This window comes from Methanomassiliicoccales archaeon (assembly GCA_038740345.1).
Taxonomy (GTDB): domain Archaea; phylum Thermoplasmatota; class Thermoplasmata; order Methanomassiliicoccales; family UBA472; genus JAJRAN01.
This window is the reverse complement of record JAVYMA010000015.1, coordinates 1-47,784: the sequence shown is the minus strand read 5'-3', so window position 1 is coordinate 47,784 and position 47,784 is coordinate 1. Positions and strand designations below refer to the sequence as shown.

The 47,784-nt window shown below is 48.0% G+C and carries 45 protein-coding genes and 2 tRNA genes; 29 read left to right on the top strand and 18 right to left on the bottom strand.

Annotated elements, in window-relative coordinates:
- The 3 genes from QW520_06295 to QW520_06285 all read left to right on the top strand — a co-directional run.
- The coding region (locus tag QW520_06295) for a cation diffusion facilitator family transporter (GenBank protein ID MEM0449414.1) at nucleotides 1–501 on the top strand (501 nt) is incomplete at its 5' end.
- Between the two features lie 267 nt (nucleotides 502–768).
- Nucleotides 769–1,422, top strand: a complete 654-nt coding sequence (locus tag QW520_06290) for an adenylate kinase (GenBank protein ID MEM0449413.1) — start codon at nucleotides 769–771, stop codon at nucleotides 1,420–1,422.
- Nucleotides 1,423–1,494: 72 nt separating this feature from the next.
- A tRNA-Gln gene (locus QW520_06285) sits at nucleotides 1,495–1,570 on the top strand.
- A 15-nt stretch (nucleotides 1,571–1,585) separates the two neighbouring features.
- On the opposite strand, the gene QW520_06280 is transcribed toward QW520_06285, so the two are convergent.
- A complete protein-coding gene (locus QW520_06280; protein MEM0449412.1) occupies nucleotides 1,586–2,158 on the bottom strand; it encodes a TrkA C-terminal domain-containing protein in 573 nt (190 codons plus the stop codon).
- Entirely contained in the window at nucleotides 2,159–2,800 is a 642-nt protein-coding gene (locus tag QW520_06275) for a TrkA C-terminal domain-containing protein (protein MEM0449411.1), read from the bottom strand.
- A gap of 260 nt (nucleotides 2,801–3,060) precedes the next feature.
- Between QW520_06275 and QW520_06270 the strand changes: the two genes are divergently transcribed.
- From QW520_06270 to QW520_06250, 5 genes are all read left to right on the top strand, one after another.
- Nucleotides 3,061–4,290, top strand: coding sequence for a magnesium transporter (locus tag QW520_06270; GenBank protein ID MEM0449410.1), 1,230 nt, complete (start codon nucleotides 3,061–3,063; stop codon nucleotides 4,288–4,290).
- A 94-nt stretch (nucleotides 4,291–4,384) separates the two neighbouring features.
- Nucleotides 4,385–5,542, top strand: a complete 1,158-nt coding sequence (locus QW520_06265; protein ID MEM0449409.1) for a formate--phosphoribosylaminoimidazolecarboxamide ligase family protein — start codon at nucleotides 4,385–4,387, stop codon at nucleotides 5,540–5,542.
- A gap of 190 nt (nucleotides 5,543–5,732) precedes the next feature.
- Nucleotides 5,733–8,687, top strand: coding sequence for a PKD domain-containing protein (locus QW520_06260; GenBank protein ID MEM0449408.1), 2,955 nt, complete (start codon nucleotides 5,733–5,735; stop codon nucleotides 8,685–8,687).
- Between the two features lie 245 nt (nucleotides 8,688–8,932).
- Nucleotides 8,933–11,323 (top strand): methyl-accepting chemotaxis protein, encoded by a 2,391-nt coding sequence (locus QW520_06255; GenBank protein MEM0449407.1) that lies wholly within the window; start codon nucleotides 8,933–8,935, stop codon nucleotides 11,321–11,323.
- Between the two features lie 57 nt (nucleotides 11,324–11,380).
- A complete protein-coding gene (locus tag QW520_06250) occupies nucleotides 11,381–12,145 on the top strand; it encodes a biotin/lipoate A/B protein ligase family protein (protein ID MEM0449406.1) in 765 nt (254 codons plus the stop codon).
- Here the strand turns inward: QW520_06250 and QW520_06245 are convergent.
- From QW520_06245 to prf1, 3 genes are read right to left on the bottom strand one after another with little or no spacing between them, the layout of a single operon-like run.
- Entirely contained in the window at nucleotides 12,138–12,629 is a 492-nt protein-coding gene (locus tag QW520_06245) for a GNAT family N-acetyltransferase (GenBank protein MEM0449405.1), read from the bottom strand. The genes QW520_06250 and QW520_06245 overlap by 8 nt on opposite strands.
- Entirely contained in the window at nucleotides 12,630–14,342 is a 1,713-nt protein-coding gene (gene argS / locus QW520_06240) for an arginine--tRNA ligase (GenBank protein ID MEM0449404.1), read from the bottom strand.
- A 3-nt stretch (nucleotides 14,343–14,345) separates the two neighbouring features.
- On the bottom strand, nucleotides 14,346–15,590 hold the full coding sequence (gene prf1 / locus QW520_06235; protein ID MEM0449403.1) for a peptide chain release factor aRF-1: 1,245 nt from the start codon (nucleotides 15,588–15,590) through the stop codon (nucleotides 14,346–14,348).
- A gap of 70 nt (nucleotides 15,591–15,660) precedes the next feature.
- Here prf1 and pyrH point away from each other — a divergent pair, with 70 nt between their 5' ends.
- Both pyrH and QW520_06225 read left to right on the top strand, forming a co-directional pair.
- Nucleotides 15,661–16,344: a UMP kinase gene (gene pyrH, locus QW520_06230; protein MEM0449402.1), complete on the top strand. Its 684-nt coding sequence runs from the start codon at nucleotides 15,661–15,663 to the stop codon at nucleotides 16,342–16,344.
- Nucleotides 16,341–17,105, top strand: coding sequence for a zinc ribbon domain-containing protein (locus QW520_06225; GenBank protein ID MEM0449401.1), 765 nt, complete (start codon nucleotides 16,341–16,343; stop codon nucleotides 17,103–17,105). Before pyrH ends, QW520_06225 begins: the two co-directional genes overlap by 4 nt.
- On the opposite strand, the gene QW520_06220 is transcribed toward QW520_06225, so the two are convergent.
- Nucleotides 17,100–17,933: a D-aminoacyl-tRNA deacylase gene (locus QW520_06220; GenBank protein ID MEM0449400.1), complete on the bottom strand. Its 834-nt coding sequence runs from the start codon at nucleotides 17,931–17,933 to the stop codon at nucleotides 17,100–17,102. The two genes, QW520_06225 and QW520_06220, sit on opposite strands and share 6 nt — an antisense overlap.
- A gap of 104 nt (nucleotides 17,934–18,037) precedes the next feature.
- Here QW520_06220 and QW520_06215 point away from each other — a divergent pair, with 104 nt between their 5' ends.
- Nucleotides 18,038–18,589: a hypothetical protein gene (locus tag QW520_06215; GenBank protein MEM0449399.1), complete on the top strand. Its 552-nt coding sequence runs from the start codon at nucleotides 18,038–18,040 to the stop codon at nucleotides 18,587–18,589.
- Between the two features lie 132 nt (nucleotides 18,590–18,721).
- Nucleotides 18,722–20,008 (top strand): hypothetical protein, encoded by a 1,287-nt coding sequence (locus QW520_06210; protein ID MEM0449398.1) that lies wholly within the window; start codon nucleotides 18,722–18,724, stop codon nucleotides 20,006–20,008.
- Between the two features lie 319 nt (nucleotides 20,009–20,327).
- On the opposite strand, the gene QW520_06205 is transcribed toward QW520_06210, so the two are convergent.
- The 3 genes from QW520_06205 to QW520_06195 all read right to left on the bottom strand — a co-directional run bounded on the left by QW520_06205 (nucleotide 20,328) and on the right by QW520_06195 (nucleotide 24,656).
- Nucleotides 20,328–21,851, bottom strand: a complete 1,524-nt coding sequence (locus QW520_06205) for a phenylalanine--tRNA ligase subunit alpha (GenBank protein ID MEM0449397.1) — start codon at nucleotides 21,849–21,851, stop codon at nucleotides 20,328–20,330.
- A 303-nt stretch (nucleotides 21,852–22,154) separates the two neighbouring features.
- Nucleotides 22,155–23,273: a tryptophan--tRNA ligase gene (locus tag QW520_06200; GenBank protein MEM0449396.1), complete on the bottom strand. Its 1,119-nt coding sequence runs from the start codon at nucleotides 23,271–23,273 to the stop codon at nucleotides 22,155–22,157.
- A 432-nt stretch (nucleotides 23,274–23,705) separates the two neighbouring features.
- A complete protein-coding gene (locus QW520_06195) occupies nucleotides 23,706–24,656 on the bottom strand; it encodes a TerC family protein (GenBank protein ID MEM0449395.1) in 951 nt (316 codons plus the stop codon).
- Between the two features lie 228 nt (nucleotides 24,657–24,884).
- On the opposite strand from QW520_06195, the gene QW520_06190 reads away from it, so the two are divergent.
- From QW520_06190 to QW520_06175, 4 genes are all read left to right on the top strand, one after another.
- Entirely contained in the window at nucleotides 24,885–25,670 is a 786-nt protein-coding gene (locus QW520_06190) for a ThiF family adenylyltransferase (GenBank protein MEM0449394.1), read from the top strand.
- A 94-nt stretch (nucleotides 25,671–25,764) separates the two neighbouring features.
- On the top strand, nucleotides 25,765–26,004 hold the full coding sequence (locus QW520_06185; GenBank protein MEM0449393.1) for a hypothetical protein: 240 nt from the start codon (nucleotides 25,765–25,767) through the stop codon (nucleotides 26,002–26,004).
- Between the two features lie 3 nt (nucleotides 26,005–26,007).
- Nucleotides 26,008–26,517, top strand: a complete 510-nt coding sequence (locus tag QW520_06180) for a ubiquitin-conjugating enzyme E2 (protein ID MEM0449392.1) — start codon at nucleotides 26,008–26,010, stop codon at nucleotides 26,515–26,517.
- Nucleotides 26,514–27,176, top strand: a complete 663-nt coding sequence (locus QW520_06175) for a Mov34/MPN/PAD-1 family protein (protein ID MEM0449391.1) — start codon at nucleotides 26,514–26,516, stop codon at nucleotides 27,174–27,176. The genes QW520_06180 and QW520_06175 overlap by 4 nt, the downstream gene beginning before the upstream one ends.
- Here QW520_06175 and hxlB read toward each other — a convergent pair.
- A complete protein-coding gene (gene hxlB, locus QW520_06170) occupies nucleotides 27,173–27,712 on the bottom strand; it encodes a 6-phospho-3-hexuloisomerase (GenBank protein MEM0449390.1) in 540 nt (179 codons plus the stop codon). The genes QW520_06175 and hxlB overlap by 4 nt on opposite strands.
- A complete protein-coding gene (locus QW520_06165) occupies nucleotides 27,712–28,935 on the bottom strand; it encodes a TIM barrel protein (GenBank protein ID MEM0449389.1) in 1,224 nt (407 codons plus the stop codon). Before QW520_06165 ends, hxlB begins: the two co-directional genes overlap by 1 nt.
- 230 nt (nucleotides 28,936–29,165) lie before the next feature.
- Here QW520_06165 and QW520_06160 point away from each other — a divergent pair, with 230 nt between their 5' ends.
- The 5 genes from QW520_06160 (at nucleotide 29,166) to QW520_06140 (ending at nucleotide 30,660) form a co-directional block, all read left to right on the top strand.
- Nucleotides 29,166–29,528 (top strand): 50S ribosomal protein L18e, encoded by a 363-nt coding sequence (locus QW520_06160; protein MEM0449388.1) that lies wholly within the window; start codon nucleotides 29,166–29,168, stop codon nucleotides 29,526–29,528.
- Between the two features lie 5 nt (nucleotides 29,529–29,533).
- Nucleotides 29,534–29,953 carry a 50S ribosomal protein L13 gene (locus QW520_06155; protein MEM0449387.1) on the top strand — a complete coding sequence of 140 codons (420 nt, stop codon included), beginning with the start codon at nucleotides 29,534–29,536 and terminating at the stop codon, nucleotides 29,951–29,953.
- 4 nt (nucleotides 29,954–29,957) lie between these two features.
- On the top strand, nucleotides 29,958–30,359 hold the full coding sequence (locus QW520_06150; protein MEM0449386.1) for a 30S ribosomal protein S9: 402 nt from the start codon (nucleotides 29,958–29,960) through the stop codon (nucleotides 30,357–30,359).
- A gap of 4 nt (nucleotides 30,360–30,363) precedes the next feature.
- The gene (locus tag QW520_06145; protein MEM0449385.1) at nucleotides 30,364–30,555 is read left to right on the top strand and encodes a DNA-directed RNA polymerase subunit N; all 192 of its coding nucleotides are present in this window, start codon (nucleotides 30,364–30,366) and stop codon (nucleotides 30,553–30,555) included.
- Nucleotides 30,556–30,584: 29 nt separating this feature from the next.
- Nucleotides 30,585–30,660, top strand: a tRNA-Pro gene (locus QW520_06140).
- 111 nt (nucleotides 30,661–30,771) lie between these two features.
- On the opposite strand, the gene QW520_06135 is transcribed toward QW520_06140, so the two are convergent.
- On the bottom strand, nucleotides 30,772–31,623 hold the full coding sequence (locus QW520_06135; GenBank protein ID MEM0449384.1) for a sulfurtransferase: 852 nt from the start codon (nucleotides 31,621–31,623) through the stop codon (nucleotides 30,772–30,774).
- 96 nt (nucleotides 31,624–31,719) lie between these two features.
- On the opposite strand from QW520_06135, the gene QW520_06130 reads away from it, so the two are divergent.
- Nucleotides 31,720–32,427 carry a 4Fe-4S binding protein gene (locus QW520_06130; GenBank protein MEM0449383.1) on the top strand — a complete coding sequence of 236 codons (708 nt, stop codon included), beginning with the start codon at nucleotides 31,720–31,722 and terminating at the stop codon, nucleotides 32,425–32,427.
- 176 nt (nucleotides 32,428–32,603) lie between these two features.
- On the top strand, nucleotides 32,604–34,337 hold the full coding sequence (locus QW520_06125; GenBank protein MEM0449382.1) for a Vps62-related protein: 1,734 nt from the start codon (nucleotides 32,604–32,606) through the stop codon (nucleotides 34,335–34,337).
- Nucleotides 34,338–35,123: 786 nt separating this feature from the next.
- Here the strand turns inward: QW520_06125 and QW520_06120 are convergent.
- The gene (locus tag QW520_06120) at nucleotides 35,124–35,540 is read right to left on the bottom strand and encodes a hypothetical protein (GenBank protein MEM0449381.1); all 417 of its coding nucleotides are present in this window, start codon (nucleotides 35,538–35,540) and stop codon (nucleotides 35,124–35,126) included.
- 212 nt (nucleotides 35,541–35,752) lie between these two features.
- On the opposite strand from QW520_06120, the gene QW520_06115 reads away from it, so the two are divergent.
- Nucleotides 35,753–36,343, top strand: coding sequence for a biotin transporter BioY (locus QW520_06115; protein MEM0449380.1), 591 nt, complete (start codon nucleotides 35,753–35,755; stop codon nucleotides 36,341–36,343).
- A gap of 235 nt (nucleotides 36,344–36,578) precedes the next feature.
- On the opposite strand, the gene folP is transcribed toward QW520_06115, so the two are convergent.
- From folP to larA, 3 genes are read right to left on the bottom strand one after another with little or no spacing between them, the layout of a single operon-like run.
- The gene (gene folP / locus QW520_06110; GenBank protein MEM0449379.1) at nucleotides 36,579–37,751 is read right to left on the bottom strand and encodes a dihydropteroate synthase; all 1,173 of its coding nucleotides are present in this window, start codon (nucleotides 37,749–37,751) and stop codon (nucleotides 36,579–36,581) included.
- Nucleotides 37,748–38,863, bottom strand: coding sequence for a (Fe-S)-binding protein (locus QW520_06105; GenBank protein MEM0449378.1), 1,116 nt, complete (start codon nucleotides 38,861–38,863; stop codon nucleotides 37,748–37,750). The genes folP and QW520_06105 overlap by 4 nt, the downstream gene beginning before the upstream one ends.
- Nucleotides 38,864–38,866: 3 nt before the next feature.
- Nucleotides 38,867–40,105: a nickel-dependent lactate racemase gene (gene larA, locus QW520_06100; protein MEM0449377.1), complete on the bottom strand. Its 1,239-nt coding sequence runs from the start codon at nucleotides 40,103–40,105 to the stop codon at nucleotides 38,867–38,869.
- 140 nt (nucleotides 40,106–40,245) lie between these two features.
- Here larA and thiL point away from each other — a divergent pair, with 140 nt between their 5' ends.
- Both thiL and amrS read left to right on the top strand, forming a co-directional pair.
- Entirely contained in the window at nucleotides 40,246–41,229 is a 984-nt protein-coding gene (thiL, locus tag QW520_06095; protein ID MEM0449376.1) for a thiamine-phosphate kinase, read from the top strand.
- Entirely contained in the window at nucleotides 41,201–42,223 is a 1,023-nt protein-coding gene (amrS, locus tag QW520_06090; GenBank protein MEM0449375.1) for an AmmeMemoRadiSam system radical SAM enzyme, read from the top strand. The genes thiL and amrS overlap by 29 nt, the downstream gene beginning before the upstream one ends.
- Nucleotides 42,224–42,225: 2 nt before the next feature.
- On the opposite strand, the gene QW520_06085 is transcribed toward amrS, so the two are convergent.
- Nucleotides 42,226–43,110 carry an A24 family peptidase C-terminal domain-containing protein gene (locus tag QW520_06085; GenBank protein ID MEM0449374.1) on the bottom strand — a complete coding sequence of 295 codons (885 nt, stop codon included), beginning with the start codon at nucleotides 43,108–43,110 and terminating at the stop codon, nucleotides 42,226–42,228.
- A gap of 134 nt (nucleotides 43,111–43,244) precedes the next feature.
- On the opposite strand from QW520_06085, the gene QW520_06080 reads away from it, so the two are divergent.
- Entirely contained in the window at nucleotides 43,245–44,789 is a 1,545-nt protein-coding gene (locus QW520_06080; protein MEM0449373.1) for a mechanosensitive ion channel, read from the top strand.
- A 4-nt stretch (nucleotides 44,790–44,793) separates the two neighbouring features.
- Here the strand turns inward: QW520_06080 and QW520_06075 are convergent, their stop codons facing one another.
- Complete coding sequence (locus QW520_06075; GenBank protein ID MEM0449372.1) at nucleotides 44,794–45,834, bottom strand: radical SAM protein; 1,041 nt, start codon at nucleotides 45,832–45,834, stop codon at nucleotides 44,794–44,796.
- Nucleotides 45,835–45,938: 104 nt separating this feature from the next.
- Here QW520_06075 and QW520_06070 point away from each other — a divergent pair, with 104 nt between their 5' ends.
- Both QW520_06070 and QW520_06065 read left to right on the top strand, forming a co-directional pair.
- The gene (locus tag QW520_06070) at nucleotides 45,939–46,439 is read left to right on the top strand and encodes a nitroreductase family protein (GenBank protein MEM0449371.1); all 501 of its coding nucleotides are present in this window, start codon (nucleotides 45,939–45,941) and stop codon (nucleotides 46,437–46,439) included.
- Between the two features lie 98 nt (nucleotides 46,440–46,537).
- A partial coding sequence (locus tag QW520_06065) for an MFS transporter (protein MEM0449370.1) occupies nucleotides 46,538–47,784 on the top strand: 1,247 nt, incomplete at its 3' end.

The following is a 47,784-nucleotide window of genomic DNA, read 5'->3' as shown; positions in this document are numbered from 1 at the left end:
GTAATCCTCTCTTTTGTATTAATTACGGAGGCGCGTAAAAGCGGCTCCATAGCTCTGGAAGGGGATGCTAAGCACCTGATTTCCGATGTTCTTTCATCTCTTGGCGTAGTAGTCGGTCTATTCCTTGCAACATTGACGGGATGGTATGTCTTGGATCCGATATTGGCCATTGTTATGGCGGTGATCATTGCAAGAATGGGAATAAATGTCATAATCAAATCCTCCAGAGATTTAATGGACCAATCGAGCCCCGAATCCGAGCAGAAAATAAGAGAGGAATTGGATGGAATGGATGGATTCATAGAATACCATGACATCAAAACGAGAAAGAGTGGAAATCGCGTTTATGCTGAGTTGCATCTTTGCGTCTCGGGGGATATGTCTGTAAGGAGCTCACATGACTTGGCAGAAGCGATTGAGAGCAAATTGAAAAAGGCGGTTCCGGGACTAGTAGTCACAATTCACATAGAAACTGAAGAGCAGTGTGCAAAGGCGCATTAATTTATTTTTCCGTCTGCACCGCTTTTCACATATCTAGTTCGCATGTGCATTCTTTATTTTAAAACTTTAAACTCCAATTTGTCAGATAACTTCTCGCGTCATGCTCTTTAATTATCGAAAGCATTTATCTTCACTCTCAATATTAAAAAAATAGGTGATTTATATTTTGTAATTTATGATCTTCAATATCACGATGTTTTCAACTAACATTTATTGAATTAAATGATAGCCGATTTTGAACCGCGTTTATTAATAAAAGATAATTAGATGGAGGCCATACAGGGTTCCATGGATAAGACTATAGTTCTTCTAGGCCCTCCTGGTTCAGGCAAAGGGACTCAGACTGAAAAGTTGTGTTCCGAACTCAAACTCACAAAAATTTCTACTGGTGACTTATTGAGGGAAGCGGTAAGGAACAATACTCCTCTTGGGATTCAGGCAAAGACTTACATGGACGCTGGGAAACTTGTGCCCAATGATTTAGTCATAGCCTTGGTCAAGGAAAAGATGGCAAATGTGAGGGGGGGAGTAATCCTTGATGGATTCCCTCGAAGCTTGGAACAAGCAGAAATGCTCGATAGAATTGCAAAGGTTGACATTGTTGTGGACATACAGGTAAACGAAGAGAATCTTGTCAAGAGATTAACGTTAAGAAGGACCTGTAAATCCTGTAATGCCGTTTACCATCTCGAGTTCAACCCACCAAAAAATAAAGACGTGTGCGACAAATGTGGAGGAGAGTTGTTCCAAAGATCCGACGATACGGAGAAGACCGTTCGTGAACGATTAAGAGTCTACAAAGAGCAAACTCTGCCATTAACTGATTATTATTTCAAAAAAGGAATTTTATATAAGGTTGATGGAGAGGGCGATATAAACACTGTTTACAATCGCATTCTTCAGGCCATAAAAAAATCTTGATGCTTAAAGATGGACAAAGAAAATAAGTGTCAGCAAAGGTTAATTATGGGAAATTTTGTAGGGGAGTGGCGCAGCCCCGTGGTGTAGCGGTCAATCATGCGGGACTCTGGATCCTGCGACGGCAGTTCGAATCTGCCCGGGGCTACCATTATTTCTTTGATTCTCAAGTCAATTTTGCTTTGCCTGACATGAGATCCTTGAAATATTCCTCCCCTTCTCTAGGGCCTCGTGCTATGAGGGTGTCACCTGCCAAAACCGTTGTATTCTTGTCTGGACCATAAATATATTTACGTTCCCTTTTAATGGCCACCACCCACATCCCAGAATTGCTCGCTAACCTAGTTTCTCCTAAAGTCTTATCAGCCAGATCACTCGACTCGCTAACTTGACCTGTAGTTATAATAACATCTGATTCCTGAATGCTTAATTTAATGACAGGATGTAATGGTAACCCTTTCATGACGACATCAGCTATGCCTTTAGCTGCTGAGCATATATTCTCTAACGACTCTACCAAACGGATTGTCACGAATGATTTTGAAATATCACCATCAACGAGCACTTTCCTTATCGCTTCTTGCTGCACCGTTGCTGTCAATTCATCCACATAATTTTTCAGGGAGCAAACCTCGCATGCGATATCCTTATTATCGAAAAGAAGAGAGGAGTATGCAAGATCTACCATGAGTTCTGAGGTATCCTTGACCTCAAGAAGCATTTTCTCAAGTTCGTCCAACTAACCTTCCTCCTTCTTGGAATATTGAGGCCAAAGCTTCTCACCTAATGCATACGATTTGAGCACTTCATACCCGTTTTCGGTCCCGCGGACGATCAACAAATCTCCTGCTTTTAGTTTGGTCGTCCCATCAGGATCATACAACCAGCGCTTTCCCCTTCTCAGCGCAATTACCCTCATACCCGTCTCCGCTTCCACAGCCAAATCTCCTATGGAGCGGTTAACCATGTCCGATTTATCAGCCAATATGATAGATCTGATCTTCTCTTCTGCTTCTTTTAAAACAATAGGTAGGAAAGGCCTCTTATCGCTATCATATTTCAGAAGCATGACTATGTCCCTGGCAGCGTTGGAAATCGCTTCAGCCGCGGAGGCCACTTGCAGCAAACCTGCTAGCTGCTCTGCATCCCTTCTGGTTCTTGCCGAAAGCATGGCTTTGATGCGGATATGGTACAGAAGCGTATCCATTCTTTTTTCTAAATGGTGCACCTCTTCTGCCATATCTTCACTATCGAATACCAATGAGGCATAGGCTAAGTCGACTATCACCTCAGACGTGTCCTTCATCTCAGTTAGGATCTCACGAACAGTTCGTGGAACCTTCTCCCTGCTGTCATCGATATTCAGAGAGGTTTCTACCATTATTCGTCCACCTTTGGCGAATGCCTTTTCTTAATGTCTTTATTGTGGCCTTTCGCCATTTGCTGCCGTCCGCCTGCTTTAAAGCCAAAACGGACAAGTCACAATATTAGGATGTGTCTATTTATTTTATCGTTTTTCCCCTTACCTTAGTTTGCCTTGATTTTATCTTGCCTTCCAAATAATCTCAATTAAAACACAGGCTTATTCACCTCTCTTGCGTTCACCATAAATAATATCATTCTTTATCCCACACGATGATTGTGACACGGTTGGTGCCAGTTCGAAATTTTTTCGCGCGCAACCGTAGGGTTTTCACACTCGGGTTCTCAGCCTTGATGATTTCTTCTACAGGCGATTTACTAGCTGGCGCGACCTTGGGGAGCATGAATCAAACCTTGAGCCAAATCGCTGGCCTCATGATCCTTATTCCCGCTGCCATAGGAATGAGGGGCAATATTTTCGGAGCCTTAGGGAGCAGGCTAGGCACAGCGATGAACTTAGGGATTTTCGAACTTTCTTTTAGAAAAGGTAGCCTGCTAAGGCAGAACTTTGATGCTTCAATGCTACTTACGATTATAATCTCATTCCTGATGGGCGTCTTGGCATCAGGCATAGCAGGAATTTTAGGTGTTGAGATTGGTGGCGTGCAAGTTTTAGTTTTTATTTCGGTTTTAGGAGGATTTTTAGCAGGCATCATCCTGGTTTTCATCAACATCCTGGTGGCCACGATCGGTTTCAGGAGAGGCTGGGACATCGACAACATCTCGGCTCCGATAATCACCGCTGCAGGTGATGTCGTAACACTTCCTATGCTTTTCTTAGCTGCCATCCTTATCCGCGATGAAATTCTTCCCATGCTGGTTATTGATGTATTCGCTATATGCTTGCTCTTGCTCACATGCTATTTGACGTGGAGAGTCTTTCGCATGCCACGTAATGAGACCAAGAGAATAGTGCTCGTTTCCGTGCCGGTACTGGTCTTGTGCACCTTACTTGACATTGGAGCAGGTCTCACTATTGACCATGAATTAGAGACCCTTGTGGCCTCTGCCGCGCTGCTGGTTATGATACCCCCATTCCTGGAGGACGCCAACGCATTAGGGGGGATACTGACCTCCAGGCTTGCGTCACTACTTCACATGGGTCTGTTAGAGCCGCGACGAATCCCAGGAAAATTGGCTCTCGAGAATTTTATCATAATTTACATCTTTGCTCTTTGGGTATTCACCTTAGTCGGCGTGACGGCATACGTTGTGGCCGTGCTATTAGGCTTAGGAGCCCCTAGCCTAATTTCCATGGTGAGCATCTCTCTAATTGCTGGCTTATTAACTGTGACTTTTCTCAATATAATATCCTATTATGTTGCTATCTACACTTTCAGATTTAATCTGGACCCTGACGATCATTCAATTCCTATAACATCATCTTCCATCGACTTCGTCGGTGCTGTGTTTTTCATATTATGTGTTATTTTGCTTGGGGGGATTTAACATCAAGTGAATGCTTTAGCATGATGGTCAGACATGGCTTTGGCTTATGAAAGATTTTAACCCCTATTCACGATTCCCAAGCTGGAGTACGGCCATGATTACCACGGATATGATCCACGCTAAACTCGAAAAATACAGCCCTAAGGAAATTATGATAGGAGTGTTAGCATCCCACTCCGCCCTAGATGTATGCGATGGCGCAGTGGAGGAGGGTTTTCGTACTTTGGCTTTATGCCAGCAAGGACGAGAGAAGACCTATTCCAATTATTTCAGAGCGTTTAGGGATAAGAATGGCATGATTCTGCGGGGTATCGTCGACGAGGTGGTGTTGCTCAAGAAATTCAAGGAAGCGGTGTCAAAGAATATTCAGGATCTGCTCCTTTCCAAAAACGTGCTTTTTGTGCCAAATAGGTCCTTCACGTCATATTGCGGTATAGATGCAGTGGAGGATGAGTTCCTCGTCCCCTTGGTAGGCTCAAGGAATATGCTACGAAGCGAGGACCGGGGTGGTCCGAGAGACTATTATTGGCTTCTAGAAAAGGCCGAACTCCCATATCCCAAGAGGATAGAGAGGCCAGAAAACATCGATAGACTCACCATTATCAAATTGCATCATAAAGTCAAAAAGCTGGAGAGGGGTTTCTTTACGGCCGCAAGTTACGAAGAGTACCAACGCAAGTCCTCCAAGTTGATTGCTGATGGTGTGATTGATGAGGATAGCCTTTTGAATGCTAGAATGGAGGAATATATTATTGGTCCAGTTTTCAACCTAGACTTCTTCTATTCTCCCTTGGAAGAAAAGGGCTCGAAAATAGAGCTATTAGGAATCGATTGGAGATTTGAGACCTCTCTGGATGGACATGTTAGGCTTCCAGCTGAACAACAACTTACACTCAATGAGAGGCAGAGGGTACCTGAGTATACGGTTTGCGGGCACAACTCTGCCACATTGCGAGAAAGCTTGTTAGAAAACGCTTTCGAATTGGCGGAAAGGTATGTTAAGGCATCACAAGAGTATTTTGCTCCTGGAATTATAGGGCCCTTCTGCCTGCAGACATGCGTGGATAAGGATCTTAATTTCTACATATACGATGTCGCGCCCAGGATAGGAGGCGGTACGAATGTTCACATGAGCATGGGCCATGCTTATGGAAATGCCTTATGGAGAAGGCCAATGAGCACTGGTCGCAGACTTGCAATGGAGATTCGAAGAGGTATCGAGGAGGAAAGATTGGAGGAAATTGTAACTTAAAAATGAAGTTTCCGTGATTTGTAATAGTTCTTGAAGGTAAGGCAAAAGTAGGTTTCTCCATACCTTTCTCAAAGGTATAGCCAGTATATTACTGGGTCACAACAATCTTTATTAAGGTCCAAGTGATTCGGCTTTTCCAATCCTATAACTGGGGACCTCAAGCATTTAGCAGCAATGAGGGAGGGTATTGATGCAATATACGAAAGGTAAACAATTGGCAACGGGCATGTTGGTAGCACTTCTGTTGCTGTCAGGAATAATGATTTTCCCGAGCGCAACGGTCGAGGCTTCAAGTACTGCCCCCATCTCATTGAACGTGGTCGATAACACGAACGCCCCTGTCGCAGGTGCTACCGCCACGCTCACGGAGACCCACACTTCAAAGATGTATTCCACTTCTAGTGACGCCGGCGGTCTGGCCACATTCTCCCCACCACCCGGCTACTACATCCTGAGGATCTCCAAGAGCGGGTACTATGATCTAGAGTACTCGACGGTGGTAAAATATGATGGTATAAACGCCGTACAACTTGGTCTCATCCAGATAAACAAGCTACCCACAACCGTGGGAACCTTGACAGTAACTGTGACGTCAGGAGGTAGCCCAGTGAGCGGCGTTACCCTAAAGACCATCGACTTAAATTCCCCGACCAAAATGGAAAAGATCTATAGTTTTAGTGGCTCTACCTCGCAAATAGTTCACACAAGCACGTATCGTCTTGTGACTAGCGCCAATGGATTCGAGACTGATGTGCGAGACGTCACAGTTTCAAGTGGCGTTACTGTTAATGTGAACGTGGTTCTAAACCCATCGGTAACTGTGACGGGTTATGTCTATAAGAATAATGTACCTGCCTCTGGGGTGACTGCAGTCTTAGTTTCCTCCAACCCATCTTTGCCGGTGGAAAAGAGGATAATCACAGGTCGAGTGACATCCAACTATTTTGTCATAGATGGCTTCGCTGATTCCAACCCATTTTATCTGATGGTTGATGCAACGGATGCGCAAGCGAGCATGCAGTCCATTACCCTGATCACTTCTCAAACAGTCACAATTAACCTAGTCTCCCAAGGAGCACAAGTAGATTCGAATGGAATCGTATTTGCTTCCAATGATTGGAATAATTTCAATCTTTATCGCAATCTCACCATGGACTTCGATGCCTCTTGGCCTAACATCCCATATAGTTACCTTCCGAACTTGCGTATGCAGATTGATTTCGCATTTGGGGACGGTAATGGTGTTGTGAGCGCAACAGAGTATAACGCTTTCATTAACAGAGTTCGGTCGTTTGGCCCACTAAACGTGACCTCGGATTTCATGGTTAGAGTTAATGGTACAAAGTACACTGTACAGACAGATTTCGTTTCAGCGGCCTTCACAGGAATATCAGGGTCATCCGTTACGTCTACAGCCCAATATTCGGCTGCTTTTGTGAGCTCCTATAGAAGTCAGGCCAATATCCTCAATGGCGGTTCGACGTACACTGTTACAGCTTACGCTAGGTACGACACCAATTCTCTCAACAACATTGTCTACCTTACTTGGCCCAGAGGAAACGAGATGACTGCAAACACCACCTCTACAGGTAGTGCAGTAGTAACTGGCTATCTTTCGGTAACAATCGACCCCACTGTACGGACCACCGGCACCCATGAGGTAGTCACCATGACCATACAACGCTCTGTGGCCCCCATTGCCACTGCTGGAATAGACGTTTCCTCAGATTGGGCCTATGCCGTGACTTCTGGGACGAGCGTGTTATATTATATAGTTAATTCACAAAAGCCGATCGTGTTCACGGCCAATGGTTCCTCGGACCCCAACGGGAATCCCTTGAAATTCACATGGAACTTCGGAAACGGTGTAGTGCAAGGCCCCATTTCCTCCTATTGGACAACTTATACTTATGGGGCTGCGCACTTCAACCTCACGGTGACTTTGACAGTCACTGATGTCGCTGGGTTGACCGCCGTCAAGAGCTTCTATGTTAAGAGCGATGGTATCAATCCTACGCCCGACTTCAAGGTAAAGGATCACACCCTTAGCTTGCAAGCCCCGAATCTGATTGTTAAGCAGAATGAGGCCTTAATTTTCAATGGAGCCACTTCTTATGACCACATCGCGTCTACAGCTTCTAACGATGTTGGCATCATAAAGAGATGGGAGTACATATGGGGAGACGGCAACAAGACCGTGGTGGGCATGGGAGAGAATCAGAACGTGACCAAGACCTATGCTCGAGCCGGCACATTCACTATGGTGCTGAATGTCACGGATGTGGCCGGTAGGGTCTCAACTAAGAGCATCATCGTCCTGGTGAAGGATACAGTGCCGCCCGTGGTCTCATTCACAATCGAGCTTAATGGAAATAGTGTGACCACAGCTCAAGAGAATCAGACGTTGGTCTTCAATGGCAACGCTACTTATGATGCCAACGACTCTTTTGACAAATTGAGCTTCTCTTGGACCTTCGGGGACTCGAATGTGGCGACTGGACCATGGGTCAGACATGCGTTCTCAGCGATCAAGACCTTCACCGTGAAATTGGAGGTCACAGACCAAGCAGGCAACAAAGCCAACCTCACGAAGTCCATCGTCATCACCTCTTCTCCCCGACCCGATCTAAGGATCGTTTCCATGATTTTCGATCCTAACCCCATGACCGAAGGTTCCGCGGGTACGATAAAGGTGAATTTGACCAACGTCGGGAGCTCTAATGCGTTGGCACCAAAGGTGGAGTTCTTCATCCTCTCCTCCAGTGGATCGAAGAGCAAGATCGGAGAGTCATCTAACATGAGGGTGAATGACGTAACTAACAGTACCCTCATGCCAGGCAAATTCGGTCTCATCTACTTCAGCTGGACGCCCTCGGCAAAAGGTAACTTCACCATAGTGGCGACTGCTTCCGTGGACAACGAAATTGTCACCACGGACAACTCATACACTGCTGCGATCACGGTCAACGAAGCCGCCTGGAAGGCCATAGCCTTGTACGGCGGTATATTCGCAGCTATAGTGGTGGTCATCCTGCTCTATTTCTACCGAAAACGCTTGCCCAAGCTAGGTGGAAAGAAGGAGAAGCAGAAGGAGGAGACCAAAAAGCAGCCGGCCACTAATGAGGAGAAGAAAGGAAAGAAGTGAGCCGTGCTGCCAAAACCTTTCAAACCATTTTTCCATTTTCACCATTTATTTCGCTTTTCTAGTACATTTATGGATTTTCAGTATCAAATTCGATAGAATCTTATGTTACTGGCCTGAAGGAATTTGATATCAATCATGATAATCGAGGCATTCATATTTATTAGCTAAATTGCCAAGTCCTTAACTCAGTTAACATCAATATGCGACATGCCTTGGAATCAGCCCAGAGATAGAAGGTGAGAACCTTGGAAAGTAAGATTGCCGTCAGCGAGGAATTCTGTAAAGCACTAGAGGCTCTTCCTGCCCCTGTTATGGTCATGGACAAGGAGCTCCATATCAGTTATTTGAACGCAAGCTGCTTGAAACTTTTGAAAGCTAGGAAAGAGGATGTGCTCGGTAAGAGATGCGCCGACCTCATTCGTACACCAGCATGCGATACTGAAAAATGCTTAGCCAAGAGATGTATGAGAGAAGGTAAGGAATTCACGGGAGATTCTATCGCCAAGCTTACTTGGGGAGAAGTCCCTGTTAGGGCTACAGGAGCGGTTATAAAAGACCCAAATGGCGAGATAATAGGCTATGTCGAGCATATTATGGATATTTCCAAAGAGGTAGAGATAGCTAAGGAGATAAGTAGGCTGACGGAGGAGAGCAATAAGGGAAATTTCTCGGCTCGGGCTGACGAATCTAAATTCAGCGGCAATTATGCCTCGATAGTCCAGGCTTTTAACAAGACCATGGATGCGGTAGTGGATAAAATTTTCTGGTACGAGCAGATCTTGGATGCCATCCCATTCCCTATCTCAGTCACGGACCTGAACATGAACACGACATTCATAAACAATGCTTCGGAAAAGGTCCTCAAACGCTCCAGAGCTGATATGGTGGGAAAGCATTGCTCTGAGTGGAGGGGGCCGATATGCGGCACCAAGGAGTGCGGAATAGTAAAGATGAGAGAGGCTGGCATCCCGCGTACATATACCAATAGAGGTGGGAAGCACACTCAGATAGATGTCGCGTATATAAAGAACGCCAAGGGTGAGCCTATTGGCCATATAGAGGTTCTTCAAGATGTGACAGCACAGCAGCGCGTCGCCCTGTACCAGAAGAAGGAGGTGGAGAGGGTGGCGCACAACCTGAATCTTCTGGCCCAAGGCGTCTTGGACCTAGATGTGAAGGTGGAGGAGGCTGATGAATATACCAAAGAAACGAAGGAGAACTTCCAGAGGATCAATTCCTCAATTTCCCAGGTCAAGGAAGCTCTGGTAAGACTAACAAAAGACATGCGCATGCTCACCGACGCTGCCAAAGAAGGCGCCCTATCGACCAGAGCAGACGCCAACAGACATGAGGGTGAATATCGCGCCATCGTGCAGGGTGTGAATGATACTCTAGATGCGGTCATCAAGCCTATAGAGGAAGCCATGCGTGTCGCTCAAGCGTATGCAGAGGGAGACATGACCGCTCGCGTTTCTATCGAGACGAAAGGAGATCTCCTGCGCTTCTCCCAATCCTTGGACATGATAGGCGAGTCCTTGACCGAGCTGTTAAAGGAGGTCAATCGCTCGGTGGACCTAGTGCAATCTACAGCGCAGGACCTCGCCTCTTCGGCTGAAGAGATGAATGCCTCTACTGAGCAGGTATCTAGTGCCATTCAGCAGATATCCAAGGGGGCGCAGAGCCAGGCCGCGGCGGTAGATGAGACCGCTAAGGTCATGGCCGAGATATCCACCGCCTCCGAGAAAGTCGTGAGCAACGCTTCCTCTGCTTCTGAGAGCGCCAAGCGATCCTCAGATTCGGCACGAAGGGGGAGGGCGACGGTAGAGACTACTGTCAAGAAAATGCGCGAAGTGGAGAAAGTGGTGCAAGAGTCTGCTTCGGTCATAGAGGGTCTGGGGAGGAGATCTGAGGAGATCGGCGAGATAGTGGATGTAATCACCAATATCTCTGACCAGACCAACATGTTGGCTCTGAACGCGGCCATCGAAGCGGCCAGAGCCGGAGAGCAGGGACGAGGGTTCGCCGTGGTGGCCGAGGAAGTGAAGAATCTAGCAGAGGATTCGCGCGAGGCCGCCGAGCGCATCGCCAAGATGATCAAGGAAGTGCAGGCCGAGACTGCTAAGGCAGTGGAGAGCATGAAGAGAGGAACCCGAGAGACCTCTGAAGGGCTTCAGATGGTGGATGCTACAGGAAAGGCCTTTGAGGAAATCGCGGTACTGGCTTCCAAAGTAGATGAATTGCTGTCTGGGCTCATGAGCATGATGATGCAGCAAAAGGAGGGCACGCAGCGCGCAGCCAAAGCTGTGGATGGGATAGCCTCTATAGCTGAGGAGACAGCCTCCGCCTCAGAGGAAAGCGCCTCCTCCACGGAGCAGTTGACAGCCAGTATGGAGGATCTCACGGCCCGGGCTCAGACTCTAGCCGAGCTCGCCTCAAAACTGAAAGAGATGTCTTCTCGCTTCAACATAGGATTGGAAGAGACCGAAAGTCCAGGCCTTTCAGCCCAAGCAAAAGAGGGCAAGCAGAAGAATGCTTTCAAAACCACACAAAAGGCAGGGGGAAAGGGCGAAAAGCTCAAGGTTCCTACCAAGGTGAAGGAGGCCCTCAGCAAACGTGGTATAGTGGTCGAATCGTAGGTAGGCAGAGCGAAAGCGGCAAAAAGATATTAATTGCCTGACGCCGTGCCTCATCGTATGATCTGGAGGTTGGTAGATTCCGATCTCTGCGATCCGTGGCGCTCCGTGGCCTGCGATGAGGCCATGCTCATGGCGCGTCAGCGTAGGTTGGTACCCAATACTCTGCATCTATACCGTCGCGATCGCCCTACCGTCTCGCTAGGATATTTCGAGCGAGCTGAAGAGGTCCTGGACATGGAGGCCGTGCGACAGCATGACGTTCAGGTGGTACGCCGCGCCTCTGGTGGGAGCGCAATTTACACCGATCAAGGTCAAATAATATATGCGGTGGTGCTTGATGAGGAGTCGGTGCCACATTCTCCTAACGAGACGTTCGCTTTAGTCTGTAGTGGAGTGATAAGAGGGTTGGAGAGATTAGGCGTAAAGGCTGAGTTCAAACCTATCAACGACATCCTTGTCAACAAGCGTAAAATATCTGGAAGCGCTCAATTGCGCAGGGCTGGGGTGGTCCTTCAGCATGGGACTTTATTGGTATCAACAGATTTGGATGTGATGTTCAAGGTGCTTCGGATGCGCAAGAAAGGTCGCTCCAAGGATTCCATTACCACGTTGGAGAGAGAGCTAGGAGAGATTCCACCACTGGATAAGGTAAAGACAGCCTTGATTCAGGGATTCTCAGAGGTGTTCAAGGTGAACATCCTAAGGGGAGTCCTGACTCATTTCGAGGAACGTATGATAAAAGAGCTGGTGAGCTCCAAATATAACAACAGAGATTATACTCTTGCTCCCCCTCTCTCTCCATCTTGCAACGATGTCATTTGAAGGTGTCAAGGTCCAAGAATGCTATCCTACGCGCATCCAAGAAGAAGCCCAGCTTCTTGTGCAGCATCAAGGAAACGGCATTCTCAGGCATTATAGCGCTCTGCACAGCCTTGGCGCCCTGCTTCTTGGCCTCCAAGGATACTTTCCTAAGCAATTGATAACCTATGCCCTGGCGCCTATGGGAGGGATGGACCCCGATGCTCTCAATCCAAACAGATAGGGGAATGTTTGACATATGCTGCACCTTTTGGGCGAAGATGAAGCCAACTATCTGATCGTCCTCTTTGGCCACGTAACTGAGGCCGGACTCCAGGTACAGCTTGAAGGCTTGGTCGTTAGTCGCTCCCAGCTGTTCCACGAATTCCGGACTTAGCTCTTCCCACTTGCGCTTCAGGATCGATTCCATGTATTCCTTTATGATGAAGAGCTCGAGCGCTCTCACGCGCCCTTTGTCCTCTTTCTTGAGCTTGACGATCTGTGCCATTTACATCTCCTCCGGGGCCGCGATCCCTAACGTGTCCAAAGCGCTGCGGAGTACCCACATCGTGGCCTCGACCAGGGTAAGCCTGGCAGCTTGATTTTCCCCAGAGCGCAGCACGGGCACGTATGCATAGAACTGGTTAAAAGCGGCGGCCACTTCCTGCGCATATGCTGGTAGCAAGTGTACCCTCCTCTTTAACGCACAGTCCCTCACGACCGAGGGGTATTGTGCGAGGATGCGAATAAGCTTTATTTCGTAGGGCTGTGTCAGACGAGATGGTTCAAGGACAGGTTGGTAATCCTCGGCTTTTTTCATTATAGAACAACAGCGAGCATGCGCATATTGAACGAAGGGCGCAGAATTGCCTTCGAAGTTCAAAGCCTCTTCCCACTTGAAAACAATTTGCTTCTCTGGCTGAACACGCACCATATTGAAGCGCAGTGCCCCTCTTCCAATCCATCTGGCGATCTCTCTCATCCTCTGCTCACTGAGATCCGTCCTACGCTTCCTCACCTCTTCATATGCGCGCTCCTCGGCCTCATCTATCAGATCGTCCAGATATACCACCAAGCCTTTCCTGGTCGACATTCTTCCCTCAGGCAAGGAGACAAAGGCATAGAATAGGCATTCTGGCACTCTCTTCTCTCCTAATATCTTCAATGCCGCGGCCAGTTGCTGTTGCCCCAGTTTCTGGTCCTCTCCTAGCACATTGATTACCACATCAGCGCGCTTGAATTTGTCTAGGTGATATGCCATGTCCCTGGTGGTATAGAGTGTGGTTCCGTCTGAACGGGTGAAGAAGAACTTGGTGCTCTTACCATGGATGCCAAATTCGCTCAGATCTAAGTATAGAGCTCCGCCTTCCTCGTGGCAGTAGGGAGTGGCTTTGAGCCTCTCCACCACTCTCCTGGCCTCACCGTTGATTATGAACTGCGATTCCCAAGTATAGTTATCTATGTGAACGCCCACGAGCGCTAAGCTTTGCTTAATGCCGGAGAGCATCCTTTCAGCCGTCTCCCGGACCATCGAGATCGTCGCTGGGTCGCCCGCCTCGAAAGCCCTGGTCATGGCTGCGATCTCCTCTTGGACCCTCGGGTCCGTCTCCATGAGTTTGTTAGCCTGGCGATAATAGCCGACGAGTATATGATCGTCCTTATCGCGCTCCGGCTTCTCCTGATCGGAGACCGCGTTCCGCACACCCCAGCAGAGCAGCACTACCTGCTTCCCTACGTCATTCACAAGGTATTCCGTGGTGACTTCATAACCTGTTTTTCTCAAGCATCGGGCTAAAGTATCTCCAATGAAAGGATTTCTTGCCCTTCCTACATGAATCGGGCCTGTGGGGTTGACGGAGGTATGCTCCAGAAGAACTTTTATGTGCTTGGGCTCTCCCCGACCATATGCTTCCTTCTCCCGCAAAATGGTCTCAAGGGTGATGCGGGCCAGAGCCAGACTTTCTAGCCTAAAGTTGAGATACCCTTTCTCGGCCCATGCTTTTTCTATTAGAGCTGATTTTGGAAGATTCAAGGATAGCTCTTCAGCTATGACAACGGGTGCTTTCTTGAGAGTTTTGGCTAGAGTGAAACAAGGGAAGGCGAAATCGGCTATACTGGTATCAGGAGTTTCAACAGGTAAATCGAGAGGCGCGCCTACGCGGCGAAGGGCTTGCTTAAGGCATCTGTCAACCTCTTCTCGAAAAGGCTGCAAGGGGTCCATCGATCATCCTCCTGGGCGATACCTCAAGAGAGCAGCGATGCCGCCAAACGCTTTTAGTAGCATTTCTCCCTCTTCAGAATCTTCGGAAATCAATTCCACTTTGGACCCCATCTTCTCCGCTATATCGAAGAAATCATCGACCAGGTCTATCCCTTCATCAAATATGACCACTGCACCGCAGCTGGGACAGCGTTGATCTTGAGGGGGCTTTTCCGACGTAACTTTGTCCTTCCAACCGCAGCTGGGACACTCCAGCGTATAGCGCTTCTTCCTAAGAGCTTCAGAGATGAGTACAGTGGAAACAGCTCCCATCATCACCGCTTCCCTTACCTGATCCTCTCCGTAGGTGGCCAAACCGCCGTCAGATTTTCGAATCTCCTCTAAAAGCTTCGAGATGAGTTTCTTCTCCCTCATGAGATCCAAATCGGTTAGCTTTTCCTTAGCCCTCTCCACCAATTCCTTGAGACCATATTCATCGGTATAACCAGTGTCGAATGTGTCTAAAACCCTCTTCTGCAGCTCATGATGCAAATATCCCTGCTCCACGAAGTAGTTCTTCGTGGCTCCTGGTCCTCCAACCAGTATGCCGACCAATTCATCTAATCGACCAAGGAACGCCTCAGCAGCTGCATCAGCTATCTTCTTGAAGAATTCATTGGCTGCAATCTCGATTAATCTTTCGAATCGGAGGGCCGATTGCCCACCCATCCTATGCTTAGAAGGTACCTGTGATTGGATGTTGCGAATAACGGTGATCCTTTTCCCATTTAGCAGGCCAATAGTGGCCTCGGATCGGTCCACCACTATGAGACCATAAGATTTTTTTTCCACCAGCATTTCTAACAGGGGCTCGAGATAGAACTCGGAGTCGCAGCGATAAAGGAACGAAGTAATCGGTTCTGGAGGCTCTAGGACATACTGCACCATCTTCGTCTGGTCTCCCACCCAGGCTGTCTCCCCAACGAAGAAGACGAGACCATTAGCCGGTGGTTCCTTAAAATACTTCAACCTAGCCAATATAGATTGAATGGCACCTTGTACGTTTTTCCTCGTGCTCGAGGACTTTATGTTGGAGGATTGCGAGTATTCCGCCCTTAGATAGTTGGCCACATCAGAGATTTGCTTACCTGGAGGGATGTAAACAGAGATCAGCTCTGTACCGCGACCTTTGAGATTGCGCACCTCCTCCAAAGCACGCTTAAAATCGTATTTTTGTCGGTCGGTGAGGGTTTCGCCAACTTGTGCCATGAAATTATCAGCCACGCTAGGTTTTTTATCACCCAAGAAGGATTGCCTTTATAAAGCTGTTGGGGTTGGCATGGACTACGTGGTTGTTTCTCTGGGAGGGTCGATTCTAGTACCTGGCGAGAATGATGGAAAGCGCATTTTAGAAATTGCCCAACTCATGCGTTCATTGTCCAAGGAATACCGCCTGGTCTTGGTATGCGGCGGTGGTAAGGTGGCGCGATACTACATATCCACTGCGAGAGAGCTGGGAGCCTCGCGTGAGCAGCAGGATGAACTAGGAATCGAGGTTACCCGTATGAACGCTAAACTGTTACAGTTAGCGCTGGGCCAAGATGCGTTCGGTTCCATTCCCCGCTCGGTTGAAGAGGCAGTGCGCGAGGCTCGCAAAGGGAATATATTAGTGATGGGCGGAACTGTGCCTGGCCATACAACGGACGCGGTATCAGCTCTCGTGGCAGAGGGGCTAAAAGCCAAAAGGATCGTCAACGCCACCTCTGTCGACGCTGCCTACTCTTCGGATCCGAAGAGCAACAAAGAGGCGGTGAGATTCGAACGCCTGACGCATCAGCAGCTCTATGAGCTGGTCGATAAAGGTTCTCATTCGGCCGGTCCATCGGACATTTTCGACCGCAAAGGCGCAGAGTCAGCCTTGCGCTCCCGCATCCCCATTTACATAGTCAACGGCAGGGACTTGGAAGAACTTAAGGCAGCCATCAGGGGCGAGAAGATAAAGGGAACGGTGGTGGGCGATTGAGTATAGAGGAAGATATAAGCGAAGCTGAGAAAAATACCATGATTAAGATATCTTCCAGTAAGATGAAAGGCCCATTGGTGAGGCCAATAACCCATCTGTCAGTGGTCCTAGGCATTACCTTCTGCGTGATAGGCGGTGCCATAATGTCCTCCTCGCTGGTGCTAAGTTGGTCCATTTTACCATCCCAACAACTCTCCTTATGGGATATGATCGCTAAAGGCGGCTTTACCTCGTTGGCCTTTTTGATACCTATGAGCGGAGCGCTTTGTGCCATATTGTCATGCCTAGACATCCTTGCAGAAAAGGGTTGGAGGAGATTTAAAGGGCCGTCGGCTTTAGGATCCCTAATCTCAGCATCTTTTGGCGTGGTGGCTATCGTCTTGGTGGTCTGGGAGGTTAATCAAGATATGGAGCGGGGCATAGCCACCGCGTTCGGTCCCGCTTTATTCATGTCGGTTTTTGGTGGTGTTTTATCCTTAGCTGGTGGAACCATATTGACCATTGATTATTTGGAGGCTTTAGCGCGAAGGGGCAAATTCGTAGCGACTGGAGGCAGCTCTTATCTTCGTGGAGTTTTGCAGCCTACAATGAAAACCGTTAAATCTGAATCGCGAGAGACTAAGGAGAAAGCCGTTTCTTGGGAAAAGAGCTCGAACGTAACTCTGCCTAACACAGGATTAGAATGCCCCAACTGCTATTCTCCAGTACAGCCACAATGGCGCATATGCCCCATCTGTGGGCAGGAACTGATAGATTCATAATTCATCGAAATATGAAGAGTCCACTACTTCAACTCCCATTTCCTTCACCATTCTTTTAATGTGAGTGGCACGAGCGCGCGACATAGATTTTTTGTGGATATAGACGAGGTTTGCCCTTTCCGTCCTCTCTAAAGCCAACTCTATGGCTCTCCTCAAGGAATTATCATCGCATATATCCACGAAATGATTAGGGATCATATGGCCAAACGAGACTTTCTTCGCTAAGGCCAGCTCGGTAAAGCGTGGTGCGTAATGGCCTCCACCAATCCCGATCACCTTTGGCGAACTTAGCGTCCTAGTCTCGAGCAGAGTACGGGCGATGGCCTCTGCCGCCTCCTTATTACTCCATTGCCTTTCAGAAGACCCGATCTCTATGAACATGGCAGGTTTGCTGATGTATGGGCCGTGATGAGTTACTTCGAAAGATACCTGGAATTCAAGCCCTTTGGCTGAAGAGACAAGTTGCCTTAAGGCTGAGGTCATGGCATCAGGCATGGATTCAACAAGAACTCCCTCTCGACCACCGTAATCTGCATTACCGAAATTGCCGATGGCGTGCACCGTTAGTGTGGGTATTTCAGAGACCGCTTTGTGACGAGAGAGAAAGACCAATTCGTCAATATTCTGGTTTATGTTCATCTCGAATTCTTTATCTATTTCATCATGGAAAAGATGATTAGAGCTGGATGTGGCTAGAATATCCTCCCCCCTACGGAAAACCGGCGAGCCATGGAACTGAGCGATTGTTTGCCAACCTGAGCGCGCAAGAAGAGCGTCGCGTATGCCTAAACTAGCTACATCGGTGGAAGAGGACAATAACAAGCGCATATGCTGTTCAATCTTTATCACGGATATAATCCCTCCTTCCAAAGGCCTGCTTCCAGCGAAATTTTAATGGTCAATTCCAGCCTTAATGGTGAGGAGGCTTAATTATGAAAATCGGAGTGGTGTCGATTGTCGTGGTTCTGATGCTCTCTTTTACGATCTTCTCCATGGCTGAGGCTGAAGCCTGCGATTTTGGAGAGGGGCACCAGAAATTCACTTACCAGATTGATGAGCAAGAATATGTGGTGCGGGCAGGTGAAATGAAGAAGGGAGAGAAGATTTCATTCATCTCCTACGGCGATATGATGGATGTCTTCATATTCAATCAAGAACAGTATTTTAGCTATATCGAAGTCGGAAAAGAAAGTATGGGATGGAAAGGTGCAGCGTTATTCAAGGATTTAGGTGTAGTCTCCTCTAAGACTGTTTTCACGGCTCCAGATGATGGTATATATTATTATGTGATCGATAACACCATTGCTGGTATTGATGCAGGTGAGGGGCAAAAGGTCATACAGCACGATTCTATCTTCCCCTTTGCACCAGAGAGCAGGGGACCATTTCCCCTGTATTTCCCAGCCGTCATAGCTGGTTTGGTGTTATTTACCTTAGGGCTGATGGCCTATTACTCAAATGAGAAAAAGAAGAACGGCCAATGACTTAAGCTTGAATCATATTACCTGACAATTTTTTTCACTTCAATTTTTAATTACCTTTGTCGAATTAGTGGTAATTCAATTGTAATAATCAGAATCTTAGTTTTTTAAATCCGTCAGCGACTTGCGAAAAACATGACGACCGCATTAACAGTCTCGGAACGGATACTGCTTTATGTATCTCAATATCAAAGATTCAAGGATAACTTCGATGTGCCTTTTGATCTAAGTCAAGACGGTATTGCTCAGGCATTGATAATATCCAGAGCGCATGCGGCTGTAGAGCTGAAAAAGTTGAGAGAGGCAGGTTATATCGAGGAGCGCCTCGCTCACATTAAGAGGGGGAAGAACAAACGTAAAGTCTATTTCCTGACCGAGAAGGGAGAGGAAAGAGCCACAAAGATCAGGGAGTTTGCTATCCACGAGGGAATTGATACAGGACCATCGACCGATATCCGAAAGCTTAGGGGCAAGGAGCTGTATGAATCACTTTCCGAACAGAATCGCAGAGTCCTCGAAATGGCTTCAGTTTTTCGGCGAGCTTTCCTCAGGGACGCATTGCCGGAGACCAGCATCGCTCTTCTCCCCGTGAATAGGGATGGAATGGTGGAACTCCCAGCCGAACTTAGGCGTGAGGTCATGGCCATTCTCCCCCACACCATAGTCAGGGAAGCTCATAGCTTTGCGGCCGATTATTGGCTATCCAAGGATGAGTATAGGGAAAGGTTGTATCACCTGATTTCTGCGAATAGAAAAAAAGAGGCAGAGATGCTGCTTGCTGCCAAAGGAAGCATTCTCTTAAAGGAAGCGGATGAGGATCTTTTCAATATTATCTCTTGTCTAGATAGGCCATCGGAGCGCTACGCAGCTAAAATTAGGAGCATTCAGGGAGAGTGCGCTCGTCTCGTCAAGAATTATGATTACTGCTTCAAAGTATGCGATGAGATGATTAAATCTAGAGACCCTGGCGAGAAATTCGATGGACTCTTGAATAAAGGTAGGGCATTGAAGGACGTGGGAAGGATAGATGATGCGATCGAAGTGTTCATTCAAGCAAAGAGCATGGGATCTCAAGCTCCTAACCCATGCTTAGAGATGGAAATGGCTGAGGCTTTGATTATGAAGGGGGATTTCGGTAAAGCGCTGACTTTGATGTCATCTCTAGCCAGCAGGGGTGCTCTATCGGACCCTGAGAGCATAGAGAAGGGCTATCTACTCATGGGAACGGCAAACCTTCGTTTGGGGAGCCATGCTGAAGCCCTCCGCTATTTGAGCAAGAGTCTCGCCATAACCAAGGCCAAAGACAAAACCCTTTGGTACAAAAGGTTAGCTGAAGCCTACTCTTTGGCAGGTATGCCGGAGAAAGCGAAGGAGTACGAGATAAAGGCGAATCCTCCGAAAAAATGGGGGCAAGAGGCATAAGTTCTGTGATAGAAGTATTTTTCAAGCGTTGTCCCCTTCCACCTTTCCGAGAATCAACATTTTTTGATCGTTGTAAATTCAATTTAATCATGATTGCCCAGTATTTTCAATCCTCTTTTCAAATTTTAAATTATAAAATGCGAGTGAGAGCTTCAGTGCCCTTTCATCTACGAGACAGAGCACAATAAAGATTCCTGCCAACTTGACCACCTTATCTCTCTTTCCCGCTCTTGTCTTCCTTCTCTTGAGCTTCGTATCGACAAGGCCTCTGGATCTGGCAGATTAAATGGTCATAAATTCTTGTCAAACCAGTGAGTGTTTAAAATATAGGGCTTTCCCGCAACATCTCGATGTCAGTGATGTAGAGATCCCTTATGTCCTTTAAATTCCAACGCAGCATGGCCAGACGCTCAAACCCCTGACCCCATGCAAGTACAGGGTACTTGACACCGAATGGAGCCGTCACCTCTGGTCTAAATATCCCAGCTCCTCCCAACTCCATCCATTTTCCATTCCACATGACTTCGACCTCCAAAGATGGCTCGGTATAGGGGAAATACCCTGGCCGGACACGGATCTGCTCGAAACCCATCCTCTTGTAAAACTCCTTAAGAATACCGACCAACATGTCGAAAGAACCATTCTTTTCCATTACTATTCCTTCTATCTGAACGAACTCAGGGAGATGCGTTGAATCTATGGCCTCCTTACGGAAGACACGAGAAAGAGAGAAAACCTTCACCGGCGGGTTAGGATGCTTCGCCAGATATCGGATCGTGTTCACCGTGGTATGAGTTCGCAAAAGAGCTCTCTCCGCCTCCTCTTTTGACCACTTATACCTCCAACCCAGTGAGCCAGTTCCACCCCCATGCTCATGAACTTTCCTCACCTTTTCTACCAACTCGGCCTCCTGATCTAAGGGGATGCGGGCGGGATTCTTTAGATAGAATGTGTCCTGCATATCCCTGGCGGGATGGTCTTGTGGCGTGAAGAGGGCGTCCATATCCCAAAAAGCAGGCTGGACATACTCTTCATCAATCTCTTCGAACCCCATCTGTAGGAAAATGCGCCGTATTTCGTCAGCTATCCTTGTCAGAGGATGTTTCTTGGCGGGGTGGGAAATTGGTGCGAAAGCATTGACATCGTACCGGCGAAAGCTTACTTCTCTCCACTTACCAGTTTGAATAAGCTCTGGTGTGAGCTGGGCCACCTCCTCTTTTAATTCAATACCTACTGCCAAGACCTCCTTTCCTTGTGGAGTTAAAAGGATCTGCCGCGAAACCATGCTTTTCTCGATTATCAGATCTTGTCTGCTTTTTAGCATGTTGATTATTTTAGTTGAAAGCTGGCCCTCAGGCATGTCCTTCTTAGCCAAATCCTCTAATACCTTCTCATCTTCCATTTTTTCATTCAGGGCTTTCCTTCCCTCATCCGTAAGAGTTATCACACTCTCGTTTCCGACCTTTTCAAGATTGGCCAAACCTTTTCTCCTCAGCCATCCTATAGCGATTTGAGTTTCGGCTCTGCCGATAGATGCTTCCAAATCGGTTATTTTAACAGAGCCCCCAGCCGCTGAAATAGCCAATAGGGCTTTTCTTTCAGGAAGCGGTCTTTTAGCCGCTTCTTTGTTCTTGATCGCATATACCTTAAGCGGGGATTCCTTTACCTCTACCAGACCCTTTAACTGAAGCCAATTAGCTCCATTCATTACCTCCACCAACTGAGAGAAGCTTCCTGTCTCTAACAGTTTCTCTGGACTGGCTGCTCCTCCGAGCTTTTCCAACGCCAGAAGCACTTTTTTCTCCTGATTGCTCAGCTCTGCAAGGATCTGAGAGGTGCTCATGAGGAGGTGGAGTCAATTGGCCCTATTTCTGACTTATGGGTCACAAAGTCCATTCAAATTCACATCTTTTTGAAGGTAATCATAATTAAAAGTCTCGATTTTCAGCGTTCAAATTTATGTTATCAAAGTGAAAGAAAGCTTAACAATTTTGGGGGCCACAGGTTTCTGAAAATCGACTGAGTTCTTGATTTTATTATTTTCATCGAGCCAATATTTGAAAGATCTGTCAAAAATGAGAATGATGTTAGCATATGGTAAGGACCAGGGCAGTGAACAATCAAAATGACTCGTTCCAATTAATTATCACGGGCATTTCATCAGGAAATCATCCAATTTAGCTCGAGCTTCATCCCTACGTTTTTGATGCTCTTCGAGGAAACGCAGAAGGCGATCGGTGAGCAACTTCTTACACTCCCCACAAAGCACCTCCCCGTTCCGACATCGGAAGGCCAGATCATCCAAGGCCTTATCGTCTGGTTCGAATAAGTAATATTGATATTTGAATACAGCGCAGACTTCTGGCTTTCCTCCTGTCTTTCTTTGCTCCTCAGCACTTACTGCGCCGCCAGTGAATGCATTGCTTACTTTCTTCTTTACAATCTTTGGCGTATCTGTAGTATAGATGGTGCTCTCAGGAATCGAAGATGACATCTTATCTCCGCCGCTAAGGCCAGGAAACATCTTGGTGTGCAGAAGAGCAGGTTTATAGAAGCCTAAGCTCTCAGCCACATCCCTGGTCACGCGGAAGTGTGGATCCTGATCGATACCGCATGGTATGAGTACAGGTACATTCTTACCTTCAAGAATTGTAGGCAAAAAGCAAGGAGCGGACTGAATTGAAGTGAAGAATATAGACCCTATATTGGTTGAGTTGTCGAACCCAAAGACCGCCCGGGCGGTGGAAAATGTAACCTTCTTTGCCACCTTCAGAGCAAGTGGGTAGAGAGTCTTGATGCAATCTGTGTCAATTATTATTTTGGTCTTCTTAGAATCGAAACCTAAAGCAATCACATCTAGGGCGTTATCCAGGGCTCTGACTTTGGTCTCTTCTAGAGTTAATGACTCATTAAAAAGGAATTTCTCATCATCCGTCATCTGAAAATAGAGGGGGGCGTCAAAGATGTCCTGAAGATATTTACAAAAAATCCAGGGCATGAGGTGTCCTAGATGAGTGTTTCCCGAGGGGCCTCTGCCCGTGTACAGGCTGAACTTTACCCCCTTATCATATAGGTCTAAGAGCCACTCTACATCACGCTGAGAATACACCACTCCTCTCCTTAGCATCGGATGCAGCGGGCCATAGCGTGCTAACCTATCTAGTAGTGCTTCATCGACTTTTTTTGTGCCAAAGCGTTGAATCAACTGATCGTAGTCTATCTCTCCAGACACTTGCCAGGGGGTGACTACGAAATCTCCTTCCATGATGCACCGTGGCGCTGCAATTGCATGGATGCTAATGAACCTTTCCGATAACTGGATTGTTTCGTATGCAAAAATAAAAAAATAACTTCAGCCAGCTCTTTGCTGTGGTATAAAAGAGGTCTATAATTCCTTATTTCAACTTTAAAGGGAATTTTAAATGCAATATAGCCGATTCAACGTCTCATAAAGCGAATCCTTCTCCTCCCCAGCAGATCTAATGATACCTCGACTGGTAAATGATATCATTGAGTTCATTTCGCACCACCATTGGTCATTGACTCTCTTTGTTATATGGCTGTGCAAAAAACATTTCACCATTTTATTCGCGCTTAAAATCTCCCTATGTGTAGGGAGAGATTGAGCATCTACCAATATGTTAATTCTACTGAGCCAAACGAACGAAATTAAATTGGTTTCATGTTTTCGATTTTCCTATCTTTGTTCTGGCACAAAGCAGGTGTCCCTTCCTCTATTCTTATAGAGTGACGCACCGATAGTGATTCCGAGAACAATCCCTATGACAGCTAATGAAGCCACTACAGGGATATGCACCACTCCCGAGATTAGCATCTTGACGCCTACGAAGCTAAGAATTACCGCTAAGCCATATTTTAGATAGCAGAAAGCAGTGATGGCGGACGACAATGCAAAGAAAAGTGACCTGAGGCCCAGGATGGCGAAGGCGTTCGAAGTGTAGACTATGAAGGAATCAGTCGTTATGGCCAAGATGGCTGGGATAGAATCGAGAGCGAAGACGATATCTGTCGATTCGACGAAAATAAGAGTCACCAGCAGAGGGGTTGCGGTTATCGTCCCTGTTCCAGCCAGGCGCACCCAGAACTTATCCCCATGATAATCATCGGTCACCGGGAATAATTTACTGAACCCACGCACTGCCAAGTTCTTCTTAGGATCGATTTTCTTGTCGTGCCCAAAAGCCATCCTGATGGCAGTTACCACCAGAAAGCCGCCGAATAGATAGATGACCCAAGAGAACTGCTCTAATAGGGCAACACCAACCATGATGAAGATGCCACGAAAGACCAAAGCTCCGAGAATGCCCCAAAATAGGACTTTATGCAAGCAGAATTTTGGGGTGCAAAAGTAACCAAAAACCAATATGAATACGAATAGATTATCCACGCTCAGGCTAAGCTCTATAATATAGCCAGTGGAGAATTCTAAGCCTTTTTCCGTTCCCATAGTGATAAAAACAAGCGCATTGAAGGCGATGGCCAAGGATATCCAGAAGGCGCTTAGTTTCACTGCTTCCTTAACACCTATCTCATGGGCCTTGCGATTGAAGACAAAAAGGTCAAGGGCCAGCATAGATAGGATGAAGATGAAAAAACCTATCCAGAAAAGATTCATGTCCTCGATCAAAGTAAATCACCATCTGCTCTGCTCCCGCAGAGCGTCCAGTGGAAGGATGAGAACCAACCGAGATCTAGTTTCATTGTGGGGTTAAAAAACTACCGAATATTTAGGTCAATAGGTTGCCTAAGAAGCAAAAATAGTTAGACATTTTGAGAGCAGTGATTTTTCATTGATTATCAATTCCGATTTACCATTCCATTTTCATTATATTGTGATGAGATTTGACACAATTCGATGAGTTACGTAATCACACCAAATATATTAAATGAGGATAGGCACGACCGTACTCGGCGAGTTGGCTGGATCGATTTGGATAAGGTAATGGGAAGTAGGATTCTAGTAGTCGGAGCTGGCGCCTTAGGGAATGAGGTGTTGAAAAATCTGTTGCTTGCGGGTGTGCGCCATATAACCGTGGTGGACATGGATAAGGTGGTGCGCTCCAATCTCAACAGATGTCTTTTCTTCGATGAAAAAGATGCCCTATTGGGGAAGCCAAAAGCATTGGTCCTAGCCGAAAAGGCTGGGCAATTAGATTCTGAAGCAAGAGTGAAAGGGATAGTCTCAAGAATAGAGGAAATTCCTGAGAGGCTGTTCCAGGAAATCGATTTGGTCTTAGGGTGCCTGGATAACATCGCAGCACGCCTGCATGTCAATGCTTTTTGCTATCACTATTCTAGACCTCTGGTCGATGGGGGGACTCTAGGGACCTCAGGCAAGGTCCAGGTTGCTCTGCCACCATCAGATCCTTGCCTTCAGTGCTCTATGAATCGCAGCCATTATCGTGTGCTCGAAAGACGCTACAGCTGCACTGGTGCGGATACGAACTATTTCGAGCCAAAGTTGGCAGCTGAAATAACTACCACCAGCATCATAGCTGCCATTCAGGTCCGAGAGGCTCTCAAGATAATCAGCGGAAAAGCGGACTCCTGCCTTCGTCATATGTTCTTATACAACGGCCTGACGAATGCCTGCATAGAAGTGGAGGTGGAGCTTGATCCTCAATGCCAACTCCATAATTAATTCTGCAAGGCGAGGACTCGAGATTATCAAGAGAATTAACTGTGATGCGAAGGTTTTTTGAAAGGCTCGACGCTCGAATCCATCGTGATACTGAATGTCCGTACGAGTCAGAGTAAGAAATGCTGAGACGGGCAGCACCGTTGATATGGAGCTGGAGGAGGAAAATACTATCCAGGAGATAATAGAAGGAGCTGCAGGATATTGGGAAAAGGACGCTGGCGCTTACGTATTACGCAGGGGTAAGAAGCTTCTTAGAGGACAGCAAACGGTGCTTGAGGCTGGAATATGCAATTCAGACGATTTGGAGCTCATCCCTGACCCAGAAGGCGGTTGATGGATGCCTTTACCCCGCGAAGTACTCGTATCCAGGCTGAAGAATGAGCTGGCTATTTGCCAGAGATGTCTCAAACACCCCATTGAGATAGAAGAAAACGCCTTCTCCACATTCCCTTTGGAGATTGAGATGCTCTTAGTGCAAATACCAGGTTATGAGCTTATTAATGGCCAAATCAGGAAAAGGTATCATCATCGCTTTTCGCTGACAATAACAGCCGATTACCCCTTCCAGAAGCCTCAGGTCACTTGGCTTACTCCCATCTTTCATCCCAATATAATGATGCCAGAAGATGGGGGCTTCCTTTGCAATAAACTACTTGACGAGTGGAGTTTTAATTCTACTTTGCTTATGTTCATCAAGGGCATCGAGTATCTTCTGCTCAACCCCAATCCATCAAGCCCATTCGGAACTGAAACGTGCACCCTTGCAGCCGAATATTTCAACCGAACCCGAAAAACTGGGGGGCCATTGATCTCAGTACCTTTGCCAAAAGTCGTGAGGGAGGTATGACGCCACCACAAATCCTTAGAGCGATCGAGCCTTGCCTTAGGCAGCGAGAGCCGCCCCCGCCAGAGAGGTGCACCGCTCATAAATGGTTGAATGAGAAGGCGCGGGAGGAGTATGCAAAGGTAGGTCCGGGTAGATATGAATTGTATCTCTCGAAACTGGCGGAGGAGAAGATACGCAATCATGCTTCAGCCGCGGCCTCGCAGAGGCTTGAAGTGATGGGACTCCTGCTAGGTAACGTATTCACATGGAATGATGTACAATATTCTATTGTAAGAGATGTGGCCACAACCGATTTGGATTCCTCCTCAGTTAGAGTTAGATTCTCGCGGGATGGGATGGAAAGACTTTTCGCCTACCTCGAGGAGGCAGGCTTCAAGTATGTGATCGTTGGTTGGTATCACTCTCATCCAGGTCATAGATGTTTTCTTTCCCCCACTGATGTCGAGACCCAGAAAGGATTGTTCAACAAGAGATTCCATTCCGCCATTGTAATCGATCCTATAAATAAGGAGATCGAGTCCTTTTTCATCGAAAATGGAAAAGTTCGCTCACGCCCCTTCGCTGTATATTGGGACGAATATCAAAATCCATATTTCGGCGAGACTGTGAGGAGGAAAAAATTAGCCGATGTTGACAAGGGTAAAAAGGATGGCAATTAGACCCATATGGCATGACGCTTGCGCAAAGATGCCTCTGATTGATTCAGCTTCTGCATCAACAAAGGTACTAAGGAATCCAAATAGATAAGGCTGGCCACTTCGAAAATAGTGCCAAGTGGAGCTAATTTGGACCTCTCCTCCTTGCGGCAGGGCTGAATTTCGACAATGATTCTCGCCGTCCTCCCTAATTTTGATTGCTGATTGGAGGTTATTACCACGACCTCTGCACCAATCCTACCTACAATATTGGCTGTCTGGACGGCGGACATCGTCTCCCCTGTATTCGAGATGACCAATAACAGATCCTCTTTCTGCACTATGGGAGTCGTGGTATCACCTATGAAATGGACATCCAGACCCATTTGGACAAGACGCACGCCAAAAGCTTTGCCGACAAGTCCTGACCTTCCCACTCCGTAAATGAATACTACCCTCGCTCCTAATATAGCATCGCACACTTTCTCAGATAATGCTGGGTCTACCTTTTCTAAAGATTCCTTTACCTCAGAGATTATAAAATTGGAGGCTTCCTTCATCACTCATCCTCTTCGTAATCAATCTCGACCTGCTTGGCAATCTTTTTGGAGGGTTTTAAGTTGGCACTTGTGGGTTTTTTCTCTTTATCTCTGCCAGGCTCCTTGGATTGTTGTTTCTTCTCGGCCTTCCCTTTCTCAGTCTTTTCCGTCTTCTTGAGCTTCTGTTCCTCTTGCTCGGCGCCTTTCTCCTCTTCTTGCTGCTCCGAGCGCTTTGCCTTTACTTCCTTCGCCACCTTCTTGGTAAGCACACGTTCATAGATTACCTTCATATACATGGCATCGTGCTCAAGAAGAGGTGAGGAGGAGATGATTGTTACATTAGGATTAGCCTCCACCAGATATTCAGCCAATGGCTCGAACCTAAGATCCCCTTTCTTGATGGGCGTAATCCTTTTCTCATTCCCTGCCTCATGCTCAACTCCTGAGAAATGCGTGTAATATTGAGACCCTACGTAGCTCTTGCATCTATCGAAGAATTCAGCGAAGTCGCTAGGCTCTCTTAAAATTCCATTCTCACGCGCATGGTAATGAGCGAAATTCATAACCGGGACCAGACCTTTTATATCGTCACATAGCTCTAAAACTTCTTCCAAGGAACCCCAGACCTCCTGGCGACCAGATATCTCCACTCCTAACCTAGGTTTGATCTTGTTCTCATCCCACCAATTGATGATCTTCTCCAAGTTGTCCCTTACATTTTGGTTCGCAGCTTTTTGGGATAGTTTTCCATACAAACCTATGTGAGTCGCCACCAGCACGCCATTCATCTGGTCCGTCATCATTCCTGCCCATCTTATGGAGTCCATGCTCTTCTTGGTCAAATCGCTGTTGGAAACAAGGTCCATGTAATATGGAGTATGCATGGAGAGCTCGACGTCCAACTCTTGCCCCATGATGCCGAGTTCACGAAGCTCTTGGAAGTTCTGCACCAAACCCGAAGCCAATGTGACTAGAGTATCATCCTCCCTGATCTCCTCATTTAGATCAGTTATGACCATATCCTTCTTTCCTTTCCGACGAAGGATCTCCACTACGAGATCGCCTTCGATTTGGAGAGGTGTAAGGCCCACTTCCTCCTCGTCTGGAACTCTTTCCATCACATTGACGCGGACCATTTGTACCTCCATAGCATTGAGTCCGAGGTTGTGAACGTCCTCGATCCCATCCTTCAACGTCCGACCCTTGCAAGAAAGAGGAATGCCAGCTGGCCCGAAGCGAATCATCAAGTCACCTGAGCGGTAATCCCTAGTAATCAGGTACTTGTATATATAATGCCTCACAGAAACTAGCCAGATATGGAGTTCTAGTTCGCATGGGCATTAATGTGATAGTTGCTATCCCTACCCCAGACCGTATCCTGGCCATGATGCCTTGTGGTAGTGGATGCGTAGCAAAGCTTTATAAAAGAGGTTCCTATTAGACCGCTTTACCCAATGTCGGGAGAGTCAGAACTATGACGTTCAGGAAGAAAACGGACCCGAACCTAGTCGCCCTCGTGGAGTCATTGAAGGCGACCTCAAGGGAGAAGGGTGCCGCAGTCTGGCGAGACATTGCTCTAAGATTGGAGAGACCTAGGAAGAATTGGGCCGAGGTTAATCTGAGCAAGTTAGAGCGATATGCAAATGAAGGCGACATAATCGTGGTGCCGGGGAAGGTGTTGGGAGCAGGGACCATCAGCAAGAAGCTGACGGTAGCTGCTTATAAGTTCTCGGATTCGGCAGCCAAGAAGATAGAGGAAGCCGGCGGCAGGAAGCTCACCATACCTGAGCTTATGAGGGAGGCTCCTAGCGGCCGGGACGTCAGGATAATGGGGTGAGATGCATGGCTACAGTCATTGATGCTGAAGGGCAAATCCTAGGAAGACTTTGCACCAATGTCGCCAAAAAAATCCTCAACGGCGAAGAGGTAGTAGTGGTCAACGCCGAGAAGGCCATCGTCACGGGCAATAAGAATGACATCTTTGCCCGATACAAGCAAAAGAAGGACCGTGGTAAGGTCATCCATGGCCCCTTCTATCCACGCCGAGCTGATCTTATCCTAAAGAGAACGGTGCGGGGCATGCTTCCGTGGGACAGGGCAAAGGGACGCGCCGCGTATCGTCTACTTAAAGTATACGTGGGCATTCCTAAAGAGCTGGAATCCGCAGAGAAAGTGAAACTAATGGAGGCTGCTGAGCTGAGCCGAGAGCGCTATGTCACTCTGAGCGAGGTCTCTGCATATCTTGGCTCCAAGGTGAGGTGAAAAGATGGCCGAAGTAGCCAATACGAGTGGTAAGAGGAAGACGGCCGTGGCCAGAGCGTCCGTCAAGGAAGGGACTGGCAAGGTGAGGATAAATTCCAAGCCTGTAGAGATATGGACCCCAGAGCTGGCCAGGCTAAAGATCATGGAGCCGCTTATGCTGGCGCCTGAAAGGGCATTAAAGGTTGATATCGATGTCTCGGTGCATGGCGGAGGCGTTATGGGACAGGCTGAGGCCGTAAGGACCGCCATCGCTCGAGGTCTGGTGGAGTTCTTCAAAGATGAAGATCTGGAGAAGATGTTCAAGCAGCAGGATAGGACTCTTGTAGTATCAGATGCGAGAAGAAAGCTGCCCAAGAAACCACTAGGCCGCGGTGCGCGAAAGAAGCGCCAGAAGTCATATAGGTGAGAGAATGATCATCCCCGTGCGATGCTTCACTTGCGGAAAGGTCATAGGGTCATCCTATCAGACTTTCGTTAAAAGAGTGCAGTTAGGAGAAGACCCCCAGACCGTGCTGGATGATCTTGGCCTGACAAGATACTGTTGCCGGAGAATGATAGTCTCGCACTCTGACCTTATTGACGAGATCCTTCCTCTGGGTTGAAACCTTTTTCATTGTCAATTTATTAATGTGGGTCTGTGGGGTAGCTTGGTATCCTTCCAGCTTGGGGTGCTGGTGACTCCGGTTCAAATCCGGACAGACCCACCACTAGGCATATCCAGTAAAATTGTGCATTGCTTCAATTTAGGTCATTTTCAATTCTGACTAGATTCTGCTAGATTCTATTTTTAAGACGTGCATGAGACCACCTCTTCTTCCTCATCGCGGCCTAAACCCAATCACCGTTTCATTCTCTTCATATCTGCACCACTCAGTAAATGAACCCTCAAAAAGCCTTACTCGGGGATAGCCTAAAAGCCATCTCAGCACGACGAGTTGTGCCGCCGCTTTGCGGCCAGTACCGCAATGACATATGATCTCTTTTTCTGGAACTACTCTTGATTGGGAAAAGATCTCGATGATTTCTTCTTTAGGCCGAAGCAGCGCAAGGTTGTGTGGTTGAAAGGAACTCGACCATGGAATGTTTATAGACCCCGGTATATGCCCCTTCTTAGACCAGACAGATTCACCCTCATACTGCTCTCCAGATCTAGAATCTATGTGAATTACATCTTCACCATCTTTTCTTGAAATGAACTCTACATAAGTCATAGGAAGACTGGTGTCAATCATCGGTCTGAAATCACCCTTTTTTATTTTAGGTAGTGTTTGAGTAGTTTGACCACCGTTCTTAAGCCACTCATCCAATCCTCCATCCAATATCAAGACTTTCTTATGCCCATAACGGACAAGGGAATAAGCTATCATGCTTTGGGGAACACCATCTCCTGTAGGGACCGCGGGTTTTATGCTGGTGTATACAACCACCGGTATGTCATTGCTCAAACCTAATTGAGAGAATATCTTGGCCGCCATCTGCCCCTCTAGCCATCGATGAGGAATGCTGTCTTGCATAATTCTCAGGTTCTCTTCCGCTAGGTAAGCTGCGCCGGGAATGTGCCTACGTACATAGTCATGCACATTAGGCTGACAATCAATGATTTTCAACTCTTCGTCCAAATTATCCATCAACCACTTGCTAGAAACCCATTCTATTCTGCGATCTTCCATTTCATCCCCTCAAATCAGTCCCCATGGTTAATCATAGCCCTTCACTCATCTTGCCATCTTTACAATTAAATATCAAGGGACCTAAATCTTCTTGCGGTGCAAGAATTGGTGAGAAGGAAAATAATAGAGATTAATGAGGGAAAGTGCAATGGTTGCGGCAGATGTGTAATAGCATGCGCTGAAGGAGCTATTGAAATTATCCATGGAAAGGCCAAGGTCGTGAGTGATGTGTTATGCGATGGTCTAGGTGCTTGTATAGAGAATTGTCCTGAAGGTGCTTTGTACATCATAGAGCGTGAGGCCAAGCCATTCGATGAGAAAAGCGTCAAACACAGACACGAAAGCATGAAAAGGACCCCATGCCCTGGCTCTACTCCCTTAACTATTTCTCCAGAGGAGATGCGATTTTGCGCCGACAGACAGGGTGCACAGCTCTCAAATTGGCCTATTCAGCTCGATTTGGCTCATCCTGATGCCCTATACTTTAAAAACACAAGATTGCTGTTAGCTGCCGACTGTAGCGCTTTCGCATATGCAGCCATGCATCCAGACTTCATTCAAGGGCGAGCCACAATCATCTACTGTCCCAAACTTTCAGATGTAGAAAATGGAGCATCCAAATTGAGTCAAATATTGGCACATAACGATATAAAGGATGTTAAAGTGGTGCGAATGAAGGTGCCCTGCTGCGGTGGCCTAATCACTATCGTCAAAAAAGCCGTGGAGCGGTCTGGCAAGAATGTGCCTTTGGATGAGGTTGTCATCGATATTGATGGCACTTTGATTAAAGGAAATGCGAATTGAGTGCACAAAATCACCAGTAACTACATACAAAATAAATGCGGATGAGGCGAGCGAATCCTACTGAACTCATCCATATGAGTTGTTTCATAATCAATCGTTGCTATTCCATTCAAAACATGTTTTGCAGTAAGAGAATATTTATTCGCCAATAATAGCATGACCTGCGGGGGGTCGTGATGTCCCACACATTCAGGATCATGGTTGCGACATTCATTTTGTTCTCTGTCATTATGCTGCCCTTGTGCACCGTGGATGTGGCTAGAGCCGCAGAGGATGGGGATGGCATAGGTGAGGACCAAGAAAGGGAGCTCATGCAGAGATTCGCTCCGATTTACTATTTCCATAAAGACGAAAGAGTGTTCCCCGTGAAAGTGGAATACTTCCTCAGCAATTGCAATCTTAATGCCAGCGTAGGAAACAGCTCGATCTTGATCAAATCACCACCCTTGACGGCCGCGGACTTGCAGTCATTTAACGACCCTTCAGGGAACTACTATCTCGATGACCTCACAGGGACGATACATGACACTAAGGCGATAGAAAAATATGAGCAAGAAAAAGAAAGACTGAATTACACCATCTATTGCCATGTCAGCCGTAGTGGTGATTACTTTTTGGTTCAGTACTGGACCTTCTACGTCTTCAACCAAGGGACTTACAATAATCACGAGGGAGACTGGGAGATGGTTGAGGTGGTGCTGGATGCCGTGAGTTTACAACCGATATTTGCGGCCTATAGCCAGCATAACTACGGTCAGAGAGGGGATTGGTCTTTGATCGAAAAGGAGGGGGAACACCTCAAAGTGTACGTGGCCAAAGGGTCTCATGCTAATTATTTACGCTACTGGCAGGGTTTCTTGGAGTTCGCTCGGGACGAAGTAGGGCAGAATGGCAAAATCCTCCGTCCAGATGATTCCAGATATGAGCTCATACTTTTAGGTGATAAGGGAGTGGGCAATAGGCCTGCGGAACAGGGATGGATCGATTTCGCTGGCGCCTGGGGCGAATGGGGTAATGTGGCAGACGGATTCATGGGCAGGAGAGGACCTCCAGGCCCAGGATTCAGAGAGGATGGGGGCATGTGGGAGGGGCTATCCTGGGGACAGAGCCGCAGCGAGGTGACGGAGCAATTCTTAGCCATTTCCCTTCCTTTCTACTATTTCGTATGGATATACCTGGCCGTGATCGCCATACCATTTGTCGCCTATGTGGCCTTGGCCATGCGCAAGATAAAGAGGAATCACATACAACCACCTTTCATAAGGCTCTTCGATTTCAAAGGCAAGAGCTACCGGTCGATTGGGAATATGCTGGCTCTGATAGGATTAGTCGTAGGTTTGGTTTCCGCTTTCTTCCCCTATTACACGGCAGAGCTCAATGCTGACTATGCTGATTTCCAGACAGGTGGTTGGATCACCATGGTATCGGTAAGCGGTTCCACAGGCCTGCAGATAAACGCGTTGGACCCCAAAGGAGGGTTGATGCAGGTAGGTTCGCTTCCCATCCCCTTTGGCCTCCTGGTTATCATCAGCTTGATGACTTTCTGTTTCTCATTGGTTGCCGTGAGCCGAAAGAAAGCGGCGCGCAAGTACGCTGCGAGAGGGGTTAATCTCCTGCTTCCCCTAATTATCACATTTCTGATAGTGATTTCACTCGGGTCCATCCTTATGGCTCTGCCCAGTTCGGCGCCAGTGCAAATGACCCCTGATGTAGAAGTGATTACCCAGGCTATGGCCTCCAATCCTTTGGGCGGCGAAGAAACGCTAAATTTCCCGGGTTATGGATATGCCTCCTTGCGCTGGTCCATAGGAATAGGCGCTTTTCTTATGGCCTTGGCTGGAATCTTGCTCATAATTGGTGGAGTATTCCAACTGTTGGATAAGGAGAAGCCAATGAATGTAGGCCGGTGAGACCATTGAACAATAAAATAATTGGATGCATAATGCATGATGTGTCATCCTTGCGCGTTGGCTTTTTACTCTTACTTGCACCGATTTAAGCCTGAGGTAAAATTGGATCCATCCAAACACCTAAAATTTCTTCCCCTCTTGTAATTTCGTCATATCACTGATAATAAAAAGCCTCTGGGAAAGAAGATCATCACTTTTTCGCATAGCATGCAAAGATCTGGCCTGTGGTGAAAAATGCTCTAATTGAAAATCCATATGGGTTGATAGTGAGCCGTAAAGGCGTATTCCACAAAATCTAGTTCTGGAGACGCCACTAAGTTACCGTCCTTTTCCAATAATAGGATGCAACCCAAGCAAAGGGAAGCATTTCCAACGCCAGTTCCTATGATCACGTTGTCGCGAATGTGTCCAAAAGAAGACAAGTTCCACTGCTACACAGAGACGCCATCGAGCCTTTCGGAACGCCTTTTGCCAGGTATACGATATCCGATTCATCCATTAGGCCATAAATGCTGAAAAAAGCTAAGCAGAGTTCTACGAAGCGAGAACCTTTTGTCCTCTATTCTCGAAGTAATATGCGATCTCCCTGAGGTGCTTGCCCCCACTAAAACGAGTCAGTGTGAGCAAGGGAGGACCAAGCCCAAAGATGCTCTCCCTTTATCTCTTAATGCCTGATAGTTGAGGTTTATCGAACTTTTATTTTCTATGCTTTTGTCACCGAGGAGATACTAGGCAGGTCATGAGGATTTTGTTGCCTTCATCAATCGATTGAACTGTTGCCGATGATCAGAAGTCTTCTTTTTCCTTTTTAGCCTTATACTGTTCCTCCACCCAACGGAAGTAATCGCTGCGATGCGCCCTTCTCCAGGCATAGTCGTCCTCCTCCACATCAGCTGATATTATGATAGCGCATCTTTGCTCCTCACCCCCGAATTCCATAACCGGGAACTTGATTGATTTGTTCACCCGCTGGACATAACTGCGCATGAACTCCACATCCTCCTTCCCGTATTTCGGAGGAAGTTGGACAGTGAAAGTGTTGACCTCGCGTACTGCATCGAAGTGATAGCGCACCTCCGCATCCGCTAGCATGCTGACGAAACGGTCGCCCTCCTTCCTGCGTTTGGAGAGCTCCACCATGCGCTTCACCCAAACATCCCCTATCGATGGTAATACTGTTTCCTCGCCCAAAACCTTCCACATGATGAGACGAATCAAGAGGGGAATACAAAAGCTTTGCACGCAGGTTCGCTTCATATTTTAGGCAAGGGATATCCTTTCGTCGAAAGAGCACGTTAGGAGTTTGTGACGTACGATTAGAGAGCGAGATTTCTAAAATTCTGTCATGAGAGTTAGCTGATGGGCCGTGTTGTCATGATAATGTTTATCATAAGGAGGCGCATTATCGGTTTCCGATGCCATCCTTGTGGGCCTTCGAAAGACGTAGAAATCTATACGCTAACCATTTGTTCGAATGGCGTGAAAAAGCAGGATTCGTAGAGCTATTGGTAGTAAGTCTCTTTTTCGTCGCCTTGATGGGATTAGCCGCCCAGCTGCGCATCTATCTTCCTTTCACTCCCGTTCCTTTCACCGGACAAGTGCTAGTGGTTTTGGTGGCAGGTTTCATATTGGGTAGATTCGGCGTGGTAAGCACGGGTACATATCTCGTCCTCGGCTCGATAATGGGCTGGTTCAGTGCCGGAAGTGGTATATCTGCATTGACTGGTTTGACGGCAGGATACCTCTTCGGTTTTCTGGCAGCCACGATCATTATAGGTGAATTCGCTCAGAGACGCAGAGAATGGTCCTTCATGCAGATCTTAGGATTGATGATCCTAGGTGAGGCAATCATATTGATCATGGGTTCTTGGTGGTTAAGCGCTCTTCTAGGGATTAACCTGATTAAAGCTGTCTATATAGGAATCCTGCCTTTCCTAGCGGTGGATGCGCTCAAGGTGATTATCGCCTCCTCCATCGTATATGGGATTACGCCCAGGCCGACATAAGGAAAAGCGTACATAGGAAAAGGAAATTCATCGTAGAGAGAAAGGCTGCGAAATTTTCCTTTGGAGAGGAATTTGGCTGGAGCGGGACTTTTCGCGCCCCAAGCCAATTTTTTTATCTTCTAAATTTCGGATCCACTCATGCCAGCCTTGCACTACTTAGGCTTAGCGATTTTATTCCCATGCCATCTTAATCGAGCATCATGATGATCTCGAATTTGATTTCGCTCTGATGCACTCAACCATACGAATCGGCCCTTCTGACTGCGTCGATCATCTTGGCCACCATGACTGTTTCCTTCACGTCATGAGCACGGATGATGTCAGCCCCATGCATCATGGCTACGGTGGCGATGGCCAGGCTTCCCTCCTTACGATCCTTGGGCTCTACTCCAAGCACCTTACCGATGAAACTCTTGCGAGAGGCGCCTAGCAATATGGGCCGGCCTAGGCAGCGTAATTCACGCAATCGCATCACTATTTGCAGATTGTGGTTCAAATCCTTTCCAAAACCGATGCCAGGATCTATGACCATGGCATCCTCTCTGACACCTATTGCCCTGGCTGCCTGCATTCTCTCCTTCAGAAACAGCGATATGTCACCGATTACATCCACATATCTAGGGTCATCCTGCATGCTCTCAGGCTGGCCTTGCATGTGCATCAAAACTACCCCCGCCCGCGCATCGGCCACAACCTCAGCCATTCTCGCATCCCTCAGCCCTTCCACATCATTTATTATGCTGGCCCCGGCCTCCAGAGCTGCTTTAGCTACCTGATGACGCCTGGTGTCCACAGAGATTGGTACACGGAGGCGGTCCACCAGTTCCTCCACCACCGGCAGCACCCTCTTCATTTCTTCCTCCAGAGTCACCATCTTAGCATAGGGACGAGTGCTCTCTCCTCCCACATCGATTATCGAGGCCCCCTCCGCTTCCATCTCTAGTGCCCTGCGCACCGCGTCCTCTTTACTTAGGTACAGACCGCCGTCAGAGAAGGAGTCAGGGGTGACGTTTAATATCCCCATCACCAACGGAGCGCTGAGTTCCAGTTCACCACCTGCAAATTTCCATAGCTTGGGTTTGGGTGATAGATAATGAGACAATGAATCCCACAAAGGACGAAGTCGGTCCTCTACGGGAGAAAGGCAAGATGGATTCTGAAGCACCCCATGCTCGAATACCAGCATCGCCCTTTCTAGACCACCAGCAGAGAACCTGAAGGCATCTCCTCCAAGCTCTTCCACAACGCAAGAAAGGGAGTCCAAGTCAGCCGCGTCCCTGCTCTCCACGAAGAAGAAGCTCAGAGCATATAGATCTATTTCCGATTCAGCCACATCTGGGAGGCCGAGCCTCTTCCATTCCCTCTTCGCCTCCTCGATATTAGAATAGTTGCGCAAGCGAACGATCATGTCCTCTCCTCGACCAATGGCTCCAGGAACTCCATAAGATCCAGGACCTGGGTGCGGCTGGCGCAGAGATCTCTTCCTCTGCTGAGATTGTTCACGCAAAAAGGACAAGTGGTTGTCAAAACGTCCGCGAAGCTTGCTTCCTTCATTCTCTGAGCGGCTATCTGCTCTGATAATTCTGGGAAAGCCGATCGCACCCCTCCGCCACCACCGCAGCATCGTGCTGTCTCTCTATGTCTTTGCATCTCTATTACTTCCGCTTTTGGGATCCGGGCTAAAATTCTCCTTGGAGCGTCATACACTCCCATGTGACGACCGAGATGACAAGGGTCGTGGTAAGTCAGCTTGCCCTGAAAAGGCCTAATTTTCACGTCTCTCTCAGCTAGGAACTCAGTCACATGCTTCACTTTGAAATCTACCTTAACGTGCCGAGGATACTCCTCTTTGAACATTCGGTAGCAGCCAGCACACGAGAACACCACCTCATTCACACCTCTGGCGGTAATCCCTTCCACGTTCCTCTCCATCACAGCCTTGATTTCATCTCCGCTGAGACCGATACGTTGTAGCACGCTACCACAGCATCCAGCGTCGGTGACCACGAACCTCTCTTTCATCTTCCTAAGTATTGATGTGGTGGCGAGGGCGATGTTGGTGTTACGATATGCTGCGGTGCAGCCTGCAAAATACCCCAGCTCAGCTCCTCTATCTCCCTCCCCGATGATCTCCTGGACACGCCTGCTCTCAGAATAGGGATTGCCGAAATTCCTAACGTTCTGTATCACCCGCTGGTGTGGAGGCAATACTTTGCCACTGGCTATCAGAGCCCTCCGGGCGCTCTCTACAATATCCACCACTTCTATGCCTGAGGGACAGCGACGCTCGCACTCCTTGCAGGTGGTACATTGATACAAACTCTTCATCACGCTTGCATCAGAGTCTATCTCTCTCATGAGGAGGCCGTAGGATAGGATTATCCTTCCCCTCGCGACACTGGTGTCCCAGCCTATTCCCTCGTAAGTAGGGCAAACGGATTTGCAGAAGCCGCAATAGGTGCAAGTCATCATGGCCTTCTGCAATCTCCGCAGATTCTCTGTGTCATCTACTCCATTCATATGTCACACCGCTCTGGGCACCACCACACTCCCGTCGAATATCACCGTCACCCTGGCTTCTCCATTCCGTGATAGAGCATCGTCAAGGGCTTCTTGGACGCTGTGGAAAGGCTCTAATCTTATCCTCCTCAGGGCATCATCTGCCAAGGATGTGACGGCACATATCCTTGCACGCTTGCCCATGTCAGCCATTTTGACCGCTTTATGATCTCCTAGACAATATTCCGTTTCTACCTTGCTACGGAGGTGGTCGGCGTCAATCGCCTTAGAGAGAAGATGATAGAACCTTTCCTCCCCTATGCCTTGACGGCATTTGGATACCAAAATCAATGCTCCTCCATCCTTGAGGATGTTGCTGGCATTCTCCATCGCCTTCTGAGATTGATACAGATCGACATCCATTGGATAAGATGCTATTGAGATTACTATATCGGCTTTTGCCTTGGCTTTCACCACGAATACGTCATCCGCCCACTGGACGGCCCGCGCGAAAGAAGCATTTACCTCTCCGAACGCGGCCCTGTAGATCGAGTGATGCCTGTCGAGCACTGCTTGTAATCCAAGTATGGTCTTATCCTGGAGGGCGTTCAAGCAGTCCATCATGTCCTCGTGGACAGGGTTCCCCTGGAGGACAAGGGACTTGGCCTGAGGGCGCAATGCCAAACGATGGTTTTGCTCGATCGTGGCGTAGGCACATACCCCTGGCAGGATAGACTTACGCCCTCCTGTGTACCCCGCGAAATAATGCGGCTCAACACTGGTCATTATCAAGATGCGGTCATGCTCCTTGACCAGTTCATTCACTCTTATCTCTGTTCCTTCACGCGAGGTGACGAGGTGATAGGTTGGGGAGAGGCGGCAATCATGGATGTGTATCGAGCCTTGCAGGGAACTAAGGAACCTGCCAAAGATCATTTCCATCTCATCTTTAGTCGGTGCCCTATGAGCCCCAGTGGCGACAAGGAATGTGGCTTTCGACAAGCGAACCCGTCTGCTGAGCACCTCCAGCATTTTCGCGGTGGGAGTGGGACGAGTCCCATCATTAACTATTATTAAAACATCCCCTTTATCGAAGAAATCCTCTATCAGCGGAGCGGAGATGGGATGGTCCAGTGCATGCTCCAGCTCCACCAGGTCTTCTGCTGAGTCCACCTGATTGGGCCTGATGACCTCCAAGAGATTCTCATCTGGTATTGATAGAGTTTGGACCTCATCTTTTCCGAAAGGTATCTCAAGACGCATGCGATGTTTTTCGAGGAAAGAGGCCCGCGCTATTGAATCTTTCCCAGCATCTTCTATTAGAATTGCCTAGGAATTATCATCGCCGAGCGCAGGTCTGTAATGATATATCTTGAATATAGACATCTCATCTCGGGTGAGCGATGACATTACTTTCAGAGATAGGAGAGAAGGCTGCCGTGCGAAGGATTCAAGAAATCATAGCCCGAAGAGGTGGCAGGAGCAATATCGGGCCTGGTGATGATGCGGCTGCCATCGAGGTGGGAGATGCTTATGTAGTGATTACCACGGATCTGATAGCTCAGAGTACGCATATTGTTCCCGGAATGAGTCCATGGCAGATCGGCTGGAGTTTAGCGGCCATCAATTTTAGCGATGTGGCTGCCATGGGCGCCAAGCCCTTGGGACTGTTGGTCTCCATGGGCCTCACTCCAGATATGCAATGGGAGACGTTGGATGAAATCCTGGAAGGTATATTGGATTGCTGCGCGCGCATCAATACCGAGCTACTGGGAGGAGATACCAAGGAGACCAAAGAATTGACCATGGTCGGCACGGCTCTGGGCAGGGTGGAAAAAAATAGAATATTATTGCGCAAAGGGGCCTCTCCTGGTGACCTCTTGGCCATCACCGGAAGCGTTGGTCTGGCCGCAGCCGGCTATCAATCTCTGCGCAAGGGTTTGGGATTCAGAATGGCAGAGAAGGCATTGCTCGAGCCTCAGCCTAGAGTAGAGGAGGGCATGATGCTCTCATCCTCACAGGTTGTCACATCCTGCATGGACGTCTCAGACGGCCTTGCCTCCTCGGTATACGCTCTATCCGAAAGCAGCGGTGTTTCTTTCGTTTTGGAGCATGAGGAGATACCAGTGGAAGAAATGGTGCTGGAGATAGCTGAGGCGGTGGGCATGGACGCTAATGAGCTTGCATTATATTTCGGTGGTGACTACCAACTTCTTTTCACCATAAAGCCAGAGGGACTAGGGAAGCTACGTTCGCTAATGGGTGAGAAGTTCTCCGTGATCGGGAGGGCAATACCGAAAAGCTCCGATAATGTTATAGCCCGGGGGCGTGACATAGTTAAGCTAGAGAACAGAGGCTATGAGCATTTCCGCAAAGACAGGCGTTGAGGCTCGGTTTTGGACTTTGAAAGGAGAGATAGTGGAGTGTCAGCTATGTCCTCATCACTGCCATATAAAGAACGGGGGCGTGGGGATCTGCGGAGTGCGCCAAAACCGTGCTGGAAGATTGTACTCGCTGATCTATGGCAAGGCCTCCTCAGTGCATGTGGATCCTATGGAGAAGAAGCCGCTCTTCCATTTCCTGCCAGGAGAAATGGTGCTTTCCTTAGGCAGCATCGGTTGCAATCTTAAATGCGCCCATTGCCAGAACTATACCATCTCTCAGGCCCGATTCGGCTCTATTTACTTACAGGATATAAATTGCGAGGACGTGATAAGATGGGCTAAGGAGAGCCGCACCAATGCTGTAGCCCTCACCTATAACGAGCCGACCATCTGGCATGAATTCGCCTACGATCTCTTCCTTCTTTGTCGTGAGAAAGGTTTAAAGACCATCTATGTGACGAACGGATTCATCGAGGAGGAGCCGCTCAAAGAGATAGCACCGTTACTTGATGCCATGAATATCGATGTGAAGGGCTTTAGAGAGGATTTCTATCGTGATGTATGCAAGGCCAGATTGGCGCCTGTGTTGGCCGCTTGCGAGCTCTCATATCGCCTGGGAGTGCATATCGAGTTGACCTACTTGATCATACCTAAGAGGAACGACCAGGAGGCAGAGATCAGGGATTTCTGCCGCTGGGTGGCCATGAAGCTGGATCCCAAGGTACCTGTCCACTTCACCCGCTTCCATCCTGATTACAGGATGCTGGACCTGCCCTCGACACCCATGAGCACGATGCAGACGGCCTTTAGAATTGGAAAGGAAGAAGGGCTGAAATTCGTGTATCTGGGAAATGTGTGGTCAGAAGAGGAGGACACACGGTGCCCTAAATGCGGTACCTTGAATATTAAGCGCGACGGGTATGCCGTTCGGAAGCTAGCGGTGAAGGACGGAAGATGCTCCAGCTGCGGCCAGGACCTCTATATGGTGGAGAAGTGAACTCAATATAAGAGGGCCAATACAGGGTTGCCCAGGACTGCAGAGGCTATGATTCCTGCGGTTATGAAGAGGAGGAAGGGGATCTTTGGAGTTACCCATATCCTTCTCGCACCAAATATTTCCAATTCTTCCAAAATCTTCTCGTTATCCTCATCATCTCTAGGGAAGAAGGTGAATTTGATCTCACCCTCCACAATTCTTTCCATGGGCCACACGAACTTTCTCTTGGCCTCTCTTATGTTGATACGATATCCAAGAAACATGGCGGGGAATGTGATATCGCGTTTAGCGATATTGTAAACGAACAGGCCTAAGGGCACTATCAAAGAGATAATGGCAGCATTGAAGAGCACCAGCAAAGAGAAAGGGAAAAGGAGAGCCACTATTTCATTAGTGAACTGAAGGAGAGGAAATTCTCCTATGACAGGATATGCGGGAAACATGAGGGACAGAGCGATCAAGGCCTTGGCATCTGCCCCTCCTTTTATTACATCAATCTGGTACATGAACATCAGCAAGAGGAACATCACCAGAACGCTAAGAAGCTGCCAAAAAAGGATGTTGTTCATGAAAGTAACAAAAAGGTATGCCAAGGAAACGAGTGCGGCCACATAGAATAGCAGAGGCACTGGATTAATGCCCTCTTCAAATATGCCTTTGCGCTCCCAAAAGATGTCGAAAAATACCACACCCAAAGGCACCACGAACAGCAATAAACGCGAGTCGACATTAAGGATTACTATCTGATAGATTATCAGCCCCAAGCCCACGCACCCTAGGAAAAGCCAGTAAAGGTCAGATGCTAGTCTTGTCCTCCAATCAGAGTATGACGCCGCCGCCATCACGACCAATGCCACTATCAGGCGCGATAGGTCCAGCCATTCCATGCCCCGCTAATCCATGCCTACTTTTATAATCGTTCCGTCATGAGTTCTTTCTGCTGCCACCCCCACTCGCGCATAATTAAATATTTTTATACATCCCATGCATTGGCCCCCTGCATCTGAGGGAGGTTGCAACAGTGACCAGCCCCATGCGCATAGTGACTTTGTCATTGATACTGATGATCGTTCTGGTACCCTTGGTCTCAATCGCTTCAGCGCAGCCTCAGAACGTTTTTGATGTGGACACATACACGCGCAGGATAGCTGGAGGTGGGGAAGCATCGTATAAATGGGTAGTCTTCAATAATGGCACATCTCCCCTCTTGGTTAGGCCTTCGGCGATCAACCCCCTGCCTGAGGACCTTAAGATCTCTTTTACTCCTTCCTTCACCACATTGGCCCCAGGAGAGTCAAGCACTCTTCTGATGACTGTAATAACCAATCCCAATATGGCAGATGCCAATATCACCTTGCAAGTCAAATTCACGGCCACCCCCATGGACGATCCGGAGGATTATAGCGAGGTGTTGCGCAGCGCTATACTCATCGTCGATTCTAATCTTGGTAATGTCGGTGTCAATGCCATTTTCGGCATTTGGCCCAATCCTCTGCCACCACCATTAGATGGAAATTGGGGAGCATTTTTGGTGACCATCATGGGGTGGATCCTCATAGCGCTATTCTTTGCCTTCGTCCTCGACCCCTTGGTCCACCGTATAACGCGAAGAACTACCACTAAGCTTGATGACATAGTGCTCAAGATAATTCGGGCTCCGTTGTTCATATTCATATTGAGCTACGGGGCAGTAGTTTCCTTGGAGATTCTGAATATAGACCGTGACCTGGTGGCGGAGATCGAGGCGGCTTATAAGGTCATACTTGTACTACTAGTGGTCTGGGTCGTATATAAGGTGTATAAAGAGATAGTGCTTTACTACGCAAAGGAATATGCCAAGAAGACGGAAACGGAGATAGATGATGTCGTGGTCCCTTTGATGGAGAAGATTGGGCTCATAATCATTCCTACCATAGGCCTCATGACCATACTCTCCATGTTCGGTTATGATCTGACTGCCCTGCTGGCGGGCGTAGGATTCTTGGGCATTGTGGTAGGTTTCGCCGCTCAATCCACCCTTGCCAATTTCTTTGCTGGGTTGCAGCTTTTGGCCGATAGGCCCTTCAAAGTCGGTGATATCCTTCGCCTGGAGGGGGGAAGTCAACTGGTAGTTAAGCATATCGGCATGAGAGCCACCAAGCTCTACAACCCTGACACCGATGAGCTGGTGGTGATACCTAACAATGAGATCGCCAACAAGCAGATAATCAATATGGTGGAGCCAACGCGCACTTTGCGCATAATCATAAACGTCGGAGTGGCCTATGGCTCTGACGTGGAGAAGGTCATGACCGTGATGCGCCAGACAGCCTTGGACCTTCCTAACACCTTGAAAGATCCAGAGCACTTGCCAGTGGTGCGTTTCTCAGACTTCGGGGACAGCTCCTTGAACTTCAGGATATTCATCTGGGTGGACGACGTGAGCAATCGCTTCAAAGTGGCATCTGAGTACAGGCAGGAGCTTAATCGCAGGTTCGCTCAGGAAGGCATTGAGATACCTTTCCCGCAGAGAGTTGTAACCATAAAATACGATAAGAGCGTGCAACCCTCTGAACGCAAAGGTTGAAGCTTCACACCAACTTCAGCCCTAATTCCAGAGCTTGGCGCATGGCAGCCTGGTAATCTTCCGGCTTTACGCGGCATAGCAGCTCTGGATAGAGATGAGCCAGATGCATTGGGCGATACTGATCCATGATATTCACCAAGGCCTCAGGCAGATTCTCCGACAACCACTGCAGGATGGGGAAGGTGCAGCACTCTAGATGACCTGGCAGCATCAGATGCCTAACCAAGACATCTGCTCGCTTGGACGCCAGGAGATGATTGCAAGTAACCACTCTGAAATAATCATCTACCTTGGAGTACCGTTTGGCACAATCATCATTCCCATATTTCAGGTCGGCAAGGAAGAGGTCCATAGTGCCCTCCAGGAGACTCATGGACTCCTTGCTCATGTACATGTTGGAATTCCATATCTGAGGAAGATTGCAGCGTGTCTCCTTCAAAACCTCCAATACGTATGCTAGATTCGGAGTTGGCTCTCCCCCCACCCAGTTCACGTTCAAGGCCCGATCATCCCATTCCCTCACCAAAGAGATCTTGAACCCCGCGCGGCCCACCTCGCTTAAATTCTCCAACCGCCTTGCCATCAGCTCTGCAGGTATGTGTTTGCCAGCGGTAGGATGGGTGGAGATATCGCAGTTCTGGCAGAAGACGCATTCGAAATTGCAGCCAGCAAAGAAGATGGTATAAGATGGTACCAAAGGAGCCTCCTCACCATAATGCATAAAATGGCTGGCGATGTGCGCATCCAATACCCCACATTTACCAGAGGCACCCGAAGCGCGATCTACTCCACAGCGCCTTTCGCACAGATTACATTCCTTCAACATCCTTTTAGCGATGGCTAGCTTCAGGTCCAGCAAGTTTTGTTCTTGCCTTGTATCAGTGGGCTTGCTCCTAAGAGCTTTGGAGTGTGCCTTCCAAAGGTCCTCTAAAGGCATATCCTTATCGAAGGGGGCAGGGATCGCCAAGGCTCTATGGAATGACGGGGGGTTGTGCCCTCTTATGATCGCATAATAATGCCTTAGCGGCTCCTTGATATGTTTCATCAATGCTTGGTTAATACGGCAGCAGATTAATCCTTTGCTGAGGAAGTGATTATAAAGATAAGCAAGAATAATCAACAGGTAGAGAATAAGCAGGAGATGGAAGAATGGAGGTCATGACCGCTATCCAAAAGAGGAGAAGCATCAGAAAGTATAAGGCGAAGGAGATACCGAAGGATTTGCTGTTGGAGATATTGGAGGCAGCTAGGCTGGCACCTTCCGGAGCTAACCGGCAGCCCTGGCAATTGATAGTGGTCACGGACCCAGAGAGGCGAAGGGGTCTAGTTCCGATCTGCAAGGACCAGAAATTCATAGCTGATGCTTCTGCTTTCATAGCCGGTGTAGATGATCCAGCGCAGAAATGGGCGAGGGTGGATGTGGCTATCGCCATGGAGCATATAGCTTTGGCAGCGGTGGAGAAAGGGCTTGGGACGTGCTACATTGGGGCCTTCGACGGCGAGAAATTGGCTTCGTATCTAGGGGTTCCTAAACCCTATGTGATTACTGTAGGAATGGCCTTGGGATATCCAGATGAGACCCCTGAGGCTAGGAGCCGCAAGCCCTTGGCAGAGCTGGTCCATTGGGAAAGATTCGGAGGAGGACCATAGAAATCGAGCGCCAAGGATTTTAATCGCCAAACGGATTCGACGTTGGGCATTGTTTTAGCCTTTCCAGCCCCTCAACCAGGAAAGAGCCGAGGTGAGGAATGTCCAATACTAATAGTGGAGAGGGGCGATGGAGGGATTACCACAACATTTGGTTAGTCCTTTTCTTATCCTGGACACTACTCTACGCGGACAGGGCCATCACTGGACCGGTCGTCTCCTGGATGATCGCGAATCAAGTGGGATTCATGCTCGAAGCACCGATGCCTCACGCCATTGGAGGCATAATAGGCTCCATGTTCTTCGCTGGATACATGCTGACGCAGTTCCCCGCGGGTCATTTAGGGGATAGGTATGGGCATCGGGTCCTGATCTTCATCAGCGTTCTATGGTCTGGTATCGCAACTCTGTTGAACGGCTTAGTAAAGAGTTTGAATTCTTTCGTAGCCTTGCGTATAATTACAGGCCTGGGAGAAGGTGCCTACTATTCTAATGATCGTGCCATCATTTGCCAGGTAACTCCAGAAAAGAGCCGGGGATTGGGGTTGGGCATAGTCTTCACCGGCCTTGCCCTTGGTATGACCCTGGCTTTCGTGCTGACACCTATGATAATCCAAGCAGGAGAGCAGATGTTGGGTGAAGAGGCTGCCTGGTCCCTGCCATTCATCATCTTCGCCTTCCCTACCCTCATAATGTCCTTTGTGCTATGGAAAGTCTTCGCCATTCCTTCATCTGACATATTGGCTGCAGGCAAAAGGATGGTCTCATGGGCTGTCGTCTTCCTAATGGTGCTGATGGGGGTATACCTGGCATCGGCGGAGCTAGGGCTTGGAGCGGTATCCCAAGCTATCCTAGTATTAACGGCCGCGATGGCGCTTATCGCTTTCATTTATTCAAGCAGAGGATTTGTTAAATCCAAAGCGCTCAAGGATAGGAAACTAGTGATGGTTTATCTATCCGCCATTCCTCTTCTTTATACCCTTTGGTTCTTCGGTTTCTGGGCGCTGCTTGTGGTTGCCGAGGCATCAAATATGGGGTTGCCAGGTGCTGCCTTGTATGCAGCGCTCTTCGGTTTGGCTAGCGGCATCGGCTATCCCTTGGGAGGAAAACTGTGCGATTGCTTTGGAGCTAATAGAAGGAGAGCTGTCTACATCCTGCTATGCCTTAGCGTTGTCCTCGCCATAATTGCGATCGCTTGGTTGGTCCAAGGCGAATCTCCGCATCCCCTGGCCCTAGGAGTGCTGCTATTCATAATGGGAGTGCTATTCGCCGCGTCCCAGACCGCCAATATGGCTCTTACCGCCGATCTCTCCCCAGCTGAGGAAAGAGGGAGCTCATTTGGCATGTG

Excerpts from the sequence above, each read along its gene's own strand:
- QW520_06290 (MEM0449413.1), top strand. The coding sequence starts at position 769 with ATGGAGGCCATACAGGGTTCCATGGATAAGACTATAGTTCTTCTAGGC.
- QW520_06275 (MEM0449411.1), bottom strand. The coding sequence starts at position 2,800 with ATGGTAGAAACCTCTCTGAATATCGATGACAGCAGGGAGAAGGTTCCA.
- QW520_06265 (MEM0449409.1), top strand. The coding sequence starts at position 4,385 with ATGATTACCACGGATATGATCCACGCTAAACTCGAAAAATACAGCCCT.
- QW520_06260 (MEM0449408.1), top strand. The coding sequence starts at position 5,733 with ATGCAATATACGAAAGGTAAACAATTGGCAACGGGCATGTTGGTAGCA.
- QW520_06250 (MEM0449406.1), top strand. The coding sequence starts at position 11,381 with ATGATCTGGAGGTTGGTAGATTCCGATCTCTGCGATCCGTGGCGCTCC.
- QW520_06245 (MEM0449405.1), bottom strand. The coding sequence starts at position 12,629 with ATGGCACAGATCGTCAAGCTCAAGAAAGAGGACAAAGGGCGCGTGAGA.
- argS (MEM0449404.1), bottom strand. The coding sequence starts at position 14,342 with ATGGACCCCTTGCAGCCTTTTCGAGAAGAGGTTGACAGATGCCTTAAG.
- prf1 (MEM0449403.1), bottom strand. The coding sequence starts at position 15,590 with ATGGCACAAGTTGGCGAAACCCTCACCGACCGACAAAAATACGATTTT.
- pyrH (MEM0449402.1), top strand. The coding sequence starts at position 15,661 with ATGGACTACGTGGTTGTTTCTCTGGGAGGGTCGATTCTAGTACCTGGC.
- QW520_06220 (MEM0449400.1), bottom strand. The coding sequence starts at position 17,933 with ATGCGCTTGTTATTGTCCTCTTCCACCGATGTAGCTAGTTTAGGCATA.
- QW520_06215 (MEM0449399.1), top strand. The coding sequence starts at position 18,038 with ATGAAAATCGGAGTGGTGTCGATTGTCGTGGTTCTGATGCTCTCTTTT.
- QW520_06210 (MEM0449398.1), top strand. The coding sequence starts at position 18,722 with ATGACGACCGCATTAACAGTCTCGGAACGGATACTGCTTTATGTATCT.
- QW520_06205 (MEM0449397.1), bottom strand. The coding sequence starts at position 21,851 with ATGAGCACCTCTCAGATCCTTGCAGAGCTGAGCAATCAGGAGAAAAAA.
- QW520_06200 (MEM0449396.1), bottom strand. The coding sequence starts at position 23,273 with ATGGAAGGAGATTTCGTAGTCACCCCCTGGCAAGTGTCTGGAGAGATA.
- QW520_06190 (MEM0449394.1), top strand. The coding sequence starts at position 24,885 with ATGAGTTACGTAATCACACCAAATATATTAAATGAGGATAGGCACGAC.
- QW520_06185 (MEM0449393.1), top strand. The coding sequence starts at position 25,765 with ATGTCCGTACGAGTCAGAGTAAGAAATGCTGAGACGGGCAGCACCGTT.
- QW520_06180 (MEM0449392.1), top strand. The coding sequence starts at position 26,008 with ATGCCTTTACCCCGCGAAGTACTCGTATCCAGGCTGAAGAATGAGCTG.
- QW520_06175 (MEM0449391.1), top strand. The coding sequence starts at position 26,514 with ATGACGCCACCACAAATCCTTAGAGCGATCGAGCCTTGCCTTAGGCAG.
- hxlB (MEM0449390.1), bottom strand. The coding sequence starts at position 27,712 with ATGAAGGAAGCCTCCAATTTTATAATCTCTGAGGTAAAGGAATCTTTA.
- QW520_06165 (MEM0449389.1), bottom strand. The coding sequence starts at position 28,935 with ATGATTCGCTTCGGGCCAGCTGGCATTCCTCTTTCTTGCAAGGGTCGG.
- QW520_06160 (MEM0449388.1), top strand. The coding sequence starts at position 29,166 with ATGACGTTCAGGAAGAAAACGGACCCGAACCTAGTCGCCCTCGTGGAG.
- QW520_06155 (MEM0449387.1), top strand. The coding sequence starts at position 29,534 with ATGGCTACAGTCATTGATGCTGAAGGGCAAATCCTAGGAAGACTTTGC.
- QW520_06150 (MEM0449386.1), top strand. The coding sequence starts at position 29,958 with ATGGCCGAAGTAGCCAATACGAGTGGTAAGAGGAAGACGGCCGTGGCC.
- QW520_06145 (MEM0449385.1), top strand. The coding sequence starts at position 30,364 with ATGATCATCCCCGTGCGATGCTTCACTTGCGGAAAGGTCATAGGGTCA.
- QW520_06135 (MEM0449384.1), bottom strand. The coding sequence starts at position 31,623 with ATGGAAGATCGCAGAATAGAATGGGTTTCTAGCAAGTGGTTGATGGAT.
- QW520_06125 (MEM0449382.1), top strand. The coding sequence starts at position 32,604 with ATGTCCCACACATTCAGGATCATGGTTGCGACATTCATTTTGTTCTCT.
- QW520_06120 (MEM0449381.1), bottom strand. The coding sequence starts at position 35,540 with ATGTGGAAGGTTTTGGGCGAGGAAACAGTATTACCATCGATAGGGGAT.
- QW520_06115 (MEM0449380.1), top strand. The coding sequence starts at position 35,753 with ATGCCATCCTTGTGGGCCTTCGAAAGACGTAGAAATCTATACGCTAAC.
- folP (MEM0449379.1), bottom strand. The coding sequence starts at position 37,751 with ATGATCGTTCGCTTGCGCAACTATTCTAATATCGAGGAGGCGAAGAGG.
- QW520_06105 (MEM0449378.1), bottom strand. The coding sequence starts at position 38,863 with ATGAATGGAGTAGATGACACAGAGAATCTGCGGAGATTGCAGAAGGCC.
- larA (MEM0449377.1), bottom strand. The coding sequence starts at position 40,105 with ATGCGTCTTGAGATACCTTTCGGAAAAGATGAGGTCCAAACTCTATCA.
- thiL (MEM0449376.1), top strand. The coding sequence starts at position 40,246 with ATGACATTACTTTCAGAGATAGGAGAGAAGGCTGCCGTGCGAAGGATT.
- amrS (MEM0449375.1), top strand. The coding sequence starts at position 41,201 with ATGAGCATTTCCGCAAAGACAGGCGTTGAGGCTCGGTTTTGGACTTTG.
- QW520_06085 (MEM0449374.1), bottom strand. The coding sequence starts at position 43,110 with ATGGAATGGCTGGACCTATCGCGCCTGATAGTGGCATTGGTCGTGATG.
- QW520_06075 (MEM0449372.1), bottom strand. The coding sequence starts at position 45,834 with ATGAAACATATCAAGGAGCCGCTAAGGCATTATTATGCGATCATAAGA.
- QW520_06070 (MEM0449371.1), top strand. The coding sequence starts at position 45,939 with ATGGAGGTCATGACCGCTATCCAAAAGAGGAGAAGCATCAGAAAGTAT.